Here is a 43,523-nt window from a genome sequence, read left to right as displayed (position 1 = left end):
TAGCTGCTTTTTGATAGCTAATATTATCTGAAATTAAAGATTTAAAATCTATACAGGATTTAGCAGCTTCCAGATAAGAAAAGGCTGGACAACTAGACACAGTATCACTATCAAATTTAGCTGGAATATTTAATTTGTTAAAACTATTTATTTTATTGTTGTTTTGTGGTAAACTCATATCAGAATCTCCTTTTTGGTTTTGGTATGGTTTTTTGTCCTAAAAACATTTTACCATAAAACCAAGAGGAGATTCTATTTTTTTATTCAAAAAAATTTGAACTAGATTTACTGTTTAAAGACTATCATAACTGGATTCGGTATTTTTACTTGCCGAATTCAAGTTTAATTATTTAACCTAAATCATTTATTTTCTTTCATTTCATAAATTCTATTACTTATTGAAATCATTTCCGAAATAGAAAGTTTTTCACCACGTTTTTTAAGACCAATACCTTCATCTTCTAAAGCTTGAGTTACAAGATCACGGTCAAGATTGATTACAGCTGATTTACTCAAACTATTACGCAGGGTTTTACGCCGCTGCTGAAATATTGATTTTACAACCTGAAAGAAGAATTTTCTGTTAATTACCTCTTCCTGATAAATATTTTTCTCATAGGGAGTTAAACTGACAATAACCGAATCAACATCCGGCTGAGGTATAAATACAGATGCAGGGACCTGATGTACGATTTCTGGCTGCATGTGATACTGAACTGCAACACTTAAGGAACCAAATTTTTTGGTTTCTGGTCCGGCACAAATTCTTTCTCCAACCTCTTTCTGCACCATAAATACCATCTGTTCAAGCTCCAGCTCACTCTCTAAAACCCCCATAATTATTGGAGTAGTTACATAATAGGGAAGATTTGCAATCAGCTTCATCTTCCGATTTTCAGGATTATATTTAGCTGCTGTTTCTTCCCATTTGATTTTCAGCGCATCCTGATTAAGCAAAGCTAGTTTTTCCTGATCTGCAAAAATATCTTCTAGAACTTCAACCATTGCTGCATCTTTTTCTACAGCCAGCATATTACCACTCTTTAGCTTTTCTAGTACTGCCTGAGTTAGTGAGCCAATCCCAGGACCAATTTCAATTATAAATTCATCACCTTTTATCTCTGCTGCTGCTGTAATAATATCAATAATATTAGAGTCAATTAGAAAGTTCTGACCGAGACTCTTTTTTAAATTTAAGTTGTGCTCACGCAAAATCTTTTTTGTTGCCGAAGGTGTTGCAATCTTATTTTTCATATTAATTTTAAATCATCCTTAATTAAATTATTTGTTATAATTTTATCATATTCACTCAGTTCAGGCAAAGTTGGAAGTTCTGATAATCAAGCAATCTTTTAACTTAAGCTGACAATTTATTTTTAAGCTTCAATAACTTTTTCAGCCAGACGATGAGTTAATAAATCTGCTGCCAGTTCCTTTTTATTATTCTCTCCTTTTCTTACCCTTTCTAAAAATTCACTGATCATATCTACAAAACCCCGATCATATCCCATCTTATTCCAGCCAGCTGTCTGAGAAATAATTTCTTTACCATCATTATAATTAACAATTTGAGTTATGTTTTTTATCTTCTTTTTCTGTTTAAAGCTCATTAGTTCAAGAGTTTCTTCAGTAATTGCATTATCTCGATTCATAATTCCAATTGCAGTGTTTTCTCCCTGACTGAGCTTTAAGATAACCTGAACTAATTTATTATTTCTTTTAATTTTATTGACATCAACTTGATTCAAATCAACTTCGCCCATTAAATACGAAATCGTATCAATTACATGAATAAAATCATCCATTATAAAACTGCGGGGATTCCCGGGAAGTTCTCTTCGATTTTTCTCCATAATTATTGTTTTAGGATTCTCAATTGCCAATAAAGACCTATAAGTTGGAACATAACGACGATTAAATCCGGTCATCAAAATCACATTATAATTTCTAGCCAATCTAAACAGTTCTTCAGTCTGTTCTAAATGATAGGTAAGTGGTTTATCAACAAAAGTGGGAATATTATTTTTTAAAAGTTTTTTGGCTAAAGAATAATGTGCTTCTGTAGCTGCATGAATAAAAGCAGCGTCTAAATCTTCTTTTAGCAGCTCATCAACTGAGCTATATAAGTTATCAACTCGATATTTTTTCCCCAGCTGCTTTAGAGTAGTTTTGTTACGAGTACAGAAATAAGGCTCTACAGCTTCCATTTGCGTAATTAAAGGTAAATATGCTTTTTGAGCAATATCTCCCAGCCCAATTATTCCTATTTTCATTTAAATAGCCTCCCTGTTTTATCTTCTTTTTAAAGACTTTTAGACAGCAAATTTAAAATTTCCAAATTTCAATTAAATTTTAAAATCCATAGATTCTTTCAGCATTTTCAGTTGTAATTTCTCCCATTTTTTCAGCAGTAATCCCTTTTATTTCTGCAGCCTTTTTTACAATTTGTTCTAAATAGGCCGGTTCATTTCTTTTTCCCCGATAAGGTGCTGGAGTCAGATAGGGGGCATCAGTTTCCAGCAAAATTCTATTCAACGGCACTTTTTTTAAAGCATCTCTAATCGGCTGAGCACTGCTAAAGGTAATTAAGCCCCCAAAGGCTGCATAATAATCTCTATTTATAATTTCTTCAATCTCTTCCGGCCCATAGGCATAACAGTGGAAAATTAAATTTTCGGCAAAATCAGCAGCCTGGGCTAAAATTTCTAAAGTCTCTGCTGCCGCTTCTCGAGAATGAATAACTACCGGAAGCTCAAGTTTGAGCGCCAGATCAAGCTGTTTTTTAAAGGCTTCTTTTTGAATCTCACGAGGTGAATTATCATAATAAAAATCAAGTCCACATTCTCCAATTGCCTTTACCTTAGAGGAAGCAGCTAAAGCCTTAATCTCTGCCAGACTTTCTCTGTTTACAGTATCTGCCTCATGTGGATGAATCCCAACTGAAGCATAAATAAAATCATATTTTTCGGCCAGTTCCACAGCCCGCCGACTCCCTTCCAGATCTGCACCAATATTTACAATTTTTTCTACACCCTTTTTGTGGGCTCTAGCAAAAACTTCTTCTCTATCCTGTTCATAATCATCAAAATCCAGGTGAGCATGAGTATCTATTAAACGCAATTTTTTTCCTCCCTCTATAAATTAAATTTAAATTCTAATAACAAAACTTTCTATTATGCAGGTAAAAAATTATTGAATAATATATATTACCTTCATCTTGTATTATATCACTAGAACTTAAAAAATAAAATAAGAGATAAACCAGGCTGTCTTTAATTAGGGATCTTAGCCACCAAAACACTTCTGAGCCAAATTTATCAGCTATAACGGTTTATTTATCTACCCATTGGTGGTATAATTAAAGTTAGTGTTTAAAATTAGGAGTGAGTTTAATGAAAAAAAATATATATCTAGATAATGCTGCAACCACTAAGGCTCTACCTGAAGTAACAAGTGCTGTAGTTGAGGCTTTAGAAAAAAATTATGCTAATCCTTCTTCACTACACAACTTTGGCTTAAAAGCAGAAAAGGTTTTAAAAAAAAGCAGAAAAATTATTGCTGAATATCTCGGTATCCAAAGCAAAGAAATCATCTTCACTTCCGGAGGTACAGAAAGTAATAATCTGGCCATTAGAGGAATTACGGAAGCTTATAAAAATAGGGGAAAACATTTAATCACCTCTCCTATCGAACATTCTTCTGTGGCTGAGCTATTTAAAGTTTTAGAAAAGGAAGGCTGGCAGGTAGATAGAGTTAAGGTTGATCAGGAGGGACATGTTGATCTTGAGCACCTAAAATCTTTAATCACCAAAGACACTCTTTTAGTCAGCATTATGCAGGTTAATAATGAGCTGGGAACTATCCAGCCCCTGGAAAAAATCGCTAAAATAATTAAAGATAAAAATGCACTCAGCTTTTTCCATGTAGATGGTGTGCAGGGTTTTGGTAAAATTCACAGCCAGCTTGGTCAATGGCCAATAGATCTTTATTCAATTAGTGGTCATAAAATTCACGGTCCTAAAGGCGTAGGAGCTTTATATATCAAAAAAGGTATAAATTTAAAGCCTCTTATTTATGGAGGCGGACAGGAAAGGAATTTGCGCTCAGGTACAGAAAATGTGCCGGCAATTGCTGGTTTGGGCGAAGCAGTGAAAAAGCTGCCCGAATTAACTACTAAAGCTATTTTTGAACAAAAATTGGTTAAACTTAGAAAATACCTCTTAAATTATTTAAATGACATAGAAGAGGTGGTTATTAACTCACCAGAATTTGGAGCACCACATATTATTAATTTTTCTATTCCGGGAATTAAAGGAGAAACCATGCTGCATGCACTGGAAAGTAGGGGAATCTATATTTCTACAGGTTCAGCCTGTTCTTCCCAAAAAAAGGGGAGTAGAATAATTAATGCCTGCGGATTATCACAGGCTAGAAGCGAGAGTGCACTTAGAGTGAGTTTAAACAAAGAAATCACAAAAGATGATTTGAATTATTTTATAAAAACTTTAAAAGAACAGATAAATTTTCTTAAACTTTTTTAATGAGGTGAAAAATTTTGTATGATTTAATAATTATTCGTTATGGAGAAATTGGCTTAAAAGGCGATAATATCAACGATTTTATCTCTCAGCTGGTTGCAAATATTGAGAGAGCAACCAGAGATCTGGGAGAATTTGAAATCAGCACAGTTTACGGGCGGATTTTTCTTTACGCAGAAAGTGATAAGATTGAAAAAATTGTAGGAAGATTGGTCAATGTTCCGGGAATTATTTCCTTAAGTCCTGCTCAGCGGTTTAGAATCGGAAAAAAAGTCGCTAACTTTGAACAGCAGGATTTTGAAAAACTAAAAAGAAAAGTTGTTCAACTCTTTAAAGCTGAAGTTAAAAACTATCCCACTACTTTTAAGGTCGAAACTACTCGGGCAGATAAATCTTTTCCAATGGAAAGTCCTGAACTTAATCGAGAGCTGGGAGCAGAAATTTTGAGAGAAGTGGAAAGCAAAACTAGACCACTCAGTGTTGATGTTCATCAGCCAGAACATCTATTTGAAATCGAAATTAGACGGGGTAAAATATATATTTTCATCAGGCGAGAGGCTGGCCCGGGAGGGCTGCCGGTTAAGTCATCCGGAAAGGCTCTGCTTTTATTATCTGGAGGTATTGACAGTCCTGTTGCTGGCTGGCTGGGTTTAAAAAGAGGACTGACCTTAAATGCCGTTTATTTTAACTCCCCTCCTTACACATCAGAAAGAGCCAAAGAAAAAGTTGTTGATCTGACAAAGGTTTTAAGCCGTTATGGTGGAGAAATCAAACTACAGATTCCTTATTTTACAGAAATCCAGCAGGAAATATTAAAAAAATCTCCAAGAAGATATACCGTAACAATTATGCGGAGAATGATGATTAGAATCGCCAACAGACTGGCTGAGATGAACGGAGAACTTGCCCTGGTTACCGGTGAGAGCCTGGGACAAGTAGCAAGTCAGACTTTAGAAGGTCTGCGTTCTTCTGATGAAGTAGCTGAATTTCCAGTTTTGAGGCCTTTAATTACCATGGACAAAAATGATATTATTGCTCTGGCAAAAAGAGTTGGAACTTATGAAATTTCGATTAGACCTCATGAAGACTGCTGTACAATTTTTGTGCCTGATAATCCTGCAACTCAGCCTAAACTTGACACTATTCATTTTGGCGAAGAGGATTTAGAAATTGAAAATTTAATTGATCGAGCTATAGAAAAAATGGAAGTTATTACAATTAGTGAAGGAGCAGCAGAATAAATATTTTCATTCAAAATTTTAATTGTACTTAAAAATAAACGGAGTAGATTTTCTCTACTCCGTTTTTCTCAACTTAATTTTTAAAAACATAAGTTAAACCCTGCTTAAACAGGATTTAACTTCCTTCCTTAAATTCTTCTAAAATCTTATCTAAATTCTCTTTTAACTGAAAAAGTGCTTCTTTATCTCCCTCAAAATTCCTGTATAATTTTTCCGGAATCTCAACAATCTCTTCTTTCATTTCTTTTCCTTTTTCAGTTAACTTGACCATAACTATCCGCTCATCTTCTTTAAATCTAAATTTTTCAAGCAGTCCCTGCTTAACCAATTTTTTTACCACCGGAGAAATAGTTCCAGAATCAAGATAAAGCTTTTCGCCCAGTTCCTTTATTGAAATCTTTTCTTCTTCCCAGAGGACCAGCATTATTATATACTGAGTATAGGTTAAATTATACTTATCCAGTAATGGTTTATATAACTGAATCACTTTGCGGGAAAGTGCATAAAGCGGGAAACAGATCTGATTTTCTAATTTTAACTTCTCAAATTGATCCATCTTATCACCTCTATTTTATTTTATGTGATTAAATTGAATTCAACTTAATTTATTATACACTTTAATTATGCTCGCTGTCAATATAATTTTACTCAATTACTAAGAAAAACTTTCTACAATTTTATGATATTCTCCCTTAGATTTAAGAAGATGAGTTAAAATTTCTCTCACTGCCCCAGCTCCACCTTTAAATTCAGAGACTAAATCGGAGATTTCTTTAACTTCATCTGCAGCATCAGCAGGACATCCTGCGAATCGGGCTTTGCTCATCACTGCCAGATCATTTAAATCATCACCCAGATATGCCAGATTACTATAATTAATCCCCTTTTTTTCCATCAACTTCTCTAAAGCAGTTTTTTTATCTCTAACCCCCTGATAGTATTCTTCAATCCCTAACTCAGCAGCTCTCCTGGCTACCACTTCAGATTTTCGACCAGTCATAATAATTACATCATATCCCATTTTTATTGCAGCCACCACCATTAAACCATCTTTAACATTAAAAGCTTTAAATTCATTTTTCCCATTATCTAAATAAACTTTACCATTTGTTAGTGTACCATCAACATCCAAAAAAATTGTATTTATCTCCTTCAATTTTATCCCTCCATTTTAAATAAAAATATGCAGACTAATTTTATTATATTGTTTTATCAAGATTTCTGCAATGCCAACTGCTCTAAAAAATAAACCCTCAGTGATTAAACTGAGGGTGATTTGGTAAAATATTCTTTTGCTTAAACTGTACTCCGCTGTTTTTTCTGCTCAAGCTTCAATTTCGCTGCTTTTTCGGCCTGTTCTTTTTCTTTGGCCCGATAATTTAAATAACCGGCTGAAATTATTAAAAATGCACCGATGATTGAAAAAATATCCGGAATCTCTTGAAATAAGACAAAACCAAAAACTGAAGAAAAGACAATATTGGCATAAGTATAAATTGACAGTTCACTCGCTTCAGCATGGCGGTAAGCATTAGTCATAAATAATTGAGCAACTGCAGCAAATAGCCCCAAAGCCAGTAACGCAAGTGCCTGAACAGCAGTTGGAATCACAAAACTTCCGCTGAGCATAAAAGGTATCATAGCTATGGTTGAAAAAAAACTAAAATAAAATACAACTGTAGCTGCCGAATCTGTTTTGCGCAGCTGCCTTACTAATGTATAGGCAACCCCGGCAAATATACTCGACATTAAGGCGATTAAGGATGGTATAAGATTTGAATCAAAACCTGGTCTTATCACAAGAATAGCACCTAAGGCAGCGGTAACTAAAGCAATTAACTGCTTTTTAGTAATCTTCTCTTTTAAAAATAGAGCAGCAAAAATCATTACAAAAAATGGTGACATTTTATTTAAAATTACTGCATCCGAAAGTTTCATATTTGCCAGAGCATAAAAATAAGCTGCAATTCCTAAAAGTCCAAAAGTACTGCGTAAAATCAAAAGTTTTTTGTTATTTCCAATCAGAGAGCTGCCGCTTTTTTTTACCAGACTGAAAGCAACAAAAATACCAACTAAATTTCTAAAAAATATCTTCTCTGCTGTCGGCATATCACCTAAAAATTTAACTGTAGCTGCCATTAACGCAAAAAAGAGTGATGATAAAAGTATAAATGTTATTCCCTTTTTTCTGTTTTCCATTTTTTCCACCTCATCTTATAATATTATAGAATTATAGAGTTATTAAAACTTATCAACAAGTAACTGTTTAAAACACTTTTTTGTTCCCACTTCTATGATATTCATTATCATTATTATATATAGTCTTTATCCTTATGTAAAGTAAAAACTCCACCTTTTAGGTGAAGTTTTAAAATTAGTTTTCAAATTTTAATTTCTCTCTTTTAAAGCTTCCTTAAGAGTGTGCCAGGACAATACTGCACACTTAACCCGGGCGGGCATATTTGAAATATTTTTCAAAGCCATTGCATCCTTTAATTTCCTTAACTCCTGCTGATCATCTATATCTTTTTTGATCATGGCAATAAAAGTCTCCACCAGCTCCAGGGCCTCTTCAATACTTTTTCCTTTAATTAAATCAATCATAATCGAAGTTGAAGCTTGCGAGATAGCACAACCGCTGCCGGTAAAAGCTGCCTCACTGATTAGATCACCATCAAACTTAAGCTCAAGAGTAATATCATCTCCACAGCTTGGATTATGGCCGTGTTCACTCAAATCAGCATCATCTAAAGAATGCTTGTTGCGGCTGTTCTTATTGTGCTCCATTATTAATTCTGTATAAACTGAATCAAGATCCATATCCAAAAACCTCCCTTACCTTCTCCAGGGATTCCAGAAAACGATCCACTTCTGCTTTAGTATTATAGAAATAAAAACTGATCCGACCGGTAGAGTTAAGACGATAAAATTTCATTAAAGGCTGGGCACAGTGATGACCTGAGCGAATTGCAATTCCTTCACTATCAACTATAGTGGCCAGATCATGAGAATGAATGTCCTTCAGGTTGAAAGATATAATGCCACCTCTATTTTCTAAATCAAGTGGGCCGGCTATTTCTACATAGTCAAGCTCTTTCATTTTTTCTAAGGCATATTCAGTTAGCTCCAGCTCGTACTCTTTAATTTTATCCAGTCCAACCTCCTCTAAATACTCAATTGCAGCCTGCAGTCCCACTGCTCCTTCTACATTGGGAGTACCGGCTTCAAATTTTTCTGGAAGTGGCGCATAAGTAGAACCCTGTTCTTTTACATATTCTATCATACCTCCACCCTTTAGAAAAGGAGGTAATGTTTCTAAAAGTTCTTTTTTACCGTAAAGAACGCCTATTCCCATTGGTCCCAGCATTTTATGACCTGAGAAAGCATAAAAATCAGCATCTAAATCTCTAATATCAGTCCGGATATGAGGAGCACCCTGAGCTCCATCAACCACAACTAAAGCTCCTTTTTGATGGGCAAGTTCTGCCATTTCTTTAACCGGGTTAATTACTCCACTCACATTTGACATCTGAGAGATACTAAAAATCTTAGTTTTTTTAGTCAGTTTTTCCTTTAATTCTGAAAGTGGAATTCTATAATTTTGATCTGGATATAAATACTTTAATTTTAAATTTTTCCGCTCAGCCAGCTGCTGCCATGGCAAAATATTGCTGTGATGTTCAAGAACAGAAATTAAAATTTCATCTCCCTCTTCAACTAAAGCTTCCAGGCTGTTTGCCAGCAAATTTAGTGATTCAGTAGTGTTACGGGTAAAAATAATTTCCTCCGATTTTTCAGCATTAATAAAATCTTTAACTTTTGCTCTGGCATTTTCGTAAGCCTCAGTAGCACGCGCACTTAATGTATGCGCTCCCCGGTGAGGATTGGCATTAATGGTCCGATTGTAATTATCGACTGCATCTAAAACCGACTCAGGCTTTTGAGTTGTAGCTGCATTATCAAAATAAATCAGTTCCTTACCATTTATCTGCTGCTTAAGAATCGGAAAATCCGCTTTATATTTTTCAGCAAATTCCTGACCTGATATTCTTTCTTTAACTGCGAATTCTTGTTTTGACGTCATTGATAACACTTCCTTTGAGGTCATTTAGAGGTATCTTATCAAATATTGGATTAAAAGATGCCTCAACCATTAACTGTTTGGCTTCAGCTTTTGTCATCCCCCTGCTCATTAAATAAAAAAGTCTCTGTTCATCTATTTGTCCGGCACTTACTGCATGTTCTCCTTCCACATTATCTTCTTCCGAAAATAGTGCGGGAATTGAATCAGAATCTACAGTCTTATCCAGAAGCAGCACTTCTTCTCTCTCTGAGCCTTTTGCCTGACCGGCACCTTTTTGGAAATATAAGTCGCCTCTAAATACTTTCTGGGCCTTATCTTTTAAAACTCCCTTTGATTCAATTTCGCTGCTGCTGTGACGTCCCTGGTGATTCATCTTAAAACCAAGATCCAGTTTGCGTTCCCCATCCGCAAAATAAACAGAACTAATACTGGCTCTACTCCCGTCAGCAATTAAGGTATTTTCATTATTAGTTACTGAGTTCTTTGCTCCCAGTTCGATCGGAATCCAATTGAGTTCTCCCTGGTTGGAAACGAGAGAAATATTACTGTCAAAATTATCACTCTGATCATTGAAACGCTGTACCTTAACAATATTTAAAACAGCATTTTCCTTTACTATTACCCGGGTTAGGCCATTATGGAAAGCTTTTAAGTTCTGATCCTGCATTCGATAATCAATTACAATTGTCAAATTAGAGTTTTCTTCGGCTACAATTAAATTATTATCGATTAAAACTGGGTTTTCCTGATCGAGCTCATAAAAAATCTCTACCGGGACCTTCAACTCCACATTTTGGGGAGCTTTAATAAAAAGTCCGGTATTATAAAAAGCTTCAACCATTGCTAAATATTTAGGATCAAGACCCTGATTTCCTTTTTTAACTTTTTTATCTTTAAATTGATCCAGATAATTTATAATTTCTTCTTCATTATTTAGATTATCTGTCATTTTTTTGATCATCAGTTCCTGCTGCCACTTTTTTTCTTTTAGATACTCTTTATTATAAGGACTGTATTCTGGAAACTGATAATCAAATAAATTTATTCTTTTATAATCACCCTTAGTCAAATTTTCATAAATTTCGTAGCTTTCTTTTCTTCTACTGCTTAAAAGTTTCGACTGACCGGTAGTTAAATTATCTACTAAATTTTTATTATACATTTTATATCACCTATCCTATAGTACCTTCGAGTTCAAGGTTGATTAAATTATTCAATTCAACTGCATATTCTAATGGTAGTTCATTTGCAATTGGTTCCACAAAACCACGAACAATCATTGCCTTGGCTTCTTCTTCACTAATCCCTCGGCTCATCAGATAAAAAACTGCTTCTTCACTGATTCGTCCTACTTTAGCTTCATGCCCAATATCAATATCATCAGTCTGAAGTTTCATTATCGGGAGTGTGTCTGATTTAGATTCATTATCAAGCATTAAGGATTCACAGGAAACTGAAGCCTTTGCTCCGTGAGCATTATCAGTTGCCTTGAGCAGTCCGCGGTAATAAGCATGACCTCCATCCTTGGCAATTGAACGAGAATTAACTGTAGAAGTAGTATTTGGAGCTGCATGGATTACCTGTGCTCCTGTATCTAAATACTGTCCTTCAGCAGCAAAAGTAACACCTGTAAATTCTGCTCTGGCTCTGGCTCCTTTTAAAATACTCATTGGATAAAGCATCGAAACTTTGGAGCCAAATGAACCAGAAACCCACTCAATAACTCCATCTTCGTCAACCAGTGCCCGCTTAGTGTTTAAATTATACATGTTGCGAGACCAGTTCTCTATTGTACTATAGCGTAGTTTTGCACCTTTGTTGACAAATAATTCCACAGCTCCTGCATGAAGGTTATTAACTGAATATTTTGGGGCTGAGCAGCCTTCAATAAAGTGAGCATTTGCTCCTTCTTCTAAAATAATCAGTGTATGCTCAAATTGACCTGAGCCAGGTGCATTCTGGCGGAAATAAGACTGCAGAGGTATATCTACATCTACTCCTGCCGGAACATAAACAAAAGACCCACCTGACCAGACGGCTCCATGCAGAGCTGAAAATTTATGATCATTAGGTGTGATTAATTTCATAAAATGTTCCCTAACTATCTCTTCGTGTTCTTTAACGGCGTTCTCCATATCCATATAAATAACGCCCTGTTCAACCAGTTCTTCTTTTAAATTATGATAAACAACTTCTGAGTCATACTGAGCTCCTACTCCAGCCAGAGACTCCTTTTCTGCCTCCGGAATACCCAGAGCATCAAAAGTGTTTTTAATCTCTTCTGGAACCTGATCCCAGTCACTCTCAAGATCAGCATCTGGCCTCACATAGGTAATAATATTATCCATATCCAAATCCGAAATATCAGCTCCCCAGGTGGGAACCTCTTTATTCTGATATATTTTTAAAGCCTTTAGCCTGAATTCAAGCATCCACTCCGGTTCATTTTTCTCCCGGGATATTTCTCTTATTACTTCAGGAGTCAGACCTTTTTGTGCTTTATAGCGATGTTTTTCTTCATTTTTTTCGTCATGCAAACTGCGATCAACATCTTTGACTTCTGTCTTTTCACTCATCTTAAAAACCTCCCTGTTCTAAAAACATTAAGCAATGACTTTCTGATATTAAATCCCCCAATATATATTAAACTATCATCTTTATTATAATCCAATTTTATTTATAAATTTAAGTTAACAATTTGTTTTAGAATTGCTTTCATCTAGATGTTCAGCTTTATATTCAGCATAACCTTCTTTTTCGATCGCTTTTGCCAGCTCCATATCCCCTGACTTAGCAATTCTACCATCAACAAGCACATGAACATAATCCGGCTGCAGATAGTCCAAAATCTGGTTATGGTGAGTAATTATTATCATTGCATTATCTTCAGAAGCAAGCTTTTTAATTCCTTCGGCGACTGTTTTTGTAGCGTCAACATCCAATCCAGAATCTGTTTCATCTAGAATTGCAAGTTTTGGCTCTAAAACTGCCATCTGTAAGATTTCATTTTTTTTCTTTTCTCCTCCAGAAAAGCCTTTGTTCAAATAACGATCTGCATATGACTGATCAATATCCAGCAGGTTCATCTTTTCTTCTAAAAGAAATTTAAAATCGAAAATACTCTGCTGTTCACCACTAACTGCTGTTTTTGCAGTACGCAAAAAGTTTTCCACCGTCACTCCTGGAATTTCCTGAGGATACTGAAATGATAAGAAAATACCCTTTTTAGCTCTTTTGTCAACTGCTAATTCATTAATGTTTTCTCCTTCAAACTCGATTTCTCCATTTATAATTTTGTGTTCCGGATGCCCCATCAAGACATTAGCCAGAGTAGATTTTCCGGCTCCATTTGGCCCCATAATCACATGAATTTCGCCTTTATTCACTTCCAAATTGATTCCATTTAAAATTTCTTCATCTTCTACCTTTGATTTCAGATTACAAATTTTAAGCAATTTTTTAGCCATAATCTATGTCATCTCCTTTATTAAAGTTATCTGCTCAGCATTCTGCTATTTATATCCTACAACATTACTCAACTTTAGTCAAGGATTTAGCTAAAAAAGTAACTTAATTAACAATAAAAAAAGATGGCACCAGGTATCTGGAGGTAATTTCCAGACACTCGCTGCCAATAAGCTTTAAATTTATATTTCTTTTTCTATATATTTTTTCCTGAAAATCAATCTTACAACCACATAAAATGGAACAGCGGTTAGGGCTCCGATAAATCCAAATAAATAAACACCTGATAAAACTACAAATAAAACTGCAATCGGATGAATCTCCAATCTTCTTCCCTGGACAAGGGGTCTAATAACATTTCCTTCTAAATATTGTGCAATCAAAATAATTGTCAGAACTCCTAAAAATAAAAACCAGCTATTTGTTACAGCAACAAAAACAGCCGGCAGGCTGCCAAAAAACGGTCCAATAATAGGAATTAAAGAAGTTATCATTGCTATTAAAGACAAAACAACAGCATTAGGAAGTCCAATAATTAAAAAACCTGCAAACATTACTAAGCCCAGAAAAAATGCTACAACCAGCTGAGAACTGATAAAAGTAGAGAGTATTTGATCAATTTCAACTCCCATTTTTTCGACTTTCCTCTTTTTAGATTCTGGAACAAATGTCATTAAATTATCAAATATCTTTTTATCATCTTTAAGTAAATAAAATAATACAAATGGAATCAACAAAATTATTAATCCAAAATTAGTAATAGAACTAAAAATCCCCATATAATTATAAGAAGAAATTTTCTGAGCCAGATTATTTGCATAAGAGAATATTCTTTCCCTTAAATTCAAATCTTCTAAAAAAGACTGATCAAAATTTATATATTCTCTCAAACTTTCAATTATACCCAGGATAAAATTGTAAATATAGTCATAATTACCACTTAAGCTCTGGCTGAGCTCTTTGCCCTGATTGTAAATAATACTGCCGCCAAAATAAAAGACCATTGTTATAATTGTAATAACCACCAAAAATGAAATCACTATTGAAAGAGATTTGTTTTTGATCCATTTATGCAAAAATCTAACCAGTGGCCTCATTAAATAATATAAAAAAGTACTGAACAAAAGCGGCAGCAGCACAAAACTGAGTACGGAAGTTAAAGGTGCTGTAAAATATGGTATCTGGCCAGCTAAAAAAATTATTATCAGAATAATTATTACTCCGTGTCCAATTCTAAAAAAACGTTCTTTGAACATAAAAGCCTCCTTAAATCATTTCATTTTCAACCTATAAAAAAATCTATATTGCCCAACAGGAATTATGTATTATGATGCTTATTCTCTGATACAACTTTAATGGCTCTGGTAACAACAGAAAGTACATCAACTGAATGCTGCTGTTCAAGCTCTTCTGTTTTGGAAAAAACTTCTCCTTTAGAAGTGGCAACATATTTTGCAGGCAAACGATTCAAAGCATAACTTGCCATATCCAATAAACAATCTTCATCCTTGCAGACATCATTAAATTCCTCTCTTTGAAGCATCTCGTCCAACATTTCTAATACAACTTCTTCAGTTAAGTTATTCAAACTCTTTTTTAGACTCTTTAATTTTTCATTTCTTAGCATAATTTACCTCCCACTTATTTAGAATTAAATAATTTTAATTAAGAATTTTCCCCCTATTAATTTGACTTCTTAAATTAATATTTCTTTATAAATAGTAAAAACCCTGCCTAAAAATGACAGGGTTTAAATAATAATTATATATTTCTATTTTGATACTCACCAAATACTTCTCTTAATTGATCGTTTATTTCACCTAAAGTTGCTCTAGCCCTAACGGCTTGAATAATAGCTGGCATTAAATTTTCATTAGTTTTAGCAGTAGATTTAACTGCTTTTAATGCTTTTTGAAGCTTTTTTTGGTCTCTACTGTTTTTGATTTTTTTCAGATCTGCTATCTGATCTGTTTCTAGATCTGGATTAAGTTGATGCAGTTCTATTCCCGAGTTATGATTTTCTGTCTGGTATCGATTGACTCCAACCACTACTTTCTTTTTTTGGTCAATCTCCTTTTGCTTTTGATAGGCGCTTTCCTGAATTTCTCGCTGTATATAACCTGTTTTTATTGCCTCTATCATTCCACCAAGTTGATCAATTTTATTTAAATATTTACGACTTTTTTCTACAAAAGTATCCGTTAATTCTTCTAAATAGTAGGAACCTCCAAGTGGATCAATAACATCAGCAATTCCACTTTCTTCTGCAATAATCTGTTGAGTTCTCAAAGCTATTTCTACTGCTTCTTCAGAGGGAAGAGACAAAGCTTCATCATAAGAATTTGTATGCAGAGATTGAGTGCCACCAAAAACAGCTGCCATTGCCTGGATTGTTACTCTAATTATATTATTTAAGGGCTGACTGGCTGTTAAAGCAGTTCCCGCAGTCTGGGTATGAAAACGCAGCAGTTTCGACTTCTTCTTTTCTGCCCCAAATTTTTCTTCCATAATTTCAGCCCAGAGTCTCCTGGCCGCTCTAAATTTAGCTGTTTCTTCCATTAGATTCATCTGAGCAGCAAAGAAAAATGACAGTCTTGGAGCAAAATCATCAATATCAAGACCAATTTTTAAAGCTGCTTCCACATAAGTCAAAGCATCTGCCAGAGTAAAAGCAAGTTCCTGAACAGCAGTTGAGCCTGCTTCCCGAATATGATAGCCACTAATACTAATTGTGTTAAAGCCAGGCATCTTTTGAGAACAATAATCAAAAATATCTGTAATCAGACGCAGTGAAGGTTCAGGTGGGTAAATATAAGTTCCTCGAGCAACATATTCTTTCAAAATATCATTTTGAATAGTCCCGGACAGCTGTTCAGGCGCAATCCCTTTCTCTTCGGCCGCTACAATATACATTGCCAGAACAACTGCAGCCGGTGCATTAATTGTCATTGAAGTACTAACTTCGGCCAGGGGAATATCATCAAAAAGAATTTTCATATCTTCTACGCTATCAATTGCTACCCCTACTTTTCCTACCTCTCCCTCAGCCAGCTGATGATCAGAGTCATAACCAATTTGTGTGGGAAGATCGAAGGCAACGCTCAAACCAGACTGCCCCTGTTTTAAAAGATATTTGAATCGATTATTTGTTTCTCTGGCAGTACCATATCCCGAATACTGTCTCATTGTCCAGAGACGGGAACGATACATTGTTGGATAAACTCCTCTGGTAAATGGAAACTCTCCAGGAAATGAAAGCTTCTTTTTATAATTAATATTCTGAGAATCCAGGGGTGTATAAAGAGGTTTAATTTTGAATTCTGTATCAGAAGAAAAAACATCCTTCCTCAAACCAAAACGTTCTGCTGTTTTTTGATATTTGTTTTCCTGCCAGCTTTTTTCATTCTCCTTTAAACTCCAATATTCATTTTCACTCTGTTCTTTATCTTTATATTCTCCCATAAATATAGCTCCTTTTATCAAGTTTTAAATCAAAACCCAAATCAAAAGCCTCCATATTAATATCAATAGTTTCCGGGGGGACCTTTTCGATTATTGCCTTTTTAATAAACTCTACTGGAATTTTGTTCTGTATAATTCTGGAAATAACCCCCAATACAATCATATTAGCAGAAATTTCTTCCCCAATTTTTCTAGCAGCCAGATCTAGAATATTTAGCTGATAAACATTATCTTTAAATTCCTGTCTAACAGCAGAAATATCAATTCTACTATCAACAATAATTACTCCATAACTTTTTAAATCAGATCCGTACTGATCAAAGGACTCCTGAGTCAAACAGACTAAAAGATCAGGTTTAATAACTTTAGGAAAATCAATCTGGTCTTCATCAAAAACAATCTCAGACCGGCTGGCTCCCCCTCTTGATTCCGGACCATAAGACTGACTCTGACTAATATTTAAATTATCAACCATAACTCCTGCCTCAGCCAGAATTTTCCCAGCTAAAATCATTCCCTGACCTCCGGCACCACTTAGTCTAATTTCATATCTATTCATTATAAAGCCCCCTCTTGATTTGCTTTTGCAATAATCTTTTTATAACGGACAGTATATTCACTCTCAGGACTATCCACTTCTTTTAAAATTCCCAGGGGATACAAAAGCTGTTTTTTCTCAGTACTGAGCTGCTGCCACTTTTTAAAGTCTACTGTATTCTTTTTCTGACTCTTCAACATCTCTACCGCATCTCCGCTTCCGTTCTGACGTCCATAACTAACCGGACACTGCGAAAAGCTTTCTACAAAAGAAAATCCCTTATGTTTTAAGGCAGCAAGATATAACCTTTTTAACTGCCGGGGATCAAAAGTAGCTCCTCGGGCAATAAAAGTTCCTCCTGCTCCTTCGACAAGTTGTGCCAGATCAAAGTTTTGATCAATATTGCCATATGGAGCAGTGGTTGCCATATCACTGGGAGGAGTCATTGGCGAAAATTGTCCACCTGTCATTCCATAAATCTGATTATTAAATAAAATAACTGTTAAATCAATATTCCGACGAGCAGCATGAATTAAATGATTGCCACCAATTGCAGTCCCATCACCGTCTCCAGTCATTACAATAACATTTAAGTTGGGATTGGCCATTTTAACTCCTGTAGCAAAAGCAATAGCTCTCCCGTGAGTAGTATGCAGAGTGTCAAAATTTAAATAACCGGTAGCTCGGCCAGAACAACCAATACCTGAGATCACAACTGTTTTATCCTGATCTAAATCACTTTCAGTAAAAGCTCTAATAAATGAATTTAAAATAGTCCCATGGCCACAGCCCGGACACCAGATATGAGGTAATTTATCCATTCTTAAATATTTTTCAGTTTCCATTATAATACCTCCTCCATTAGATCTCTGATTGCTTCCGGCTTAATTAATTCTCCTGCATAAGAATTTATCCCGAGAACTCTGGCCTGACCGGCGACTGCTCTTTCAACTTCTCTAATCAACTGCCCCTGGTTTAATTCAGGTACAATAATGGTCTCAACCTGAGCTGCCAGTTTGGCGACTTCCCTTTCTGCAAACGGCCACACTGTCTGTAGTTTAAACCAGCCAGCTTTCAGATTATCTTTTCGTCCAGTATTGACAGCACTAATCGCTGTTCTGGCAGTCGATCCATAACTCAAAACTGCCACCCGATCATCATTTCTAATATCTTTCTGATAAAATATTATCTGCTCCAAATTATTGTGCAGCTTATTATGGAGTCGGTCCTGCATCAATTTGGCAGTCTCCTTTTTACCATCAGGAAATCCACTCTGATCATGAAATAAACCACTTGTATGATATTTAAAACCACTACCATAATCAGCCATGGGAGGAATTAAGTCATCAGTCTGCTGATAAGGAAGATAACTTTTTGGATCCTGATCTGCGGTGGGACGCTTTCTGTTAATTATTTCGATTTCTTCACTGTCATTTAAATATATTTTTTCTCTCAAATGCCCAATAACTTCATCCAGCAGCAAAACAACCGGCTGCCTAAATTTCTCACTTAAATTTACTGCTTTAATTGTCAGTTCGTAACTTTCTGCTACAGAAGCAGGTGCCAGAGCAATTATTTCCTGATCACCATTTCTCCCCCAGCGAGTCTGCATCAAATCTCCCTGGGAAGGTGAAGTGGGGAGACCAGTTGAAGGACCAACTCTCTGCACATTAACTACAACTAAAGGTGCTTCTACCATAGTTGCAAAGCCCAGATTCTCCTGTTTGAGAGCAAATCCTGGTCCACTTGTAGCAGTAATTGATTTTTTCCCAGCAAGTGAGGCACCTACCACTGCAGCCATTCCGGCGATTTCGTCTTCCATCTGTAAAAACTTGCCTCCAATTTTAGGCAGTTCTCTGGCAAAACCCTCCGCAATTTCGGAGGCGGGAGTAATTGGATAACCGGCAAAAAATTCTACCCCTGCTGCCAGTGCACCTTCTACAACTGCCTGATCACCCTGGAGAAGAACCGCTCTTTTTTCTGGCTTAAATATTTTAGTCTTCATCACTTGCCACCACCTTCAACACAAAGTCAGGACAAATCAACTCACAATTATGACAGCCTATGCACTTTTCTAAATCAAAAATTTCTACTATCTTTTTACCTTTAATTAAAATATCTGTTGGACAAACCGAAACACAAATACCACAGTTTTTACACCAGTCAGGATGTTCAATTTCTATTCTCTCACCTCTGGCCATGATTTTCACTCCTTAAAAATAATTTTATTTTCTGCCCATTTCAGGCGGAGATGAAGCCAGCTGCTCGATACTCTCTACTTTAAAAAAAAGAAAATTTTTAAATTTATTTAAAAGTATTATTTTAATTTTCTGACTTTTATTGCTGTAAATTAAGCCGGCAGGTATACTGCTGGCCTAATCTTTAATTAATTATAACTACCCTAAAACTGATAACAGTACTCCCGCTGCAACAGCAGAACCAATTACTCCTGCTACATTAGGTCCCATAGCATGCATTAATAAAAAGTTCCCTGGATTTGCTTCATTTCCAAGCTTCTGAGAACATCTAGCTGCTTCAGGTACTGCTGAAACACCTGCTGCACCAATTATTGGGTTGATTTTTCCATTTGTTAAATAATACATTAATTTCCCCATCATTAAACCTGAAAAAGTACTTAAGGCAAAAGCAGATAATCCCAGTCCAATAATGGAAATAAACTGAATAGTAAAAAACTGTTCAGCTTTCAAACTTGCACCAACACTCAACATTAAAAGAATTGTAACAATATTTATCATTGCAGTACTGGCAGTATCTGATAATCTTTTTGCAACTCCACTTTCTTTTAATATATTTCCTAACATCAGCATACCAACCAGAGTTAATGCCTGTGGTACAATTAATCCAACAATTAATGAAACCAGAATTGGGAAAATTAATTTCTCAATTTTTTTAACTCTCCTCATCTGACCCATTTCAATTGATCGTTCTTCTTTGGTAGTAAAAAACTTAATAATTGGCGGCTGAATTAAAGGTACCAGAGCAATATAGATATAAGCTGCAATAGCTATTGGCCCCAGTAAATGCGGTGATAATAATGATGTTAAATAAATAGATGTTGGTCCATCTGCACCACCAATTATTGCAATCGAACCAGCCTCTGCTGGATTAAATCCTAATAATCTTGAACCAAAAAAAGTAGTAAATATTCCCAACTGAGCCGCTGCCCCCAACAACATTGTTTTGGGTTGAGCAATTAGTGGTCCAAAATCAGTCATAGCTCCAATTCCTAAAAATATTAAAGGAGGATAAATCCCCAACCTTACACCCTCATAAAGATAATGCAGCAAACCACCAACAGTTTTAGCTGTTGGGCCGGACATTAATCCTGTTCCTGGAATATTAGATAGGAAAATACCAAAGCTAATTGGTAATAGTAAAAGGGGTTCATATTCCTTAAATATTGCAAGGTACATTAAAATAGCTGAAATGATAATCATTCCAATATGACCCCAGCTCAATTGAGCAAAACCACTTCCCTGTAAAAATAATATTATTTTATCTGTCACAAATAGTACACCATCCTTTTACTGTTAATTTAAAATAAACAAATTATCTCCAGAATTAACCTCTTTACCTTCTTTTACACATACCTCTTTAATTACACCATCTTTTGGTGCAGTAATATCATTTTCCATTTTCATTGCTTCCAGTACTGCTAGATGCTGTCCTTCCTGAACTTCTTCTCCTTCTGTAACAGCAAGCATCAGGATCTGACCTGGCATTGGTGCTTTAATTTCCAGTTCGTCATCTTCAGAAACCGAAGAAGTTCTTGATTTTTCTTTACTCTTAATTTGAGCTGCTCTCTTTTTAGCTGCTGACTGTTTATCTGTTGTACTATTACTATCTTTTGAAATAGTAGAAAACTTACTTTTACTCTGATTATTACTTTTATTAATTGATTTAATATTATTACCCTCATCAACTAATTCTACTTCAACTTCATAAATTTCGTCATCAATTTTTATTTTATACTTTTGCATATTTCTTCCCTCCTGAGTAGTAAATCCTGCCGGATGATCTTTAAGATACGAATCTATCGCTGCAGCAATAACAGCTCTTTTCTTCTTTTCTGTTTTTGCTATATTTCCTTCTTTTTCAACCTGCTTTTTGGTTTCTTTTTTACTTTTTAAAAAGAATTTTTCCATTAACCAGCCCTGAAGCTTCAAAATGATAGTTAATAAAAGCAGTACTAAAAAAACAACGGAAAGTCCAATTACGGTAATCTCCAGTGTTTCTCCTAAGACATTCATCTAATTCCTCCCAACTTAAAATAATCAAATAATTGTAAAAGCAATTTCAAACTACTATTTTATAACGGAATATTACCGTGCTTTTTATCCTGTCCATCTTCGCGTTTGTTAATCATCATCTCAAGACCATTAATTAGTTTATTTCTGCTTTCTTCCATCTTGATTACATCATTTACCATTCCTCTTTTTGCTGCAATATATGGATTGGCAAAGTTATCCTTATATTCGTCTATTTTCTCCTGCCTCAGCTGACCTGGATCATCTGCAGCCTTTATCTCTTTTCTGTAAATTACATTGGCTGCTCCCTCCGGTCCCATAACTGCTATCTCTGCTATCGGCCAGGCATAAACTAAATCAGCTCTTACCGAACGACTTCCCATCGCTATATACGCTCCTCCATAAGCTTTGCGCATTATTAAAGTAATCTTGGGTACTGTCGCTTCTGAATATGCATACAGTACTTTCGCTCCATGCCTGATTACTCCTCCGTATTCCTGTTCAACTCCGGGTAAATATCCGGGAACATCTACTAACGAAATAATGGGAATATTAAAACTGTCACAGAAACGAATAAATCTTGCTATCTTAGTTGATGCATCAATATTTAAACAGCCGGCTAAAAATTGAGGTTGGTTTGCTACTATCCCCACACTGCGCCCATTTAATCTGGCAAAACCGATTACTGCATTTTTAGCAAAATAAGGCTGAATTTCCATAAAGCTATCCCTATCAACCAAAATTTCTATTACATCTTTAACATTGTAAGCTTTTTTCGGGTTTTCATTTACTATCTCTTTTAATTCTTCTGTACTTCGACCTGGACTGTCATTACTCTCCAGGCTTTCAGGTTCTTCTTTAAAATTATCGGGTATGTAAGATAATAGTTTTCTGATCCTGGTTAAAGCTGCTTCCTCATTAGCTTCCATAAAATGAGCTACACCACTAATTTCATTATGGGTGGCTGCTCCTCCAAGTTCTTCTGCTGTTACTTCTTCCCCAGTTACTGACTTAACTACACTGGGACCGGTTATAAACATCTTGGATGTCTGGTCAACCATAACTATAAAATCTGTAATTGCTGGTGAATAAACTGCTCCACCGGCACAGGGCCCTAAAATTGCTGTAATCTGGGGTACCACACCAGAAGCTTTAGTATTACGATAAAAGATCTCTCCATAGCCATTAAGGGAGTCTATACCCTCATTGATTCTTGCTCCACCGGAATCATTTAAACCAATAACTGGCGCACCGTTCTTAACAGCTAAGTCCATTACTTCAGAAATCTTTTGTGCATGAGCTTCTCCAACAGAACCTCCCATTACTGTAAAGTCCTGAGCATAAACATAAACCAGCCTACCTTCGATAGTTCCATAACCTACTACTACACCTTCTCCTGGCACTTCCTTTTCGTCCATGCCTAAAGATGTACTGCGATTTTCTACAAACATATTTAATTCATTAAATGTGTTATCATCAAGTAAGTATTCTATTCTTTCTCTGGCGGTTTTTTTATTCTTTTTGTGCTGCTTTTCTATTCTTGCCTGGCCACCACCCTGTCGAATCGTCTCTTTTTTATCTTCTAATAATTTTTCCTTATCTTCTACTGACATTATTATTCCTCCTTAGCAAATGGTTCACATAACTCTAACAAGACTCCGTTAGTACTTCTGGGATGAACAAAAATAATTTTCATATTGTCTGCACCAGCGCTTGCCTTATTTCCTATCAATCTAGCTCCCTGAGCCTGCATTGCTTTTATCTTATCCTCAATGCTGTCGACTAAAATAGCAAAGTGATGAATCCCTTCCCCGTTCTTTTCGAGAAATCTGGCAATAGTACTCTCTTCATTTAAGGGCTCAAGCAACTCTATTTTACTCTCTCCAACTTTTAAAAAAGCTATCTCAACCGCCTGTGTCTCCACGATTTCTCGCTTAATAAATTTTAAACCCAGGATGTTTTGATAAAAGTTAAGGGCATTCTCCAGATTCTGAACTGCAATCCCTATATGTTCTATATTTTTGAGATTCATTTTACCTCCTTTACTTAATCGACACCATTAAGGATAGCAAAAAACTGACCACAAGTCAACTAAGATTGTTAAATTATTATCAACAAACTCCTCAACAAGCTGAACTGGCGCGGTTTCTACCGCTAATATTTTTGCTAAATAATCTTCAAATATGCTGGCCTGTTGGCTCAATCACTATTACCTTTTAACTTCCTGATCTAAGCAAACAAATAAATTCATCCAGGCACTGATTAAATATTCTCAACATAATTTACTATCTCTGATAGAGGAGTACCACTAGCAAAAATTTTTTTAACTCCTAACTGATAAAGATAATTATAATCACTCTGAGGAATTATTCCCCCTATAATAACAGGAGTATTTTCTATTTTTTCTTCCTCCAATAATCTAAATAACTTTTTTAAAAGAGTTTTTTGAGCCCCAGAAAGAATACTAATGCCAATCAAATCAACATCTTCCTGCAGGGCAGTGCTCACAATATCCTGAGCTGTATTCCTGAGACCGGTATAAATTACTTCCATCCCTGCATCTTTTAAAGCCCGTGCAACCACTTTTGCTCCCCGGTCATGGCCATCCAGTCCTAATTTAGCAATTAAAATTCTTTTTTTACTTTTCAATAGAATCCTCTCCTATCTAAATTTAATATTTTAATCTAATTTTATTCTTTCTTCCCCACTATAAATGTTAAAACGCTTACCCCTGCAGAAACCTATCAAAGTCAGATTTCTTGCTCTAGCTATTTTAATTGCCGCCTCTGTCGGGGCCGATCTTGAGACTAAAAATGGTATTTTTTGTTTCAGGATTTTCACAACCATTTCCGAAGAAATTCTACCACTGGTGAGAACAATTTTATTTGCAAGTTGAATATTGTCCTTTAATGCCCTGCCAATAACTTTGTCGATGGTATTATGACGTCCGATGTCTTCAAACTGATAAATAATCTGATTATCTGTAGCCAGGGCTGCAATATGAGTCCCCCCTGTCTGGTGAAAATATTCTGTATTCTGCTGTAAGTTGCTCATTAAAAGCGGAATTTTAGCTGCAATAACTTTTAGGTCAGAACTAATGTTTTTGGCTGCTGCACAGTCTTTAAGATTAATAAAAGTTGATCCTCCTCCACAACCCGATGTTAACGTTCTTTTTTTATAGGCTGCTGGTGAGAAATCTCCTTTTACTTCAATCATAGCCACAGTTTTGTCATATTTAAAATCAATTTTTTTTAGATCATTTTCAACCTCGATAATTCCTTCTGCCGCCAGAAAACCTATAATCAATTCTTCCAAATTTTCCTGAAGCACCATCAGAGTCAAAAACTGATAGCCATTTATAAAGAGTGTCAGTGGTTCCTCACTAATTATCAAATCCTGTTCATCAATAAATTTGTTTATTTTAAATTTTCTGATATTTTTTCTGATTATAACCTTCTCTTCCATTTCTTACACTCCTCTTAAAACTATTACTAAACAAAACCCAAACTAATAAAGCCTCTTTAATGCAGTCACTTTGTATATTTTTATACTTCTCTAATAATTACTATTAACCTTTATTTTTTTATAAAAATTTGGAAAGAAAAAAATGCCCGGAGAGCACTTTTCAGGCCCCGGACATTTAGAATTTTTTAGCTTTTGTATTTCGAAGTAATACCAGTTAATTTCTGTGCCATTTCGGCAAGATCTTCTGCAGCATTGACTATATCAATAGTTGAATTACTCTGCTCATCTGAGGCGGCTGCTACCTCTTCTGCAATTGAAGCAGATTCCCTACTTATTTCCGAGATATCCTCTACAGCTTTACTAACATCTTTACTATTATGCTTCATCTCCTGAGAATTATCAGCAATTTCATTTATTAAACTACTCAATCGCGAAACAACACTTTCAATTTCTGCAAAAGTTCTTTCCGCTTCTGCAACTGCTCTGCTGCTTGCTCTAACTCCCTGATCAGATTCTGTCATCATCTCTGTAGTGTCGCTGACTTTTGTCTGAATCTCTTTGATCAGACTATTTATCTCATCTGTTGCCTGAGATGATTCTTCTGCAAGTTCTCTTATTTCTTCTGCAACAACACTAAAACCACGACCAGCTTCGCCAGCCCTTGCAGCCTCAATTGCAGCGTTTAAAGCCAGTAGGTTTGTCTGATCTGCAATTCCATTAATAATCTCAACAATTTTACCAATCTGTCCGGATAATTCATCTAATTCTGATACACTCTTTAGAACATTTTGCTGATTATCAACTACAACTTCTATCTCATCTGCCGTAGTTTTTACTGCTTTATTTCCTTTATCAATCTCTTTTCCTGCTTCATCAGCTTCAGTTTTAATCACTTCTGCTTTTTCAGTAATCGCATCTATTTTTTGATCAAGCTCTACTATGTTTTCTTCCGTTTGAGCAAGTTTATCGTTCTGCATAACTGTTCCTTGAGCTAAATTGTTAATAGAACGACTAACTTCCTCAGCCGAAGCTGACATTTCCTGACTGCTGGCTGAAAGTTCTTCACTTGATGCTGCCAGATTTTCAGCAATATCAGACTCTTTTTTAACCGATTCTAAAAGATTATCTTTCATTCGCTTTAAAGCGACCGCAATTGAACCTATTTCATCACTACGAATGCTGTATTTTGTGAGAAGTTCTTTGTTATTATCTCTTAGATCAAAATCTGCCAGTCGATCTATAATTCCTGTTAATAAACTAATTGGGCTGGCCAGATAACTGGCAATTAAATAGGTTAGCAATAAAGAAATCAATAAAATTATGAGCCCAATTATTAAAAACTGATTTCTTAACTCTAAATATGAACTTTTAATATTGTCAATATATACTCCGGTACCAAGAATCCAACCCCAGGGTTCAAATCCCTTAACATAAGAGAGTTTTGGTTCAATACGATTTTCCTGATCATAATACTGCCACTGATATTCTACAAAACCAGCCTCATTTTCTTTTACAACCTCAACCATTTCTCTAAATAAATATTTTCCATCTGGATCTTGAATTGAGCCAATATTCTCACCCTCTAAGGACTTAGAGTAAGGATGCATTATCATTACAGGCTGCTGATCATTAATCCAGAAATAATCTCGATCATTCTGGCCAAAAGTCATCTTTTCGACAGCCAAAGCAGCTCTTTTCTGAGCTTCTTCTCGACTTATTTTACCGTTTATTTCCATCTGGTAATAATATTCTATGACTCCAAGTGCCGAATTTACCATTTCTCTAACCTGAGTTTCTTTTTCCTGATAAAGTGTGTCATTCAAATTGTTTAAAGAATAAAAGCCAAGAGTAATCACAGTTATAACAACCAACATTACAATAAATGTTATCATTTTCTTTTTTATACCAAACTTAATCTTCTGCACTAAATACTAACCTCCCTAAAAAAATAAATATAATTATTCTGATAAAAATAATCATATTTGTTATTAAATATACTTCTTTACTCAGGTTGATTTTCCTGCTTTAAAAAGAAAAAAACTGCCGGAAAGCAGTTTTTTTTACAAAATTAATATTTTAATTTAAAATCAACTATATTTTTAAGCTGTTGACCATTGAGATAGCTCCGCAAATTGTCTTTAAAAATTTCAAAACGCCGCTGGTCGTTTGTAGGCGAAAAGCCAGAAGTATGCGGTGTTAAAATCACATTATCCAGATCCCAGAGTTGACTGTTTTCCGGCAGAGGCTCTGGATCTGTTACATCAAGTCCTGCTCCTGAAATCCAGTTGTTTTTTAGAGCCTCAATCAGCTGATCCTGTTTAATTAAAGTACCTCGACCTATATTAACTATAAAAACAGAGTCTTTCATTAATTTAAATTCATCTCGTCCAATTATGCCTTCTGTTTTAGGAGTAGCCGGGAGAGTCAAAATAAGATAATCCGATTCCTTTAATAGTTTATCAAGGTCATCACTTAAATATATTTTATCCACATATTCGGGAGTTTCAATCATGGTTCTTTTTAAGGCCAGAACTTTAGCTCCCCAGGCCTTTGCTCTTTTAGCCACTGTACTACCGATATCCCCAAAACCTAAAATCCCAACTGTGGAATTAAAGAAATCCTTAATTTCAGTTTTACGCTGCCAATTTTTGTCCTTCTTATCATAGGCATAATCAATTAAATTCCGATTATGAGCCATAATCATCGAAAATACATGTTCGGCTATTGGTTTCCCATAAACTCCACTTGAATTTGTCAGTAAAACATCATTTTTTTGATATATTTCTTGATTTGCATAGCGGTCAACACCAGCACTGGGGAGATGAAGCCACTTCAAATTTTCAGCCTTTTTGACCAAATCAGTTTTGGGCCAGCCAAATACTATCTCCGCCTCTTTAAGTAAAGGTAGATAATCCTCGCTGGAATCAATTAAATTTAGTTTGAGTTCCGAATCCAGCTGATTTATTTCTGCTTCAGCTCCTGCTGGCAGGTCAAAAATTTCATTTTTGATAACTAATATATTGTGCAATTTAGTATACTCCTCTCTTTTATTTTAAAACTAAAATTTTTGAAAATTTAGCTTTCCAGTTCTTCAATTTTAGCCTCTATTAACGATACAATCTCTTTGATTGTTTTTTCGCCCTCAATTTTTAGAATCGGACAATTTAATTTCTGCATCCACTCTTCGTGGGTTCTCCTGTTTCTGAATTCCGTCTGATCATAATCATATCTTGCCGCTGAATCTAAAAATTTCTGGTGCCTCTCAAACATTTTACCTCCGGGCAGCACTGCACTGCCGAACCGCTGCTGCTCTCTGCTTTTTAGCCTTCTTAATCTAACATTAATTGGTGTCCAGAGATAGATCACAAGATCAAAGGAATCCCTAAAAACATCTCCCCAGCCACAAAAAGAACCACTAATTATCCAGCGGCTTTCATTTCTAAGATCTTTTTTTAGCAGACAGCGGCGTTCTTCAATTGAACGTAGTTGCTGATAGGGGGGATCAGTTGGTTTCCAGAAATAATTATCAGCATCAAAATGAGCAAAATTATGTTTTTTGCTCAGTGCTTTAGCAACTGTTGTAGTCCCAGAACCTGATGGTCCTAAAATATGTAGATGATTTATCATTTTTCTGCTCCTTATTAGCTAAATTAACATTCTGTTAAGATATTTATTCAATAAATTTAGTTAATTACCTGCTTTTAAAACAAAAAGCGAGCAGAAATCTGCTCACTTTCATTAAGAAACAGTCTTTTCACTAATTATTAATCTAAGTGAAATAAGCATTTCTACTCCACCAATTATAAAGTAAATAATATGCAAAAAATTAATAGTTCTCATCATTACACACTGGACAACAATCCAACCAGCAAGAACAAGCCCCATAAAATGGCTAATATAAAAGCTATAATCATAGTTTTTAAATAAAATAACTGCTGCAAAAATATTACCTAATCCTATAATTACAAATAAAATTATACCTGGAACTAAAAAACTATTAAAAGGTGAGTTCTCTAAAACATCAATAGGAATCCCCATTGGGCTAAGCGGATTAATAATTGCCCCTCCACCGCCAAATAAAGCACCTATTCCAACAAAAAAATGAAAAAAAGTTAATAGTTTTTTCATAATTTTCCTTTCTTATCAGGCTTCAGCGCTATTAGTTATTTAATCAGCTTCTGAACTAAATTTGGAATTTCTCCTTTAATTTTTTTAAAATAAGCCATTAAAAAATTCCTCCACATTTATATTTTTGTCTCCTATAATAAAAAATATTTAAATCTCAGCGTAAATTTTATTAACTTAAAGTTCTTAGAATCAATTTAACTTTACAGCTGTACCGTAAGCTAAAATTTCTGCTGCGCCGCCCATTACCTGTGAGGTTGTAAAGCGAACATTTACTACTGCATCCGCATTTAAACTTTCAGCTTCCTCAATCATTCTTTTTAGAGCCTCTTCTCGAGCTTCACTAATCATCTGAGTATATTCCTTTACCTCGCCTCCAACTATATTTCTTAAGCCAGCCATAATGTCACTGCCAATATGTCTGGCTCTAATTGTATTTCCCCTTACAAGACCCAGCTGCCCCGATATTTCTCTACCTGCTACACTCTCAGTATTTACGATGATCAAATTTTTCATTTTTTTTATCCTCCCACCTTTCCTTGATTAAGGCAATTAAAATTATTAGCAGAGCAATAATTAAACCACCAAGAGCAAATCTAATTAAAAGTGGTAAACCTGGGTCATTAATGATGACCAGCATTAAATGATAAAGACCACTCCCGATTAGAAAAGCAAGACTGATTAACAGAAGAATTATTCCAATTTTTTTCAGCATTTACATCACCCTTAAAATAAAAAGTGTTCACTTTTAAACCTTTATAACATCAAGAATCGCAAGCAAATAAAATATAATCCCTGATAAGCCAATTAACCCCAGATACTTCAACTTTGGGTATTTGTATCTAAAAGCAGAAAAGAAACTCAAATTCTAAATTATCAATGCGTTTCCTCCCTTTTTGGTCCCGGGTGCATAGAAAAATATCCCATTTATTTAAAACTGGAAAATCATATAGGCCTCTCTCCATGCTGCAGCTGCAAGTATCAAGAATGAAATAATAATTGCAAAGTAGTTTTTCTTCTTTAGTTTATCTCGCTCCGATTTAGGTACAGCTTCAGATTTTTTTAAAAAACTCTCTGACTTATTTATCGCTATTTTATCAGTGGCCACAGCCAGAAGTACGGCAGCCATCATCTCATATGGTCCACTTCGCATAAACACTTTCCAGCTCGGCGCCAACTTTTCTGTCATCTGAATAGCAAAAGAATTTGTACCAAGAATTAGACCATATAGTGTGGTCCAGGCCAGAGGGACCAAATAACCAAAGGCAAAATATTTAACCCGGAGAATATAATTACCAGCTATAATAACAAAAAACCCAAGTGTATTTATAATAAAAATTTTAAAAAATTCTAATACCAAACTGAAAGCTGCACTATCTCCGGCCAAATTACTAAGAGCCATTCTTCCTCTTAATAAACCATCTGGCAGAAAATGATAGGAAATAAACCAGCTTGAAAAAAGCAGGAATAATGAAAGTAAATATAGACCAAAAAATCTTACAATTATTCTATCACTTTTTAATAAATTTTTCACTTTTTTCTCCTTATCTCAGCTACTGTTAAATTTTAAATTTAACTGTCAATTATTAGAAAATATCAATTCTAATCTATATATCTAATATATATAAACAGAAGCAATAAATTTATTTCTTCTCAGCTGTCATAATTAAGGGAATTGAATTTAATTCTCTAAACTGGTCTCCATTTGAATTACCATAAACATTCTTTATTTTAAATCCAGCCTGATTTAAATCTGCTTCCAGCTCTGACCTGCAGAGCGGATATAACTCAATTTTATTTTTCGATAAAATTTGATCATTAAAGTGATCGATCAATCTTGTTATAAAATAAATTACATTTTTCTCTTCAGCATATTTATAATCCCGCTCAAAGCGGACAGAATCATCCTGACTGTAAATTGTGGGCAGTCCATCTAAATCAAGCTCCAGGATTCGATAATAATTTACTATCTGAATAAATATTTTCCCACCAGCTTTTAAGAGCTCAGCTGCCAGTTTTAAAAACTCTTTAATTTCTTCTTTTTGAAGATGAACCAGCACATTACCAATTATATAAATACCATCAAAGCTGGCATCCTTAAATTTTTCCTTTAAATGCAGCATACCCAGCCTATAAAAGTCAACATTTACCCGGGCTGCTTCTATTTTTGATTCGGCTATTGAAATCATTTCCGCATCTATATCAACCGCTTGCAGCTGATATCCTTTTTCTGCCAGAGCTATACTGTAACTTCCGGTGCCACAGCCGACATCAAGCAGTTTTATATCATCTTTTTTATCCTTCAGATCCTTAAATGTATTATCAATCAATTCCAGCTTTTTGTCATTAAGTGGAAAAATTTTATCATAGTTTTTACTGAACTCTGAATAAAATTCCATATTTATCACTCCCAGACCAAAGTTAATTAAATTACTTATCATTATCAAATTTAGCCATTAATCAAAAATGTCCTGCTTCATAAGTAAATTTAATTTTCAAAAAAACTCTATAACCAGAGGTGTGGCTATAGAGTTTTTTGCAGTTATTATTTTTTGATTGGAATCCAGATTTCTGATCTGTAATCTTCAGCCTCAGGATTACCGGGTAGATAGACTTCTAATTCAGGTCCTCCAGCATGTTCATAGCCTGTGGAAGGGAACCATTCTGAATAAATACGCTGCCAAACTTTTTGAATCGCATCAGGCATTGGGCCCACAACTTCGAATACTGCCCAGCTGTTTGCTGGTATAAATCTTGCTTCAACTTCAAAATCAAGCTCCCTATTTGGCTCCTCAACTGCAATCATATACCTCATTCTATCCTTATTTTCTTCATAATCCATACAGATACCAAGAATCCCCATTTGATCAGCAAGTGGATACAACTTTTCGCAAAACCCATTTTGATTGCATTGATCCCAGAACTCAGGTATTTCTTTGAAATTCTGTCCATCAAGAGTAGAAACCTGAATACTCTTCCCAACAACTTTAAACTCTTCTTTTTCAACAATTCGATAATCCATATTTTCAGCCCCCTGTAGTTTTAGTTGGAAAAAGAGACGCGGATAGGCCTTTAATTTTGAGTCAGTATTTTTTACTGTTGAAGGATTTATCCCGTGAAGTCTGCTGAATGCTTTAGAAAAGGATTCAGCTGTTGAATAACCATATTTAACTGCCACATCAATGACTTTAGAATTATCTGAGGCAAGATCTTGAGCCGCTAAAGTAAGCCTTCTCTTGCGGATGTATTCTGCGACAGTATAACCTGCTAACATATTAAACATCCTTTGAAAATGGAATTTTGATAAACAGGCTATTTTAGCTACTTCTTCAATCTTAAACTCCTCACAGATATTTTCTTCAAGATAATCAATGCTTTGATTTAATTTTTTAATATATTCCAAACCGATCTCCCCTTCCATAAATAATCATAACAGAATATATATACTGCAGCCTGTCAATTAATGCTTTCTGATGACAGATCTTATTAATTTTTTATAAGAGCTGATAAATCAAAAAAATCTTTGTTATTTTCTGCAGCCCAATTGATGATCTCTGGATAAAGATCAACTAGTTTTTCATCATTCTTCTTGTTTTGATATAACTGAAGTAGTCTTTGATTAAACTCCCTGTATTCTTTAAACTGACGTCCCTGAATCATAATCAGCTCTTGAATATTTCTAGTCTTCTCAAATAACTTTTCCTCAAAATTTTCTGCTGCAAATACTATAAAGGTGGCCCAGGTCATATACTCATTAAAAGTCATTGGTATGCTGCTATAACCCTGCTGCTGATTCCATTTTTTAAAGTTACTAAAAGCTGGAGCAATATCAGATAAATAATTATTTGTTGCCGGATTAACATAATTATGGTCAATTTCAGTAAATAAATTACTAATAAATAATCCCCGCTGTTCATCTTTGCTTAATTTACCATTAAAACTCTGGCTGTAAGAATCAAGCCCCTGAACAAAAATAAATGTTTCCTGATAATCATAGTTTTTTGCCTTAAAGGCAAAAGTATTATGAGGAGTGGAACCAGCCAGAGGAGAAAATACTATACGGTGAGAATCATATTCAACCAAAAAATTCATTTCAAGCCAGCTCCAAATCTGCTTGATCATCGATTTCTTTTCAAATTGATTTATCTGATTTTGATAATAATCTTGATGATTTTTATAAAAGGCCAAAAACTTACTCTTTTCAGCAAAATCTAAAAAGAGATTAAGATTCATGCTAAAATTATTATCACTGTAAAATGGATAGTTGGAATTTGCTATCAGTTTTTCGCCTTCAAAATTATAATAAGCGGAATAATTTTTCCATTTATTATAATTGCCGCGTGATTTAGTTAATGAATCACTTAGCTTTTTTACAATTGGATGCTGTTTATATTCCTTGAAATATCTTTGAACCTCCTGATAATATTCAGTATCCTTATAAATCATCCCTGAACTCTGTCCATATTCGCCAAGTGAAATGATAATGTGAAGCAGCTCATATGTTTTTGGAATTTCAATTCTTAATTTTCCTCTATTCTGCTCAATATGCTCTTTTTTTATTTCGATTCCTGAAATTATGGAAACAGTTTTTAAATCTGAAGTAGAATAAGTGTATTTCCAGGGCTGCCATAATAAAAGTATAATTAATGATATTACAAATAAAGCAACTATCCAAAACCATTTCCCTTTGATTTTGAAACACATGCTGAACCTCCTGTTTGTTTTTAAACAAAACTATAATAATCCTTGTCCATATTTATTTTTGATTTATCAAGTAAATAACCAGCTTTTGCTAGAACTTTTGCCGAAGCAGAATTATCTTTTTCAACAATCCCCCAGATTACCTCTAAATTAAGTTCTTTTTGAGCCCAGGCTGAAAATACTTTAACCGCTTCCGTAGCATAACCAGCACCCTGATATTTTTCTTCCACTGCATAACCAACTTCAACAAGATCATCAACAGGACTTAGGCCAATGTGACCAATTAATTCTTTGTTTTTCTTTAGCTCAATTCCCAGAACAAATGGTTTTTTTAAAGGGTCTACTTCTGAATAAGATTCAATCAAAAAATTAATAACTTCTGCGGCTTTTTCTTGATTCTTATAGTACTGATCTGACAGCCATCTTCTAATTCCCTCTTCCTGACTCATCTGAAAGACTTTTTTCAAATCACTTTTTTTAAACAATCTCAGCTTTAATCTCTTTGTTTCAAAACTAATTTCATTCTTCATTAAAATTTTCCCAACCTTTGTTTTAATTTTGTCTTTTCACAATATAGTTATATAATATAAATTTCACAATCTAAAAATAAAATAAATAACTCCCTTTATAAATCTGCCACAGGGGTTTTATCTTCCAGCCAGGTCAGTTCTGTATCCAGCATGAATTGATGGGGCCAGTTTATATCTGTATCTACCCAATTTTTATAAGTTTTAATAACCTGATAAAATTTTTCCACTAATTTTTGATCAGGGATGGCCATTAAATCATCGATAGTTTTCATCAATTGATCCGGCTTATCTTCAATTTCAGCCAAAACTCTCAGAAACCACTTATGAAAAGGATAAAGACATTCATTTTCTGCTAAAATCAAGCGCCCGCCAAATAGAACCAGATTATTAACTGCCCGATTGAGCAGATACTGATTATTTAGTTTAATCGCCTCTTCTGCATACCATTTCCAGGCTTCAAATTGAGCATAAAATCTCTCTATTTTATCCTGTTTTTCTTTAACCGGATAAACTGTAATTTTAGCGAGCAGACCTGCTAAATCAGCAATTCGAGAAAAAATTATTTCTGCTCCCTCAAAAGCAAAACGAGCTGGCTCACTTCCTCTTTCGGCAACTTTTTCCATAAACTCTAAACTTATATATTTGCCGTCAATATACTCGGTTGGAGCCACAGCTAATTCTGGATCAAAATATGTAAGTTTTCCTATATTTTTTCTTGTAAGGTAATCTTCTTTGCTAACAATAAACAACACATCTAAATCAGAGCTTTCCCGCTCAAAACCATGAGCTATTGATCCACATAAAAGCAGAGCTTTTATGTCGGTATTCTCAATAATTTTATTCTTCAAATTCTCAAGTGTTTTTTTGTGATGTTGATACATATTATTCCTCCAGCAAATTATTAATTATAAAAGCTTATATATCTCATTAAATTATCTTCGCTATTAAAGTTAATAATCCTCTATTAAATAAAAAACCTCTTCTGCTGTTAACAAAAGAGGTCTCTAAAATAATATTATATTTTTTAATTTTAATGTTTTCTCCAACATAACCACCATTCAGAACACTCCACCTCTCCCTGTTTAATTAATTCTTCTCTTTTTTCAAGATGAGACTTATTATTTTCTGGATGCTTGATCAGCTTATAATCAAATACCTGACTGTCGGACCAATTAAACTGTTCTTTATTTTTTTTAGCCATTTTGCTCACTCCTCACTATTTGATATTGATTATTATTTTCAATTATAATAAAAATAAGTATTTTTGTCAAGTAAATAAGCAAAAAAGAGCAGCCATTTAAGCTGCCCTTTAAATCTTTAATAATTTTCATTCATAATAAAGTTATTAAATCTAATCTAATTCTGTTAATACAACACCTATTAAACCAGGGCTAGTATGCACAACCATTACCGGACTAATTTCGCTAAAATATGTTTCTTTTACCTGGGCCAGCTCTTTAAATTTATCGAGAAGCCCCCTGGCTTCTTCTTCGGCTGCTGCATTCATTACATCAACTACATATTCCTTGCCTTCCTCCAATTTATCTTTGATAATAGAATACATTTTCTTTAGTGAACGCCGTCGTCCTCTAACTTTATCAAAAGTAAAGTATTCTCCATCTTCATCAATAGCAATAATAGGCTTAATATTTAAAAATTCCGCAATAGTTCCTGATACTTTACCAATACGCCCACCCTTTTTGAGGTATTTAAGAGTTTCAACTACAAAAAAGACCTCTATTTTATCCTTTTTAGCTTCTACTTTTTCAATTATTTTATCAAATGATACTTCAGCTTCATTTACCAGAGAACTTGCATAAAGAACCAGTCTTCCCAGTCCTTTAGAAAGCATCTTAGAATCAATAACTTCAACTTTTATTCCATCTATTTGGTCTGCAACCATCATACAGTTACTGTAAGTTGCGGACAGTCCACTCGAAATATGAATAGATATAATATGGGTATAGCCTTCATCTTTTAACTCATTATAAACATCCATAATTTCCTGTGGGGAGGGCATAGAAGTAGTTGGGATTTCTTTCTCAAAACTCTCATAGACCTCTGCTGGAGTTATATCAACTCGGTCATGGTACTGAGAATCACTGTAAATAACTTTTAAAGGAATAGATTTAATCCCGAATCTCTTTAAATCATCTTGAGTTAAATCAGATGTACTATCAGTTACAACCGCAATTTTTTCTTTCATTATTTTTTCTCCTTCTAACTGTGACTTAATTTAAGCATAATCAAAAATTTTAAAATTTTGTTGACAACAAATCATATTATAGCAGAAATAAGCCTATTTAAGCAAATTTATGGTTAAAGTTAACTACACAATTACCACCATCGTTCTTACAACTGTAAAGAGCTTTATCTGCTTTATCAATTAATTCTTCAAAGTTGTTTTCTTTGTTTAAAGTTACAGTCCCGATACTGCAAGAAATTGCAAGTTCTGGCTCCTTTTTAATCTTAACTTTTTCTATACTTTCCAGAATTCTAACTGCCACCTTACTGGCAGCCATAGTACTGGTCCCGGGAAGTCCAACTACAAATTCGTCACCTCCATAACGAGCAAAAAGATCAAAATCTCTGATAACTTTATTAACAGCCTCTGTAATTGACTTTAAAACTTGATCTCCGATTAGATGTCCGTAATTATCATTAATTGATTTAAATTTATCAACATCAAACATAATTACCGAAAGAGGAGTTTTATTTTCAACTGACTTAAAATATTCTTCCTGCATTAAATCGAAAAAATACTGACGATTGAAAATCCCGGTAAGTCCGTCCTGGGTAGCTCTTTCCTTATACTGCTGGCCCCTAATACGCTCCGTAATATCAACACAGCTGCCGACAAAACCAGCAAAGTTTCCCGCTTCATCATAAAATGGAGCTCCTGTATCATCAATCCAGCGGTATTCTCCATCATGTCTCTGCAGTCGGTAAACCATGTTGAAACGCTTTTTTTGATTAAAATTTTCTAAATAAATTTTCATACATTCTTCTTTATCATCAGGATGCACTCCATCTTCAAACCAGCCGTTGCCATATTCCTCTCCTAAACTTCGCCCCCTAAAATCAAGCCAGGTTTGATTGAAGTAATAACATTTTGCATCAACACCAGAAACCCAGATTAAATTAGGCGTATTTTCAACAATTCTTTTATACTGCTCAAGCTTTAAACCCATCTGCTGATCTCCTCTCTACTATTCTTACAATTTTACTTATATTTAAATATATTATACTATTTTTAGAACCTAATGTACAACTAACGTTTAACATTCTTTTTTTTAGATTATAATTTTCTAAAATCAAAAAAGCAGCTTCAACTCTCTTACGAGAATCAAAGCTGCTCCTGGATTAACTTATATAATTTATCTTCTCAAATTTCTAATGATTTCATCAAACTCATCCTTGGAAATTTCTCCCTTTGCATAACGCTGACGGGCGGTTTCTTCGGCACTGTCTCTATGGTCACTTCTTATCTGTTCTCTATTATAGTAAGAGTTATTATTCCGCTGATTATAATTTTTGCCTTCATTGCCTTTCTGAACAATAAAATAAATTACTGCTGCCAGAATAATTACCCAAAAAAACATCATAAATCCTCCACCTCCTAGATAATTGTTAAATCCCATGTGGCCAAATCCACCCATGTGACCAAATCTAAACATATTATCACTACTCCTTTTATAAACTTGAGTGCTTTGCTTTAATTATATCATAAAGTAAGAATGTGAAGGAAATATGAATTTTATTATATTTTTGGAATTATACTTAATTTGATTAAATTGTTTCTGCTAACTAATGATAAGGATACATCTATTTTCTAAAATAATCTACGCCTGACTTAAAGAGCATCTGATCTTTTTGACCTATTATATTTTTAGCAACATTATTTCCAATTCTCTCTGAATGTCCCATTTTACCCAAAACCCTACCATCTGGACTGCAGATTCCTTCTACTGCTGCAATTGAACCATTAGGATTATGCGGCATTTCCATAGTTGGATTTCCCTTTAAATCAACATATTGAGTTACAATCTGTTTTTTAGCATTTAATTCTTTTATCATTTCAGCTGAAGCAACAAAACGCCCTTCACCATGAGAAACAGGAATTGTATGGATATCTCCCGGTTTTACTTTAGTCAGCCAGGGAGAATTATTGGAAATAATTTTTGTATTTACCATTTGAGATACATGCCGCCCAATTGTATTATATGTTAAAGTAGGAGAATCAGCGGTTAAATCTCGAATCTCCCCATAAGGTAGCAATCCCAGCTTAACCAGAGCCTGAAAACCATTACAAATTCCAAGCATCAAACCATCTCTATTATTTAATAAATTCATAACTGCCTCTTTAATCTCCGGATTTCTAAAAACAGTGGCAATAAACTTACCAGATCCATCGGGTTCATCTCCAGCACTAAAACCACCAGGCAGCATGACAATCTGGGAATTTCTAATTAAAGCAGCTATTTTTTCTATTGAACTTTCTATCTGTTCTGGTTCTAAATTTTTAAAAATAAAGGTCTCAATTTCAGCTCCTGCTTCTCTAAACTGTCTCGCTGTATCATACTCACAGTTTGTTCCCGGGAAAACTGGAATCAATACCCGGGGTTTAGCAGTCTTAAAGTTTGCAGAAAAACTATTTTGACTCTGAGAAAGATCAACTTTAAGTAATTTTTGCTGTTCTTTAGAAGAAATTAAATCAGCAAATTCTTCTTCCTCAGTTGTAGTTTTATATATTTTTTCCAGAGGTTCTTCCCAGCTCTTTAAAGCAGCTTCAATATTAATTTCTATCTGAGCAACTTTAATTACTTCTTCAATTATGGTTCTACCAATTAATTTGAAATCTATTCCGTCAAACATCTCTGCTGGTTCATATTTTCCGTCAACTTCTAAAACTAAAGCACCATATTCAGGCGAAAAGAATTCTGATTCGCTCAGCTGAGAAGTTATTTCAACCCCAATTTTGTTGCCAAAGCTCATCTTTGACAGGGCTTCAGCCAGCCCTCCAAATGTTACTGCAGAAGCAGCTTTTATTTTTCCTGCTGCTATTAACTGTTCTACTTTTTTATAGGCCTGTTTGAGTTTTTCTATATTTGCTAATTCGTCCTCTCCTCGCTCTACAGGAAGATAGATAATTTTACTATTAACATCTTTAAACTCTGGAGAAATCACATTATTAATATCAACAGTATCAACTGCAAAAGAAACTAAAGTTGGCGGTACATCTATTTCATGAAAAGTTCCTGACATACTGTCTTTACCACCTATAGCTGGTAATTCAAATTCTTTTTGTGCCTGATAAGCTCCCAATAAAGCACTAAAAGGCTTACCCCATCTCTCAGGATCCTGACGCAGACGCTCAAAGTACTCCTGAAAAGTAAACCTAATTTTACTGTAATCACCACCAGAAGCCACAATTTTGGCAATTGATTCTATAACAGCATAAAAAGCTCCATGAAAAGGACTCCAGGTAGTTAATTTTGAATCATAACCATGGCTCATAATTGTCCCCGTGTTTGTTTCTCCTTCTATTAGCGGTATTTTAGCTGACATAGCCTGAGTTGGAGTTAACTGAAACTTTCCTCCATAAGGCATTGTTACACTTCCACCACCGATTGAACTATCAAATTTTTCAACCAACCCTTTTTGACTTGCTACATTAATATTCGCCAGATTCTGCAGCCATTTTGATTTCAAATTATCTGCTTCAGCCAGACGTTCAACTACAGCTCTTTTGAAATAATTATCAGCCGCTTCCGGTTTGGTAACCTTAACTTCTGTAGTTTGAGTAGCCCCGTTTGTATCCAGAAAACTTCTACTCAAGTTAACAATATCATCACCATTCCAGCGCATAATTAATCGATTATGATTTTTAACCTCAGCTACAACGGTTGCCTCTAAATTTTCTTCTGCAGCCAGAGCAATAAAACTCTCAACATCTTCTTTGCCTATAACAACTGCCATTCTTTCCTGTGACTCCGAAATAGCAAGTTCAGTCCCATCCAGGCCTTCATATTTTTTTGGTACAGCGTCTAAATTAATTTCCAGTGCATCTGCCAGCTCACCAATGGCTACAGACACTCCTCCAGCACCAAAGTCATTACAGACTTTAATTTTCTTACTCACTTCAGGATTTCGAAACAAACGCTGTATTTTTCTCTCAGTCGGTGGATTACCTTTTTGTACTTCAGCACTGCTCTCTTCTATCGATTCTTCTGTATGCACCTTGGAAGAACCAGTTGCACCTCCACAACCATCACGACCAGTTTTACCACCAAGAAGAATAACTATATCCCCAGCTAAGGCCTCTCCTCGAAAAACATTTTCTTTAGGAGCTGCTGCAATAACTGCTCCTATTTCCATATGTTTAGCGAGATAACGTTCATTATAAATTTCATTAACCATCCCTGTTGCCAGACCAATCTGATTACCATAAGAGCTGTAGCCATCCGAAGCTTCCTGGACGATTTTTTTCTGTGGTAATTTACCTTCCAGCGTCTCCTCAATTGGAGTTCTTGGGTCCCCAGCACCGGTAACTCTCATTGCCTGATATACATAAGAACGCCCGGAAAGCGGATCTCTAATCGCTCCTCCAAGACAGGTGGCTGCTCCACCAAAGGGCTCAATTTCTGTCGGATGGTTGTGAGTCTCATTTTTAAACATCACCAGCCAGTCTTCATCCTTACCATTTACGTCAACTTTAACTTCTATACTGGCTGCATTTACCTCATTTGAAATTTCTAAGTCTTCCAATTTCCCTTCTGCTCTTAATTCTTTCATTCCCATTAAGGCAATATCCATAAGGCAAATATCTTTTTCTTTATTCTGATAAATCTTTTTGCGTCCCGTTAAATATTCTCGATAGGCTTTTTTAACCCCCCGGGTAAATTTACTCTCTTCAATTTCTACATTCTCAATTTTAGTCAAAAAAGTTGTATGTCGGCAGTGATCAGACCAGTAAGTATCCAGCACTCTAATCTCAGTAATAGTCGGATTTCTTTTTTCATCTTCTCTAAAATATTTCTGAGTATGTTTTAAATCTTCAATACTCATTGCCAGGCCAAATTCAGATAAGATATTTTTTAGTTCTTTTTCATCTGCTTTAATAAAACCTGTTATACTTTCAACTTTATCCGGCAGTTTATAACTCATTTTTAAATTTTCCGGTTTCTTTAGCTCAGCCTCTCTGGAGTCAACTGGATTAATATAGTAATCTTTTATTTTTTCGACATCTTCTTCACTTAAATCACCTGTTAAAATAAAAATTTGGGCCACTCGCACAATAGGCTTTTCATCATTATTTAAAATCTGAATACACTGTTCAGCAGAATCTGCCCTCTGGTCATATTGTCCCGGCAGATATTCTACTGCAAATATCTTAGCTTCTGCAGCTGCTGTAATTTCCTCCTGATAAGTCAGATCCACAGGCAGCTCTGCCAGGATTGTCTCACACGCCTTTCTGTAAGCCGAATCCGAAATAGCTGTTATATCATAGCGGTTCAACAATCGCAGTCCTTCTAGACTATCAAGTTCCAGACTTTCTCTAAAATCATGCAGAAGTTCTTCTGCCTTAACATCAAAGCCTTCTTTTTTTTCAACAAAAACCCGTCTGATCTGCTCTGCCATTTTTAGCTCTCCTTTTTGAAAATTTTATATGCAAAAAAATCTCTTGCAATTTAATTATAGAATGATACACTTAAGTAGTAAAATTAATAATACTTATACTATTAATAAGGAGTGTTAATCAATGGCTTTAAATTATGAATTATATAAAGTCTTTTATCAGGTAGCCAGCTCGTTAAGCTTTTCCAGAGCTGCTGAAAATTTATTTATATCTCAGTCTGCAGTCAGTCAGAATATTAAAAATTTAGAAAATGAATTAAATACTGACCTATTTATTCGCAGTACCAAAAAAGTTGAGCTGACTAAAACAGGTAAAATTCTGTTTGAACACATTGAACCGGCGTATAACTTAATAGAAAATGGAGAAAAGAGTATTAAAGAAATCAATGCTTTAAAAAAGGGTGAAATTCACATTGGAGCGAATGATACAATTTCCAAAGATTTTTTGCTTCCCTATTTAAATAAATTTCATCAGCTCTATCCAGATATTCAAATCCAAATAACAAATAGAACTTCCAGTACCTGTATTGAACTACTGCAGCAAAATAAGGTTGATCTAATTATTAGCAATCTACCAAATCAAAAAATTAACAAAGAAATGGAAGTTAAAACAATATACAGTTTTAATGATATCTTCATTGCCGGAAATGAGTTTAAAGAAATTAAAGGACAAATTAAGCCACTAAAAATACTTAAAAAATATCCGCTCTTAATGCTTGAACCTAAAACAACTACCCGTAGATTTCTGGATAAAACTTTAAGTGAAATGGAAATAGAAATTACACCGGCAATTGAACTTGGCAGTGTTGATCTTTTAATTGAAATGACCAAAATTGGACTTGGAATTGCTTTTGTGCCGGAATATTGTCTCAATCTCAACAGCAATGATTTATTTAAAATAAATATAAAAGAAAAACTGCCAGCAAGAAAACTGGCTGTTGTAAAAATGAAAAATATTCCACTGTCTAATGCGGCGGAAAAATTTCTGCACTTATTTAAATTAAATTGAATTTACAGAACTAATTTCTTCAAATAATACTTTATTTATAAAAATTTCTACCAACTGGGGGTCAAACTGACTCCCAGAACATCTTTTGAGTTCTTCAACTGCATATTCAATTGAATATGCTTTTTTATTATATAGGAAATTATGCTTTTGCAGGAATGTGGATAACTTTATAGAAGGATAAAAATATTATGAGCCCAAAACAAAGAGGAAAACGTATTAAAGTTAAAACAATATTGAATGATCACTGGGAAGAGTTTAAGATTAAACATCTTCCAGGTAGAGTGCCTGCTGATATGTTAAACCATGTAATTGATCAGGTAGAAAAGTCAATGAAATGTGGTAATCCAGAAAATGGTTATGCTAAATATAAATGCTTGGACTGTGGTCAAGAGCATATCGTCAGCTTCAGCTGCAAAAGTAGATTCTGCTCCAGATGTGGTAAAGTCTATGTAGATAAAT

45 protein-coding genes are annotated in these 43,523 nt (G+C 34.7%); 4 read left to right on the top strand and 41 right to left on the bottom strand.

Translation table 11 applies throughout. The features are described from left to right. Positions 1 to 360 precede the first annotated feature (360 nt). The 3 genes from rsmA to BW929_RS12175 form a co-directional block, all read right to left on the bottom strand. Positions 361 to 1,254 carry a 16S rRNA (adenine(1518)-N(6)/adenine(1519)-N(6))-dimethyltransferase RsmA gene (rsmA, locus tag BW929_RS12185; RefSeq protein ID WP_076545767.1) on the bottom strand — a complete coding sequence of 298 codons (894 nt, stop codon included), beginning with the start codon at positions 1,252 to 1,254 and terminating at the stop codon, positions 361 to 363. 122 nt (positions 1,255 to 1,376) lie between these two features. Further along, on the bottom strand, positions 1,377 to 2,273 hold the full coding sequence (locus BW929_RS12180) for a Gfo/Idh/MocA family protein (protein WP_076545766.1): 897 nt from the start codon (positions 2,271 to 2,273) through the stop codon (positions 1,377 to 1,379). 79 nt (positions 2,274 to 2,352) lie between these two features. After that, positions 2,353 to 3,120 carry a TatD family hydrolase gene (locus tag BW929_RS12175; RefSeq protein ID WP_076545765.1) on the bottom strand — a complete coding sequence of 256 codons (768 nt, stop codon included), beginning with the start codon at positions 3,118 to 3,120 and terminating at the stop codon, positions 2,353 to 2,355. 272 nt (positions 3,121 to 3,392) lie between these two features. On the opposite strand from BW929_RS12175, the gene BW929_RS12170 reads away from it, so the two are divergent. Both BW929_RS12170 and thiI read left to right on the top strand, forming a co-directional pair. Further along, the gene (locus tag BW929_RS12170) at positions 3,393 to 4,541 is read left to right on the top strand and encodes a cysteine desulfurase family protein (protein WP_076545764.1); all 1,149 of its coding nucleotides are present in this window, start codon (positions 3,393 to 3,395) and stop codon (positions 4,539 to 4,541) included. A 14-nt stretch (positions 4,542 to 4,555) separates the two neighbouring features. After that, positions 4,556 to 5,779, top strand: coding sequence for a tRNA uracil 4-sulfurtransferase ThiI (thiI, locus tag BW929_RS12165; RefSeq protein ID WP_076545763.1), 1,224 nt, complete (start codon positions 4,556 to 4,558; stop codon positions 5,777 to 5,779). Positions 5,780 to 5,894: 115 nt separating this feature from the next. On the opposite strand, the gene BW929_RS12160 is transcribed toward thiI, so the two are convergent. From BW929_RS12160 to BW929_RS11975, 38 genes are all read right to left on the bottom strand, one after another. After that, the gene (locus tag BW929_RS12160; RefSeq protein WP_076545762.1) at positions 5,895 to 6,335 is read right to left on the bottom strand and encodes a MarR family winged helix-turn-helix transcriptional regulator; all 441 of its coding nucleotides are present in this window, start codon (positions 6,333 to 6,335) and stop codon (positions 5,895 to 5,897) included. Between the two features lie 99 nt (positions 6,336 to 6,434). Beyond that, complete coding sequence (locus BW929_RS12155; protein ID WP_076545761.1) at positions 6,435 to 6,935, bottom strand: KdsC family phosphatase; 501 nt, start codon at positions 6,933 to 6,935, stop codon at positions 6,435 to 6,437. Positions 6,936 to 7,075: 140 nt separating this feature from the next. After that, positions 7,076 to 7,978, bottom strand: coding sequence for a DMT family transporter (locus BW929_RS12150; protein WP_076545760.1), 903 nt, complete (start codon positions 7,976 to 7,978; stop codon positions 7,076 to 7,078). 189 nt (positions 7,979 to 8,167) lie between these two features. Next, complete coding sequence (sufU, locus tag BW929_RS12145; protein ID WP_076545759.1) at positions 8,168 to 8,599, bottom strand: Fe-S cluster assembly sulfur transfer protein SufU; 432 nt, start codon at positions 8,597 to 8,599, stop codon at positions 8,168 to 8,170. Further along, positions 8,589 to 9,863, bottom strand: coding sequence for a cysteine desulfurase (locus BW929_RS12140; RefSeq protein WP_076545758.1), 1,275 nt, complete (start codon positions 9,861 to 9,863; stop codon positions 8,589 to 8,591). The genes sufU and BW929_RS12140 overlap by 11 nt, the downstream gene beginning before the upstream one ends. After that, a complete protein-coding gene (gene sufD / locus BW929_RS12135) occupies positions 9,835 to 11,025 on the bottom strand; it encodes a Fe-S cluster assembly protein SufD (RefSeq protein ID WP_076545757.1) in 1,191 nt (396 codons plus the stop codon). The genes BW929_RS12140 and sufD overlap by 29 nt, the downstream gene beginning before the upstream one ends. Before the next feature lie 10 nt (positions 11,026 to 11,035). After that, entirely contained in the window at positions 11,036 to 12,439 is a 1,404-nt protein-coding gene (gene sufB / locus BW929_RS12130) for a Fe-S cluster assembly protein SufB (protein ID WP_076545756.1), read from the bottom strand. Positions 12,440 to 12,553: 114 nt separating this feature from the next. After that, positions 12,554 to 13,330, bottom strand: a complete 777-nt coding sequence (sufC, locus tag BW929_RS12125) for a Fe-S cluster assembly ATPase SufC (RefSeq protein WP_076545755.1) — start codon at positions 13,328 to 13,330, stop codon at positions 12,554 to 12,556. A 180-nt stretch (positions 13,331 to 13,510) separates the two neighbouring features. Continuing rightward, positions 13,511 to 14,584 carry an AI-2E family transporter gene (locus BW929_RS12120; protein WP_076545754.1) on the bottom strand — a complete coding sequence of 358 codons (1,074 nt, stop codon included), beginning with the start codon at positions 14,582 to 14,584 and terminating at the stop codon, positions 13,511 to 13,513. Positions 14,585 to 14,646: 62 nt separating this feature from the next. Further along, entirely contained in the window at positions 14,647 to 14,955 is a 309-nt protein-coding gene (locus BW929_RS12115; RefSeq protein ID WP_076545753.1) for a late competence development ComFB family protein, read from the bottom strand. A 134-nt stretch (positions 14,956 to 15,089) separates the two neighbouring features. Then, entirely contained in the window at positions 15,090 to 16,790 is a 1,701-nt protein-coding gene (locus BW929_RS12110; protein ID WP_076545752.1) for an acyl-CoA mutase large subunit family protein, read from the bottom strand. Further along, complete coding sequence (locus BW929_RS12105) at positions 16,777 to 17,349, bottom strand: 2-oxoacid:acceptor oxidoreductase family protein (protein ID WP_076545751.1); 573 nt, start codon at positions 17,347 to 17,349, stop codon at positions 16,777 to 16,779. The genes BW929_RS12110 and BW929_RS12105 overlap by 14 nt, the downstream gene beginning before the upstream one ends. Beyond that, complete coding sequence (locus BW929_RS12100) at positions 17,349 to 18,173, bottom strand: 2-oxoacid:ferredoxin oxidoreductase subunit beta (protein WP_076545750.1); 825 nt, start codon at positions 18,171 to 18,173, stop codon at positions 17,349 to 17,351. Before BW929_RS12100 ends, BW929_RS12105 begins: the two co-directional genes overlap by 1 nt. Beyond that, on the bottom strand, positions 18,173 to 19,333 hold the full coding sequence (locus BW929_RS12095) for a 2-oxoacid:acceptor oxidoreductase subunit alpha (protein ID WP_076545749.1): 1,161 nt from the start codon (positions 19,331 to 19,333) through the stop codon (positions 18,173 to 18,175). The genes BW929_RS12100 and BW929_RS12095 overlap by 1 nt, the downstream gene beginning before the upstream one ends. After that, positions 19,323 to 19,529 carry a 4Fe-4S binding protein gene (locus BW929_RS12090; protein WP_076545748.1) on the bottom strand — a complete coding sequence of 69 codons (207 nt, stop codon included), beginning with the start codon at positions 19,527 to 19,529 and terminating at the stop codon, positions 19,323 to 19,325. The genes BW929_RS12095 and BW929_RS12090 overlap by 11 nt, the downstream gene beginning before the upstream one ends. 195 nt (positions 19,530 to 19,724) lie before the next feature. Beyond that, on the bottom strand, positions 19,725 to 20,855 hold the full coding sequence (locus BW929_RS12085) for a sodium ion-translocating decarboxylase subunit beta (RefSeq protein ID WP_076545747.1): 1,131 nt from the start codon (positions 20,853 to 20,855) through the stop codon (positions 19,725 to 19,727). A 24-nt stretch (positions 20,856 to 20,879) separates the two neighbouring features. Beyond that, positions 20,880 to 21,599: an OadG family transporter subunit gene (locus tag BW929_RS15085; RefSeq protein ID WP_084566203.1), complete on the bottom strand. Its 720-nt coding sequence runs from the start codon at positions 21,597 to 21,599 to the stop codon at positions 20,880 to 20,882. Positions 21,600 to 21,658: 59 nt separating this feature from the next. Then, a complete protein-coding gene (locus BW929_RS12070) occupies positions 21,659 to 23,209 on the bottom strand; it encodes an acyl-CoA carboxylase subunit beta (RefSeq protein ID WP_076545746.1) in 1,551 nt (516 codons plus the stop codon). Between the two features lie 2 nt (positions 23,210 to 23,211). Then, positions 23,212 to 23,628 (bottom strand): methylmalonyl-CoA epimerase, encoded by a 417-nt coding sequence (gene mce / locus BW929_RS12065; protein ID WP_076545745.1) that lies wholly within the window; start codon positions 23,626 to 23,628, stop codon positions 23,212 to 23,214. Between the two features lie 230 nt (positions 23,629 to 23,858). Next, on the bottom strand, positions 23,859 to 24,245 hold the full coding sequence (locus BW929_RS12060) for a cobalamin B12-binding domain-containing protein (protein WP_076545744.1): 387 nt from the start codon (positions 24,243 to 24,245) through the stop codon (positions 23,859 to 23,861). Between the two features lie 30 nt (positions 24,246 to 24,275). Next, on the bottom strand, positions 24,276 to 25,061 hold the full coding sequence (gene fdhD, locus BW929_RS12055) for a formate dehydrogenase accessory sulfurtransferase FdhD (RefSeq protein WP_076545743.1): 786 nt from the start codon (positions 25,059 to 25,061) through the stop codon (positions 24,276 to 24,278). 185 nt (positions 25,062 to 25,246) lie between these two features. Next, a complete protein-coding gene (locus BW929_RS12050) occupies positions 25,247 to 26,986 on the bottom strand; it encodes a methyl-accepting chemotaxis protein (protein WP_076545742.1) in 1,740 nt (579 codons plus the stop codon). Positions 26,987 to 27,129: 143 nt separating this feature from the next. Next, on the bottom strand, positions 27,130 to 28,089 hold the full coding sequence (locus tag BW929_RS12045) for a D-2-hydroxyacid dehydrogenase (protein ID WP_076545741.1): 960 nt from the start codon (positions 28,087 to 28,089) through the stop codon (positions 27,130 to 27,132). 47 nt (positions 28,090 to 28,136) lie between these two features. Beyond that, a complete protein-coding gene (locus tag BW929_RS12040; protein ID WP_076545740.1) occupies positions 28,137 to 28,688 on the bottom strand; it encodes an AAA family ATPase in 552 nt (183 codons plus the stop codon). 111 nt (positions 28,689 to 28,799) lie between these two features. After that, positions 28,800 to 29,189, bottom strand: coding sequence for a hypothetical protein (locus tag BW929_RS12035; protein ID WP_076545739.1), 390 nt, complete (start codon positions 29,187 to 29,189; stop codon positions 28,800 to 28,802). Positions 29,190 to 29,378: 189 nt separating this feature from the next. Next, entirely contained in the window at positions 29,379 to 29,702 is a 324-nt protein-coding gene (locus BW929_RS12030; RefSeq protein WP_076545738.1) for a YbjQ family protein, read from the bottom strand. Next, the gene (locus BW929_RS12025; RefSeq protein ID WP_076545737.1) at positions 29,674 to 29,901 is read right to left on the bottom strand and encodes a hypothetical protein; all 228 of its coding nucleotides are present in this window, start codon (positions 29,899 to 29,901) and stop codon (positions 29,674 to 29,676) included. The genes BW929_RS12030 and BW929_RS12025 overlap by 29 nt, the downstream gene beginning before the upstream one ends. Before the next feature lie 216 nt (positions 29,902 to 30,117). Further along, a complete protein-coding gene (locus BW929_RS12020) occupies positions 30,118 to 30,720 on the bottom strand; it encodes a hypothetical protein (RefSeq protein WP_076545736.1) in 603 nt (200 codons plus the stop codon). Positions 30,721 to 30,829: 109 nt separating this feature from the next. After that, a complete protein-coding gene (locus BW929_RS12015) occupies positions 30,830 to 31,585 on the bottom strand; it encodes a class I SAM-dependent methyltransferase (protein ID WP_076545735.1) in 756 nt (251 codons plus the stop codon). 146 nt (positions 31,586 to 31,731) lie between these two features. Next, entirely contained in the window at positions 31,732 to 32,589 is an 858-nt protein-coding gene (locus tag BW929_RS12010) for an AraC family transcriptional regulator (protein WP_199505803.1), read from the bottom strand. A gap of 83 nt (positions 32,590 to 32,672) precedes the next feature. Next, positions 32,673 to 33,890 (bottom strand): DUF4932 domain-containing protein, encoded by a 1,218-nt coding sequence (locus BW929_RS12005; RefSeq protein ID WP_076545734.1) that lies wholly within the window; start codon positions 33,888 to 33,890, stop codon positions 32,673 to 32,675. 20 nt (positions 33,891 to 33,910) lie between these two features. Beyond that, a complete protein-coding gene (locus BW929_RS12000; RefSeq protein WP_076545733.1) occupies positions 33,911 to 34,417 on the bottom strand; it encodes a GNAT family N-acetyltransferase in 507 nt (168 codons plus the stop codon). 95 nt (positions 34,418 to 34,512) lie between these two features. Then, a complete protein-coding gene (locus tag BW929_RS11995) occupies positions 34,513 to 35,298 on the bottom strand; it encodes a nucleotidyltransferase domain-containing protein (RefSeq protein ID WP_076545732.1) in 786 nt (261 codons plus the stop codon). 149 nt (positions 35,299 to 35,447) lie between these two features. Beyond that, entirely contained in the window at positions 35,448 to 35,618 is a 171-nt protein-coding gene (locus tag BW929_RS15285; protein ID WP_158537708.1) for a peroxiredoxin, read from the bottom strand. Positions 35,619 to 35,768: 150 nt separating this feature from the next. Next, entirely contained in the window at positions 35,769 to 36,623 is an 855-nt protein-coding gene (locus BW929_RS11990) for a DegV family protein (RefSeq protein WP_076545731.1), read from the bottom strand. Positions 36,624 to 36,720: 97 nt separating this feature from the next. Beyond that, a complete protein-coding gene (locus BW929_RS11985; RefSeq protein WP_076545730.1) occupies positions 36,721 to 37,608 on the bottom strand; it encodes a sensor domain-containing diguanylate cyclase in 888 nt (295 codons plus the stop codon). Between the two features lie 186 nt (positions 37,609 to 37,794). Next, positions 37,795 to 38,094, bottom strand: a complete 300-nt coding sequence (locus tag BW929_RS11980; RefSeq protein WP_076545729.1) for an SHOCT domain-containing protein — start codon at positions 38,092 to 38,094, stop codon at positions 37,795 to 37,797. A gap of 148 nt (positions 38,095 to 38,242) precedes the next feature. Then, positions 38,243 to 42,058 carry a phosphoribosylformylglycinamidine synthase gene (locus BW929_RS11975; protein WP_076545728.1) on the bottom strand — a complete coding sequence of 1,272 codons (3,816 nt, stop codon included), beginning with the start codon at positions 42,056 to 42,058 and terminating at the stop codon, positions 38,243 to 38,245. 121 nt (positions 42,059 to 42,179) lie between these two features. Here BW929_RS11975 and BW929_RS11970 point away from each other — a divergent pair, with 121 nt between their 5' ends. Both BW929_RS11970 and BW929_RS11965 read left to right on the top strand, forming a co-directional pair. Further along, positions 42,180 to 43,064, top strand: coding sequence for a LysR family transcriptional regulator (locus BW929_RS11970; protein ID WP_076545727.1), 885 nt, complete (start codon positions 42,180 to 42,182; stop codon positions 43,062 to 43,064). 188 nt (positions 43,065 to 43,252) lie between these two features. Then, positions 43,253 to 43,523 (top strand): transposase zinc-binding domain-containing protein (locus BW929_RS11965; protein ID WP_200805244.1); only part of this gene is annotated, 271 nt, incomplete at its 3' end.

Source organism: Halanaerobium kushneri, from assembly GCF_900156285.1.
GTDB classification, from domain to species: Bacteria; Bacillota; Halanaerobiia; order Halanaerobiales; family Halanaerobiaceae; genus Halanaerobium; species Halanaerobium kushneri.
This window is presented reverse-complemented; position numbering and strand designations above follow the sequence as displayed.

Excerpts from the sequence above, each read along its gene's own strand:
- rsmA (WP_076545767.1), bottom strand. The coding sequence starts at position 1,254 with ATGAAAAATAAGATTGCAACACCTTCGGCAACAAAAAAGATTTTGCGT.
- BW929_RS12180 (WP_076545766.1), bottom strand. The coding sequence starts at position 2,273 with ATGAAAATAGGAATAATTGGGCTGGGAGATATTGCTCAAAAAGCATAT.
- BW929_RS12170 (WP_076545764.1), top strand. The coding sequence starts at position 3,393 with ATGAAAAAAAATATATATCTAGATAATGCTGCAACCACTAAGGCTCTA.
- BW929_RS12160 (WP_076545762.1), bottom strand. The coding sequence starts at position 6,335 with ATGGATCAATTTGAGAAGTTAAAATTAGAAAATCAGATCTGTTTCCCG.
- BW929_RS12150 (WP_076545760.1), bottom strand. The coding sequence starts at position 7,978 with ATGGAAAACAGAAAAAAGGGAATAACATTTATACTTTTATCATCACTC.
- sufU (WP_076545759.1), bottom strand. The coding sequence starts at position 8,599 with ATGGATCTTGATTCAGTTTATACAGAATTAATAATGGAGCACAATAAG.
- BW929_RS12140 (WP_076545758.1), bottom strand. The coding sequence starts at position 9,863 with ATGACGTCAAAACAAGAATTCGCAGTTAAAGAAAGAATATCAGGTCAG.
- sufD (WP_076545757.1), bottom strand. The coding sequence starts at position 11,025 with ATGTATAATAAAAATTTAGTAGATAATTTAACTACCGGTCAGTCGAAA.
- sufB (WP_076545756.1), bottom strand. The coding sequence starts at position 12,439 with ATGAGTGAAAAGACAGAAGTCAAAGATGTTGATCGCAGTTTGCATGAC.
- sufC (WP_076545755.1), bottom strand. The coding sequence starts at position 13,330 with ATGGCTAAAAAATTGCTTAAAATTTGTAATCTGAAATCAAAGGTAGAA.
- BW929_RS12120 (WP_076545754.1), bottom strand. The coding sequence starts at position 14,584 with ATGTTCAAAGAACGTTTTTTTAGAATTGGACACGGAGTAATAATTATT.
- BW929_RS12115 (WP_076545753.1), bottom strand. The coding sequence starts at position 14,955 with ATGCTAAGAAATGAAAAATTAAAGAGTCTAAAAAAGAGTTTGAATAAC.
- BW929_RS12110 (WP_076545752.1), bottom strand. The coding sequence starts at position 16,790 with ATGGGAGAATATAAAGATAAAGAACAGAGTGAAAATGAATATTGGAGT.
- BW929_RS12105 (WP_076545751.1), bottom strand. The coding sequence starts at position 17,349 with ATGAATAGATATGAAATTAGACTAAGTGGTGCCGGAGGTCAGGGAATG.
- BW929_RS12100 (WP_076545750.1), bottom strand. The coding sequence starts at position 18,173 with ATGGAAACTGAAAAATATTTAAGAATGGATAAATTACCTCATATCTGG.
- BW929_RS12095 (WP_076545749.1), bottom strand. The coding sequence starts at position 19,333 with ATGAAGACTAAAATATTTAAGCCAGAAAAAAGAGCGGTTCTTCTCCAG.
- BW929_RS12090 (WP_076545748.1), bottom strand. The coding sequence starts at position 19,529 with ATGGCCAGAGGTGAGAGAATAGAAATTGAACATCCTGACTGGTGTAAA.
- BW929_RS15085 (WP_084566203.1), bottom strand. The coding sequence starts at position 21,599 with ATGAATGTCTTAGGAGAAACACTGGAGATTACCGTAATTGGACTTTCC.
- BW929_RS12070 (WP_076545746.1), bottom strand. The coding sequence starts at position 23,209 with ATGTCAGTAGAAGATAAGGAAAAATTATTAGAAGATAAAAAAGAGACG.
- mce (WP_076545745.1), bottom strand. The coding sequence starts at position 23,628 with ATGAATCTCAAAAATATAGAACATATAGGGATTGCAGTTCAGAATCTG.
- fdhD (WP_076545743.1), bottom strand. The coding sequence starts at position 25,061 with ATGGAAGAGAAGGTTATAATCAGAAAAAATATCAGAAAATTTAAAATA.
- BW929_RS12040 (WP_076545740.1), bottom strand. The coding sequence starts at position 28,688 with ATGATAAATCATCTACATATTTTAGGACCATCAGGTTCTGGGACTACA.
- BW929_RS12035 (WP_076545739.1), bottom strand. The coding sequence starts at position 29,189 with ATGAAAAAACTATTAACTTTTTTTCATTTTTTTGTTGGAATAGGTGCT.
- BW929_RS12030 (WP_076545738.1), bottom strand. The coding sequence starts at position 29,702 with ATGAAAAATTTGATCATCGTAAATACTGAGAGTGTAGCAGGTAGAGAA.
- BW929_RS12025 (WP_076545737.1), bottom strand. The coding sequence starts at position 29,901 with ATGCTGAAAAAAATTGGAATAATTCTTCTGTTAATCAGTCTTGCTTTT.
- BW929_RS12015 (WP_076545735.1), bottom strand. The coding sequence starts at position 31,585 with ATGGAATTTTATTCAGAGTTCAGTAAAAACTATGATAAAATTTTTCCA.
- BW929_RS12005 (WP_076545734.1), bottom strand. The coding sequence starts at position 33,890 with ATGTGTTTCAAAATCAAAGGGAAATGGTTTTGGATAGTTGCTTTATTT.
- BW929_RS12000 (WP_076545733.1), bottom strand. The coding sequence starts at position 34,417 with ATGAAGAATGAAATTAGTTTTGAAACAAAGAGATTAAAGCTGAGATTG.
- BW929_RS11995 (WP_076545732.1), bottom strand. The coding sequence starts at position 35,298 with ATGTATCAACATCACAAAAAAACACTTGAGAATTTGAAGAATAAAATT.
- BW929_RS15285 (WP_158537708.1), bottom strand. The coding sequence starts at position 35,618 with ATGGCTAAAAAAAATAAAGAACAGTTTAATTGGTCCGACAGTCAGGTA.
- BW929_RS11990 (WP_076545731.1), bottom strand. The coding sequence starts at position 36,623 with ATGAAAGAAAAAATTGCGGTTGTAACTGATAGTACATCTGATTTAACT.
- BW929_RS11985 (WP_076545730.1), bottom strand. The coding sequence starts at position 37,608 with ATGGGTTTAAAGCTTGAGCAGTATAAAAGAATTGTTGAAAATACGCCT.
- BW929_RS11980 (WP_076545729.1), bottom strand. The coding sequence starts at position 38,094 with ATGTTTAGATTTGGTCACATGGGTGGATTTGGCCACATGGGATTTAAC.
- BW929_RS11975 (WP_076545728.1), bottom strand. The coding sequence starts at position 42,058 with ATGGCAGAGCAGATCAGACGGGTTTTTGTTGAAAAAAAAGAAGGCTTT.
- BW929_RS11970 (WP_076545727.1), top strand. The coding sequence starts at position 42,180 with ATGGCTTTAAATTATGAATTATATAAAGTCTTTTATCAGGTAGCCAGC.